This is a genomic window from Rhodoferax sp., from assembly GCF_044236835.1.
GTDB lineage: Bacteria > Pseudomonadota > Gammaproteobacteria > Burkholderiales > Burkholderiaceae_C > Allorhodoferax.
In genome coordinates, this window is the sequence record NZ_JBIIGC010000021.1 from 1 (window position 1) to 53,598 (window position 53,598).

Here is a 53,598-nt window from a genome sequence, read left to right on the forward strand (position 1 = left end):
CTCCTTCCCATCCCGAACAGGACAGTGAAACGCTTCTGCGCCAATGATAGTGCGGATCCCCGTGTGAAAGTAGGTCATCGTCAGGCTATTACAGCCAAAACGCCCCATCGCTCGATGGGGCGTTTTTTTGTTTGTAAATCCGCTATCCTTCGCCTATTGAAACAACGGGCGGTGTGCCCATCCCCTTCGTGTCAGATCCACATACTATGCGCCATGCAGACAGAGAGGACAAGCGCTCTTTTCTGCAAAGACTCGCTGAATTTATTCATCCTGGACCCGATTCAACTGATGAGCTGATCGATACGCTGGTCGAGGCGCAAGAGAACAAAATTATCGGACTGGACTCACGCATGATGCTGGAGGGCGTCATTCGCATGGCGGACATGACCGCTGGAGACGTGATGGTTCCCGCGACCAGGATGGATGTGCTGGATATCAAGAGCTCGGCCGACGACCTCATGCACCAAGTAATCGACACCGCCCATTCACGATTCCCAGTGGTAGAAGGTGATCGCGAGAACATCATTGGCATTTTGATGGCCAAGGACTTGTTGAAGCTACAACGTGCGCCAGAGCTCAACATTCGCGCGCTGCTGCGTCCTGCGGTGTTTGTCCCAGAGTCCAAAGGGCTAAACGATCTTTTGCGAGACTTTAGGGGTAACAGAAACCATCTTGCGATCGTGATCGACGAGTTCGGACGCGTGGCTGGTCTCATCACAATTGAGGATGTGCTGGAGCAAATCGTCGGCGAAATCGAGGATGAGTTTGACATTGCTGAGGACGAAGGGGACATCTTTGGCTTGGCCGATAGGACCTACCGCGTGAGCGGCGATACGCCCATTGAGCGGGTGGCTGCGGCCTTCTCAGTCGAACTGCACGCGAGCGACGACGCACAATCCTTTGAGACCATCGGTGGCCTCATTGCCCACGAGATGGGCCACGTCCCCAAGCGTGGGGAGCGTCACCAGATTGGCGGCCTGGAGTTTGTGGTGCTGCATACCAAGGGCGGCGCGGTGCGTTGGTTCAAGGTTTCCCCGACCGCGCTTTGACCGCAGCAGTTTGGACTTTGTTGGTGATGCTTGCTGGCTTGTCCGGCGCAGCGAGCCTGGCTTGGCCATTCGCATACCTTCTCCCTCATGGACAACCTAGTTGGTGGCTGCAGATCATTGGGATGGTTGTGCTATGCAGCGCATTGCTGAGGGCGCAAAGTGCCAAGACTGCATTTGGAGTGACCTATTGCTTCGCGGTGTTTTGGTTGGTTGGGACCTTTTGGTGGCTTTTCGTCGCGATGCACCAGTACGGCGGCTTGCATCCGGGCTTAGCAGCTTTTGCCACCCTGTTGTTGGCAGCCGCATTGGCCCTGTACTACGGTGCCGCTGCCCTTGCTTACCACTACTTCAGGCCACGTAGAGCCTGGGCATCCGCCGTTCTCTTTGGTTTCTTGTGGACTGCGGCAGAGCTGGCGCGCGGCACGTGGTTGACTGGCTTCGGCTGGGGTGCCGTAGGGTATGCGCACACCAGTGGCCCTTTTAGCTGGGTGGCTCCATGGATGGGCATGTACGGCGTCGGCCTCATCGCAGCGCTGGTGGCGATGGGCATCGCACAACGTCCGACTTTCAGCCGCAGCCAGCTCGCTTTGTGCGCAGCGATTGGACTTGCGGCCGTTTGGCAACCTACGGCCGAGCACACCCAAGCAGCCGGCCGCATCCAGGTCGCATTGCTACAGGGCAACATACCGCAGAACGAAAAGTTCGAAACAGACACTGGTGTTGCAACTGCATTGCGGTGGTACGCGCAAAACAGTTCCGGCATCAAGGCTGACCTCCTCGTGTGGCCAGAAACCGCCATACCCTTGCTGCCGCAAGACCTCCCACCAGGTTATTTGGACGATTTGCGCGGGCAACTCACTGGGGGCGGTGCGGCTTTGCTGACTGGCATCCCACTGGGCGCCTACGACCAGGGTTACACCAACTCGGTGGTGGGCATTCGACCGGCTAGCGAGGCTGTATGGCGCTACGACAAGCACCACCTGGTGCCCTTCGGGGAGTTCATCCCGCCGCTGTTTAAGTGGTTTACCCGCATGATGAACATCCCCTTGGGGGATTTCAACCGCGGCACGCTTGACCAGACCTCCTTCGAATGGAAGGGGCAACGCCTGGCAGCACACATCTGCTACGAAGACCTTTTCGGCGAAGAGCTGGGCGTGCGTTTTCGCGAGGTCGATCACGCCCCAACGGTGTTTGTGAATTTCAGCAACATCGGATGGTTTGGAGATACGGTAGCCATCGATCAGCACCTGCAGATTGCGCGGATGCGATCGCTGGAGCTGCAGCGCCCGTTTGTGCGTGCTACCAACACCGGGGCTACTGCCATCATCGACCACCGAGGCCATGTCACAGCGTCGCTGCCGCGGCTCACAAAGGGCGTGCTGGTGGGGGAGGTGCAAGGGCGGGTTGGTACCACGCCGTATGCATGGTGGGTGGCGCGTGCCGGCTTGTTGCCCTTCTGGGTCGCCATCGCTGCTGCCCTTGGTCTGGCGCTTCTTAACCGGCGCCGGGAGCGCCGACCCTGACCCCGTAAAATCGGGCCTTGTACACGCTGCGAGCGCCCGCGCGCGCCGACCCATGCTCACTTTTCAGCAAATCATTCTTCGTCTTCAGGACTACTGGGACCGCCAAGGTTGCGCATTGCTGCAGCCCTACGACATGGAAGTGGGCGCTGGAACCTCGCACACAGCCACTTTCTTGCGGGCCATAGGGCCAGAGCCATGGAAGGCAGCCTATGTGCAGCCCAGCCGACGCCCCAAGGACGGGCGCTATGGCGAAAACCCCAACCGACTGCAGCATTACTACCAATACCAAGTGGTGCTCAAGCCCGCTCCAAGCAACATCCTGGAGCTGTACCAAGGGTCGCTGGAAGCCTTGGGATTCGATCTCAAAAGGAACGACATTCGCTTTGTAGAAGACGACTGGGAAAACCCCACGCTGGGCGCCTGGGGTTTGGGCTGGGAGGTGTGGCTCAACGGCATGGAGGTCACGCAGTTCACCTATTTCCAGCAGGTGGGCGGCATCGATTGCAAGCCCGCCACCGGAGAGATTACCTACGGCCTGGAGCGTTTGGCCATGTACCTGCAAGGTGTCGACAACGTCTACAACCTTCGCTGGACCGACACCATGCTTTACGGTGACGTGTACAAGCAAAACGAAGTGGAGCAGTCCACCTACAACTTCGAGCACAGCGACGCCGAATTTTTGTTCACCGCATTTGCCGCTCACGAGCGCCAAGCCAAGCACCTTATTGGCGTGCAGTTGGCCTTGCCCGCGTACGAACAGGTGCTCAAGGCCGCGCACAGCTTTAACCTGCTCGACGCCCGAGGCGCCATCAGCGTGACCGAGCGTGCGGCCTACATTGGGCGCATCCGCAATCTGGCACGCGCCGTGGCCCAGAGCTACCTGGAGAGCCGCGAGCGCCTGGGTTTTCCCATGGCCCCGCGTGCATGGGTGGAGCAAATGGCTAAAAAAGCTGCGTAGCGCCCTTGGGTGCTGCGGTACGCACTGCGCGCGCCGCTTTAACGATTGAGACTATGAACAACTTGTTGGTTGAACTGTTTGTTGAAGAACTGCCCCCGAAGGTCCTGCGCAAGCTAGGAGAGTCTTTTGCCCAGGTGCTTGCGGATTCGCTCAAAACACAGGGCCTCGCCGCGCCCGACACCGTCGTCACCGATTTCGCCTCACCGCGCCGTCTGGGTGTGCACCTCACAGGGGTGCGTGATCAAGCCGCCAGCCGCGCGGTTTCGGTCAAGCTGATGCCGGTGGCCGTGGGCCTGGATGCAGTCGGAGCCCCCACACCGGCCTTGATCAAGAAGCTCGCTGCACTTGGCGTCGACGCCAGCGCCGTGCCACAACTCAAGCGCGCTATGGATGGCAAAGCGCAGGCGCTGTTCTTCGAAAACACCCTCGCCGGTGCCACCCTGGCCGAAGGATTGCAAAAGGCGTTGGCCGAGGCCATCGTCAAGCTGCCCATCCCCAAAGTGATGACCTACCAATTGGAAAGCGATTGCGACTTGCCGGGTTGGAGCAGCGTGAGTTTTGTGCGCCCCGCGCACGGGCTGGTGGCGCTTTATGGTTCTCAGGTGGTGCCGGTGCAGGCGCTCGGCCTGCGCTCGGGCAACACCACCCACGGACACCGCTTCGAGGCCAAAACATCACCCATCACGATTTCGCATGCAGACCACTATGCAGACGCGTTGCGGGAGCAGGGCGCGGTGATCGCCAGCTTTTCTGAGCGCCGCGCCGACATCGCGCGGCAACTGCAAGCGGCAGCAGACCGCATCGGCCACGGCGTGCGTCCGATTGACGATGAGGCCCTGCTCGAAGAAGTTACCGCGCTGGTGGAGCGCCCCAACGTGCTGGTCTGCACCTTTGAGCCGCAGTACTTGCAGGTGCCGCAGGAGTGCCTGATCCTGACCATGAAGGCCAATCAGAAATACTTTCCCTTGTTGGACGCCCAGAACAAGCTCACCAATCAGTTTTTGGTGGTCAGCAACGTCTCGCCCTCCGACAGCAGCGCGGTGGTCGGTGGCAACGAGCGGGTGGTGCGCCCCCGCTTGGCCGATGCCCAGTTCTTTTTTGACCAGGACCGCAAACGCACGCTGGAGTCTCGGCTGGAAGGCCTCAACAAGGTGGTTTACCACAACAAGCTTGGTAGCCAAGGCGAACGCAGCGAGCGGGTGGCCGCCATCGCCCAGGCCATCGGCATACAGCTTGGCGACAGCGCGCTGGCGCACCGCGCCGCCACGGCCGCGCGCCTGGCCAAGGCCGACTTGCTGACCGACATGGTGGGCGAGTTCCCCGAACTGCAGGGCACCATGGGCGGCTACTACGCCCGCCATGATGGCTTGGGCGACGACATCGCGCTGGCCATTGAGGACCACTACAAGCCCCGCTTTGCTGGTGACAGCTTGCCCCGCAACAGCACAGCCGTGGTTGTGGCCTTGGCCGACAAGTTGGAAACCCTGGTAGGCATGTTCGGTATCGGCAACCTGCCCACCGGCGACAAAGACCCGTTCGCCCTGCGTCGCCATGCTTTGGGCGTGGTGCGGATGCTGGTTGAACTGCAGCTGCCACTGGAGCTGGGCCAGCTTCTCGCCTGTGCCATGCCGGTCTTTGGCGAAAAGATTGTCGACGCCTCCGAGGCCTTGACCGAATTCATCTACGACCGCCTCAGCGGCTCCCTGCGCGAGCAAAGTTACAGCGCGCAAGAGGTGGACGCCGTACTGGCGTTGCGCCCGCCCCGCCTAGGCGACGTGGCCAAGCGGCTTGTTGCAGTGCGGGCCTTTGCCCGCTTGCCAGAGAGCGCTGCTCTCGCCGCCGCCAACAAGCGCATTGGCAATATTCTCAAGAAAACCGAAGCGGTTGATGCCCACGTCAGCGAGGTGCTGCTGCAAGAGGTCGCCGAGAAGGCGTTGTACGCCACCATGCAAACCGTCTTGCCGCAGGCTCACGTCCAATGGCAGAGAGGAGACTACTCCGACTCGTTGCAGACGCTAGCCGCCTTGCGCGACCCGGTCGATGCGTTCTTTGCCGATGTGATGGTCAACGCCGATGCCACCGATCTGCGGCTCAACCGCTTGGGCCTGTTGCACAGCCTGCACCTCGCTATGAACCGCGTGGCCGATCTGTCCAAACTGGCGACCTAAGGCGCGCACCTGCCATGAAACTCTGCATCCTCGACCGCGACGGCACCATCAACGAAGACAGCGCCGAGTTCGTCAAGTCGCCAAGCGAGTGGCAACCTTTGCCCGGCGCGCTCGAAGCGATTGCCAAACTCAACCACGCGGGCTGGCATGTGGTGGTGGCCACCAACCAGTCGGGCTTGGGTCGGGGTCTGTTTGATGTGGCGTCGCTGAACGCGATGCATGCCAAGATGCACACCATGCTGGCCACAGTCGGCGGCCGTGTCGACGCGGTGTTTTTCTGCCCCCACGCGCCGGAAGACGGCTGCAACTGCCGCAAACCAGCGCCGGGCTTGTTCGAGCAGATTGCAGAACGCTACGGCCTGGACCTCAGCGGCATGCCCACGGCCGGTGACTCGGTCCGCGATCTGGTGGCCGGTGCAGCGGTAGGCTGCAAGACGCATCTGATTTTGACTGGCAAAGCTGGAATCTACCGGCACCGCGCGCTGCCCGAGGATCTGCCGGCAAACACGCAGGTACACCACAACCTGATGGATTTCGCTAACCACTTGGTGATTGCGGCATGAAGACGCTGCCCATGGTTTTTCTTCGCTCGCTGCTCCACATGCTGTGGATGCTGGTGACCGTGGTGCCCTGGGGCATCATCATGCTGGTGGCCTCGGCGCGGATCCGTGGCAAGCGCCTGTGGTGGATGGCGGTGCGCTGGCTGGGTTGGGCCGTTGGCGGTGCGCGGCTGATTCTGGGCATTCGCACCCGGGTGATCGGCTGGGAGAACCTGCCGCAGGGCGAGCACGACCCCGCAATTCTGTTGGTCAAGCACCAGTCCACCCTGGAGACTTTCTTGATGCCCACGCTGATGCCCCATCCACTGGCCTATGTCTTCAAGAAGGAGCTGCTGCTGGTGCCATTTTTTGGCTGGGCCATGGGGCGGCTGGACATGATCCACATCGACCGCAGCCAGCGCGCCAGCGCCTTCAACAAGGTCGTGGTGCAGGGCAAGGCCTTGTTGGCGCAAGGCATCTGGATCATCATGTTTCCAGAAGGTACCCGCATACCGCGTGGTCAAAAAGGCGTTTACAAAACCGGAGGCACCCGGCTGGCAGTTGAGACAGGCGCGCCAGTCATTCCGGTGGCGGTTACCTCGGCGCGCTGCTGGCCGCGCAAGGCGTTTATCAAGCGGCCGGGTGTGGTCGATGTGTCGATTGGCAAACCCATCCCCAGTGTCGGCCGCGAACCCGAAGAGCTGATGCGTGAAGTCGAACAGTGGATCGAGTCGGAAATGCGCCGGCTTGACCCCGAGGCCTACGCTGACTGACGCTTTGCGCGAAGCCATGCAACCGCTGCTGCGCTTCACCTTGGATTTGTTTGGCAACAGCCCGGTCGTGCAGCCGCCGGCGCCAACCGTGCAGTTTTCCCACAAGGAGGCCAACCGGCGGATTGCGCTCTCGGGTGCGGTGGTGGCCTACCGCTTTGTGCGCGCCCGCAGACGCACCATCGGTTTTGTGGTGGGGCCCGACGGCCTGACGGTGCGCGCGCCGCGCTGGACACCGGTGGCCGAGATGGAGGCAGCGCTGCAAGAGAAAAAAAGCTGGATCCTGCGCAAGCTGCAAGAAGCACAGGCCCGCAGCGAGCACCAAAGCGCACTGCGCACTGTGTGGGCTGATGGCATGGAGCTGCCATTCCTGGGGGCACCGCTGCGGGTTCGGGTGGTCTCCAGCCCGGTGTCGGCTGGCCTACGCGTCCGATTGGCGGCTCCAGCAGATCCCGGCGTGCCGGCTGAACTTGCTGTCGCTTTGCCTGAGGGCGCAACACCCGAGCAGTTGCGCGATGCGGTACAAGCGTGGTTCAAGGAGCAGGCCTACGCTCACTTGCGGCAACGGCTGGACCATTTTGCGCCGCTGTTACAGGTGCGGTGGCGCAGCCTGCGCCTGAGCAATGCGGCCACCCGTTGGGGTAGCGCCCGGGCCGACGGTGCCATTGCGCTGCATTGGCGTTTGCTGCACTTCCCGCACGTGGTCATCGATTACGTGGTGGCGCACGAGTTGAGCCACCTGCGCGTGATGAACCACAGCCCCGCCTTCTGGGCGACGGTTGCCACCGTGGTGCCCGACTACGCCAAGCTGCGGCGCCAACTTCGCGTCGACGCACTGCCCGCCTGGTAGGACTGAACACCTGCGCGTCCGCGCTATGGGATCATGCTTAGCGCACGGTCTTGGCGTCCTGGCCAAAGAGCACGCTTCTTGAATCGGCGTTCACTGTGGGTGCCACATTGATGGTTTGGGCCAGCTGGTACGCGCGCAGCACCGAAGGCCGCTGCGCAATGCGGTGGAACCACGCAGCCAGGTGCGGAAAGTCTTCCAAGCGCTGGCCTTGGCGCTCGTAGGGCACCACCCAGGGGTAGCAGGCCATGTCGGCAATGCCGTAGTCGCCCGCGATGTACTCCCTCCCGTCCGACAGGTGCTTGTTGAGCACGCCGTACAAGCGTGACGTTTCCTTTACGTAGCGCTCGATGGCGTAGGGCAGCTTCTCGGGCGCGTAAAGCGCAAAGTGGTGGTTTTGCCCGGCCATGGGCCCGAGGCCCCCCATTTGCCAGAACAGCCATTGCAGCGCCTGATTGCGGCCGCGCAAATCTTGCGCAATGTGCAGCCCGGTTTTGTCGGCGAGGTATAGCAGAATCGCGCCCGACTCGAACAATGCGATGGGTTCACCGCCGTCCGTGGGTGCGTTGTCGACGATCGCGGGAATCCGGTTGTTGGGCGCGATGCGCAGGAATTCGGGTTGGAACTGTTCGCCCTTGGAGATGTTCACCGGATGAATTCGGTAGGGCAAGCCGGCCTCTTCGAGAAACAGCGTCACCTTGTGGCCGTTCGGCGTGGTCCAGTAGTAGAGATCGATCATCGCAGTCCTCAAAAAGTTGGTGGCCCCCGGTTTGTACCCGATGCGCATGCAGGTCGACGCTGCGCCCGCGTTGGCATCGCCGAGTTATGGGCCATAATTGACGTTTACGTAAACGTCAATTGCAGATGCGCACCATCGGATGAGCACCACTTATTCCATCGGCGACCTGGCACGCGAGTTCGATCTCACCACCCGCGCCATCCGGTTCTACGAAGATCTGGGCCTGCTCCAGCCCGAGCGCCGGGGGCCAGCCGGACGCCAGCGGGTGTACAGCGGGCGCGATCGCACCCGCCTCAAACTCACCCTGCGGGCCAAGCGCCTGGGCTTGAGTCTGACTGAAGCCAAGGACATCATCGATATGTACGACAGCCCGCGCGACACCGGCGCGCAGCTGCAAAAGTTTCTGGATGTGCTGGCCGCCCACCGCGCGCAGATCGAGGAGCAAATGGCCGACCTGCAAGCCAACCTGGAAGAGATCAAGGTGCACCAGCGTGAAGCACGCACCTTGTTGGCAGGCGCTGCCAAGGCCCCAGCCAAAAGTCCAGCCAAAGCAACCAGGACGCAAACCGCTAGGACCCCATCTGCCATGACCAAGACCGGCAGGGCCTGACGTAAACAGGCCATTGCGACTTGCACAACCCATTCCTAAGGAGCACACCATGCGCATGCCAGGCCTGAACTTCCAACTCGGCGAGGACATCGATGCACTGCGCGAGGCGGTGTTCGAGTTCGCCCAGACCGAAATCGCGCCGCGCGCCGCTGCGATCGATCGCGACGACCAGTTCCCCATGGACCTGTGGCAAAAAATGGGCGCCCTGGGCGTGCTGGGCATCACCGTCGATGAGGCTTACGGTGGTGCCAACATGGGTTATCTGGCGCACATGGTGGCCATGGAAGAAATCTCCCGCGCGTCGGCCAGCGTCGGTTTGAGCTACGGCGCGCACAGCAACCTGTGCGTTAACCAGATCCGGCGCAACGGCAGCGCCGAGCAGCGCCATAAGTACCTGCCCAAGCTCATCAGCGGCGAACATGTGGGCGCCTTGGCCATGAGTGAGCCGGGCGCCGGCAGCGATGTCATGGGTATGCGGCTGCGGGCTGAAGACAAGGGCGGCTACTACCTGCTCAACGGCAGCAAGATGTGGATCACCAACGGCCCCGACGCCGACACCTTGGTGGTGTACGCCAAAACCGAATCCGCAGGCGACAGCGCCTCGCAGTCCGGTGCGACGGGCCCGGCCGCCGGCCACACCGCAGGCCGTGCGTCGGGCGGGCGCAGCATCACCGCGTTTCTGATCGAAAAAGGCATGCCTGGTTTTTCGATCGCACAAAAGCTCGACAAACTCGGCATGCGCGGCAGCCACACCGGCGAGCTGGTGTTCAAGAACGTGGAGGTGCCCACCACCCAGATTTTGGGCGGTGTGAACCAGGGCGCGAAGGTGCTGATGAGCGGGTTGGACTACGAGCGCGCTGTGCTCAGCGGCGGCCCGCTGGGCATCATGCAGGCGGTGATGGACAACGTGGTTCCCTACATCCACGACCGCAAGCAGTTTGGTCAAAGCATTGGCGAGTTCCAGCTCATCCAAGGCAAGGTGGCCGATATGTACACCGTGCTGCAAGCGGCGCGCGCGTTTGCCTACACGGTGGCAAAAAACCTGGACCTGCTGGGCGAGCAACATGTGCGCCAAGTGCGCAAGGACTGCGCCAGCGTGATCCTCTGGACCGCCGAAAAAGCCACCTGGATGGCCGGCGAGGGTGTGCAGATTTTTGGTGGCAACGGCTACATCAACGATTACCCGCTGGGCCGCCTCTGGCGCGACGCCAAGCTCTACGAAATTGGTGCCGGCACCAGCGAAATCCGCCGCATGCTCATCGGGCGCGAATTGTTTTCTGAAACCATGCAATGAAGTCTGACCTGCAATCCCTGTTTTCCAGCAACCGCGCGTGGGCCGCGGAGATGGAACGCCAGCGCCCCGGTTTCTTCACCGGGCTGGCCAACCAGCAGCGCCCCAAGTACATGTGGATCGGCTGCTCCGACAGCCGCGTGCCCGCTAACGAGATCATTGGCCTCGCGCCAGGCGAGATTTTTGTCCACCGCAATGTCGCCAATGTGGTGGTGCACTCCGACCTCAACGCCCTGTCCACCGTGCAGTTTGCGGTGGAGCGGCTCAAGGTGGCGCATGTCATGGTGGTGGGCCACTACGGTTGCTCGGGCGTGCAGGCGGCTTTGGAGGGCGTGCGCATCGGGCTGGCCGACAACTGGCTGCGCCACGTCCAAGACGTGCGCGACCGCCACCGCGGGGTGCTGGAGATGCTGCCCGAACACGCCCATGTCAACGCCCTGTGTGAGCTCAATGTGATCGAGCAGGTGGTCAACGTGGCCCAAAGCACCGTGCTGCAAGACGCTTGGGCGCGCGGCCAACAGGTCACCTTGCACGGCTGGGTGTACGGCGTGCACGACGGCCTGTTGCAAGATTTGCATATGACGGTGACCGGCACCGACGATCTGGATGCGCTGTACCGCGAGGCGGTATCGGGTGTGCGGCTGCTGCCGCGCCACAGCGCAGTTGCTGTCTAGGCCAACGCCAACGCCATTTTTGTGTTCTGCCCGCGCCAATTACAGGAGCCCCCGCATGTCTGAATCCGTCGTCATCGTCAGCGCCGCCCGCACCCCGATGGGAGGGTTCCAAGGCGACTTCGCTTCGCTGGCCGCCCACGATCTGGGAGGCGCTGCCATCCGCGCCGTGGTAGAGCGCGCCGCCAGCGGTTCGCGCTTCACTGCGGAACTGGTGACCGAGGTGCTGATGGGCAACTGCCTGATGGCAGGTCAGGGCCAGGCGCCCGCGCGCCAAGCGGCGCTCAAGGGTGGCCTGCCCCAAAGTGCCGGTGCAGTCACGCTCTCCAAGATGTGCGGCTCGGGCATGCGCGCGGCCATGTTCGCCCACGACATGCTCTTGGCGGGCAGCCATGACGTGCTGGTGGCTGGCGGCATGGAGAGCATGACCAACGCGCCACACCTGTTGCCCAAGGGTCGCAGTGGCATCCGCATCGGCCACGACCGGGTGCTGGACCACATGATGTTGGACGGCCTGGAAGACGCCTACGAACCCGGCCGCTCCATGGGCACCTTCGGCGAGGACTGCGCCGCCAAATACAGCTTCACCCGCGCCAGCCAAGACGCCTTTGCCACCGAAAGCGTGCAGCGCGCGCAAACAGCCATCGCCTCGGGTGCGTTCAACGCGGAGATCACACCGGTCACCGTGACCACCCGGGCCGGCACGCTCGCCATCCGCACCGACGAAGGCCCGGGCAAGATCCGGCTCGACAAAATTCCCACGCTCAAGCCCGCCTTCCAAAAGGACGGCACCATCACCGCCGCGTCGAGCAGCTCTATCAACGACGGCGCCGCCGCCCTGGTGCTGATGCGCAGCAGCACCGCAGCCGACCTAGGTTGCCAGCCGCTGGCGCGCATCGTCGCCCACGCCACCCACGCGCAAGCGCCCAACTGGTTTGCCACCGCGCCGGTGGGTGCGGTGCACAAGCTGCTGGCCAAGGCCGGCTGGGCCGCCACCGACGTGGATTTGTGGGAAGTCAACGAAGCCTTTGCGGTGGTGCCCATGGCGCTGATGGCCGAGCTGCAGTTGCCGCACGAACGGGTCAACGTCAACGGCGGTGCTTGCGCGCTGGGCCACCCGATTGGCGCCTCCGGCGCGCGCATCCTGGTCACGTTGGTCCATGCACTCAAGGCGCGCGGTTTGAAGAAAGGCGTGGCCACCTTGTGCATTGGCGGTGGCGAGGCCACGGCAGTGGCCATCGAGTTGCTGTAACCCAGTTTGGCAGGACCCCACATGCTGCTCACCCCCGACCAAGAAATGATCCGCGAGGCGGTGCGCGCTTTCGCGCAAGAGCAGCTCTGGCCGCAGGCCGCGCGTTGGGACAAGGAGCACACCTTTCCGCGCGAAGCCCTGCAGGGCCTCGCCGCTTTGGGCGCCTACGGCGTGTGTGTGCCCGAAGAGTTGGGTGGCGCCGGGCTGGACTACACCTCGCTGGCCTTGGTGCTGGAGGAAGTCGCCGCGGGCGATGGCGGCACCAGCACGATTCTGAGCGTGACCAACTGCCCGGTGAACGCCATCTTGCTGCGCTACGGCAGTGCCGACCAAAAGCGCCAGTGGTTGGAGCCGCTGGCGCAAGGACGCATGCTGGGCGCGTTCTGCCTGACCGAGCCGCATGTGGGCTCCGACGCATCGGGCCTGCGCACCACCGCCACGCGCGCGGGCGACAGCTATGTGCTGCAGGGCGTCAAGCAGTTCATCACCAGCGGCAAGAACGGCGATGTCGCCATCGTGGTCGCAGTCACCGACAAGGCCGCTGGCAAGCGCGGCATCAGCGCGTTCTTGGTGCCCACCAACACGCCGGGCTACCAAGTGGCGCGCCTGGAGGACAAGCTGGGCCAGCACTCCAGCGACACCGCGCAAATCAACTTCGACAACTGCCGCATACCCGTTGAAAACCGCATTGGCAAAGAAGGCGAAGGCTATGCAATCGCCCTCGGCGGCCTGGAAGGCGGGCGCATCGGCATCGCCGCGCAAAGCGTGGGTATGGCGCGCAGCGCCTTCGAGGTGGCGCTGGCTTACGCCAAAGACCGGCACAGCTTTGGCCAGCCCATTTTCAACCACCAAGCGGTGGGCTTCAGGCTGGCGGACTGCGCCACCCAAATCGAAGCCGCGCGGCAACTGATCTTCCACGCCGCAGCGCTGCGCGATGCGGGCCGCCCTTGCCTGAAGGAAGCTGCCATGGCCAAGCTCTTCGCCAGCGAAATGGCCGAGCGCGTGTGCAGCGCGGCCTTGCAGACCCTGGGTGGCTACGGCTACGTGGGCGACTTTCCGGTGGAGCGCATCTACCGCGACGTGCGGGTGTGCCAAATTTACGAGGGCACCTCGGACGTGCAAAAAATCATCATCCAGCGCGCGCTGGCCTGATGCAGCAGCCAGCTTTGCGAGCGCACATGCCAACGCACACGCCAATCCCCGCAGCGCCCCAGGTGGCTCCCCACGTTCCACTCCACTCGACGCCTCACATGGCAGAGTCCAGCAACGCACTGCCTGCGGGCGTGGCGGTGCTGGAGCGCGGCTGGCTGTCTTCCAACTGCATCGTGTTGGTGGGCGCAGACCATGCGGCCGTGGTCGACAGCGGCTACGGCCTGCATGCGCCGCACACCCTGGCGCTGGTGGCCGCAGCACTGCAGGGGCGCGCCCCCGACCTGCTGGTCAACACCCATTTGCACAGCGACCATTGCGGCGGCAACGCCGCCTTGCAAGCCGCGTACCCGGCGCTGCAAACCCTGATCCCGCCGGGGCTGGCCTCTGAAGTTGCGCGCTGGGACGAGGACGCCTTGGGCTATAGCACCACCGGCCAGACCTGCCCGCAGTTTCGGTTCGACGCCACCTTGTGGCCTGGGTCCGAGCTGCGCCTGGGCATGCACACCTGGCAGGTCCATGCCGCGCCGGGTCACGACCCGCACTCCGTCGTCTTGTTCGAGCCCGCCAGCCGCACCCTGATTTCGGCAGACGCGCTGTGGGAGCGCGGCTTTGGCGTGGTGTTTCCCGAGCTCGATGGCATTGCTGCCTTCGACGAGGTGGCGCAGACCTTGGACCTGATCGAGGCGCTGCAACCCGCGCTGGTGCTGCCCGGCCACGGCGCGCCGTTTTCGCGGGGCATTGCCGAGGCGATTGCTTACGCCCGCAAGCGGCTCGATGGCTTCGCCGCCAGCCCGTCCAAGCACCGCCAGTACGCAGCCAAGGTGCTGCTCAAATTCAAGCTGCTGGAAGCGCAGCGCATGCAGCGGGACGCGCTGACCGACTGGGCCAGTCGCACGCCCTACCTGCGATCGGTGCTGGCCCAGGAGTACCCTGCGCTCACTGTGCACGACCAGGTCGCGCGGGTGATCGACGACCTGCTGCGCTCGGGCGCAGCCAGCGTGGACGGCAACTGGGTCGCCAATGCCGGATAAGCCCCCACTTTTTTGAAAGTCCCCTATGCCCATCACCCGATCCGCCAGCAGCCTCGTAGCGCAAGCCATGGCCGAGGTCACCACCTACACCGTCGCGCAGGTGCAGGCCCGGCTCAAGGACCCCAAGGTGCAGATCGTGGACATCCGTGATGTGCGCGAGCTCAAAGGCGGCACCGTGGTGGGCGCTTACCACGCGCCGCGCTGCATGCTGGAGTTCTGGGTCGATCCCGAGTCGCCCTACTTCAAGCCAGTGTTTGCCAGCGAGACCACCGAGTTCATCCTCTATTGCGGCGCCGGTTGGCGCAGCGCCTTGGCCGCCAAAACCCTGCAAGACATGGGCATGCGCAACGTCGCGCACATCGACGGCGGCTACACCGAGTGGGTCAAGCAAGGTGCACCTACCGAGACGCGCAGCCAGAGCTGAGCCCACCCAAGCACCACGCGCCCGACCCATCCACCGGAGACACCATGCCCGCGCTAGACACCCAACTCAACGCCCGCAGTGCCGACTTTCTGGCCAACGCCGCCGCCATGCGCGCGTGGGTGGCAGACCTGCAGGCGCGCATGGCGCAGAGCGCTTTGGGCGGCGGCGAGGCCGCACGTGCCAAGCACACGGCGCGGGGCAAGCTGCTGCCGCGCGAGCGTGTGTCCATGCTGCTGGACCCCGGCACCCCGTTTCTGGAACTCTCGCCCCTGGCAGCACTGGGCATGTACCCCGACCGCGACGGCTCCGACAGCGCGCCCTGCGCGGGGGTCATCGCTGGTATCGGCCGCGTCAGTGGGGTCGATTGCATGGTGGTGTGCAACGACGCCACCGTCAAAGGCGGCACCTACTACCCGCTCACTGTCAAAAAGCATTTGCGTGCCCAGGAAGTGGCAGCGCAAAACCACCTGCCTTGCATCTACTTGGTCGATTCGGGCGGTGCGAACCTGCCCAACCAGGACGAGGTGTTTCCCGACCGCGACCACTTCGGGCGCATCTTCTTCAACCAAGCCAACATGAGCGCGCGAGGCATTGCGCAGATCGCGGTGGTGATGGGCAGCTGCACCGCTGGCGGCGCCTACGTACCGGCCATGAGCGACGAAACCATCATCGTCAAAAACCAGGGCACCATTTTTCTGGGCGGCCCACCGCTGGTGAAAGCCGCCACCGGCGAGGTAGTCAGCGCCGAAGATCTGGGCGGTGGCGATGTGCACACGCGCCTCTCGGGCGTGGCCGACCACCTGGCCCACGACGATGTGCATGCGCTCGCCTTGGCGCGCGAGGCCGTGGCCCGGCTTAACACCAGCAAGGCAGTGCCCGTGCGTACCCAAGCGCCCCGGCCGCCGCGCTTTCCCGCAGAAGATCTGTATGGCGTGATTCCGGTGGACACCCGCAAGCCCTTTGATGTGCGCGAAATCATGGCCCGCATCGTCGATGGCTCGGAGTTGCACGAGTTCAAACCGCGCTATGGCGCCACGCTGGTGTGTGGCTTTGCCCACATCGAGGGCATGCCGGTGGGCATCATCGCCAACAACGGCATTTTGTTTTCCGAGTCAGCGCTCAAGGGCGCGCACTTCATCGAGCTGTGCTGCCAGCGCAAGATCCCGCTGGTGTTCTTGCAAAACATCACCGGCTTCATGGTGGGTCGCAAGTACGAGAACGAAGGCATCGCCCGCAACGGCGCCAAGATGGTCACCGCGGTGGCCACCGCGGCGGTACCCAAGTTCACCGTCATCATCGGCGGCAGCTTTGGGGCTGGCAACTACGGCATGTGCGGGCGCGCCTTCGGTCCGCGCTTTTTGTGGATGTGGCCCAACGCGCGCATCAGCGTCATGGGCGGCGAGCAGGCGGCCAGCGTGCTGGCCACCGTCAAGCGCGATGGACTCGAGGCCAAGAGCGGCGTGACCGGCGAAGCGGCCTGGAGCATGGAAGAGGAGGAAGCTTTCAAAGCCCCCATCCGCCGCCAGTACGAGGTGCAAGGCCACCCCTACTACGCCACCGCGCGTTTGTGGGACGACGGCATCATCGACCCTGCCGACACCCGCCGGGTGCTGGCGCTGGGCCTGAGCGCCGCATTGAATGCACCTATCCCTGACACGAAGTTCGGCGTCTTCCGGATGTAAGCGAGGCAGCACACATGTTCACCAAAATTCTGATTGCCAACCGTGGCGAAATCGCCTGCCGCGTGGCCGCCACGGCGCAACGCCTGGCCATCCAGACGGTGGCGGTGTACTCGGACGCCGACGCGCATGCCAAGCACGTGGCAGCGTGTGACGACGCGGTCCACATTGGTGGCAGCGCGCCCAAAGAAAGTTACCTGCGCTGGGAAGCCATCATTGCTGCAGCCCAGGCCACCGGCGCGCAGGCGATCCACCCGGGCTACGGTTTTTTGAGCGAAAACCAGGCTTTTGCCCAGGCCTGTGCCGACGCCGGTTTGGTGTTCATCGGCCCGCCGCCATCGGCGATTGCGGCCATGGGCTTGAAGGCCGAATCCAAGCGATTGATGGCGCAGGCCGGTGTGCCCTTGGTGCCCGGCTACCACGGTACCGAACAGGATGCGGTCCATCTGCAGCGCGAGGCAGATCGCATCGGCTATCCCGTGCTGATCAAGGCCAGCGCCGGTGGTGGCGGCAAAGGCATGCGTGTGGTGGAGCGCGCCCACGACTTTGCCGACGCACTGGCGAGTTGCCAACGCGAGGCCACCAGCAGTTTTGGCAACAGCGCGGTGCTGATCGAAAAATACGTGCAACGCCCGCGCCACATCGAAATCCAGGTGTTCGGCGACACGCATGGCAACTATGTGCACCTGTTTGAGCGCGACTGCTCGGTGCAACGCCGCCACCAAAAAGTGTTGGAAGAGGCGCCTGCCCCCGGCATGACGCCGCAGATGCGCGAACAGATGGGTGCCGCCGCAGTCGCCGCCGCACGCGCGGTGCAGTACGTGGGCGCGGGCACGGTGGAGTTCATCGTGGAACAGCGCGCCGACGGCAGCATGGACTTCTTCTTTATGGAGATGAACACCCGGCTGCAGGTGGAGCATCCGGTGACCGAGGCGATCACCGGGCTTGACCTGGTCGAATGGCAGTTGCGCGTGGCCGCAGGGGAGCCGCTGCCGCTGGCGCAAGACGCGCTGGCCATCTGTGGCCACGCCATCGAGGCCCGCATTTGCGCAGAAGCGCCCGATAACAACTTTCTGCCTGCCACCGGCACGCTGCAGGTGTTTGCATTGCCAGAGCACGCCCGCTTCGCGCGTGCAAGTCAAGCAGTGCGGGTGGACTCGGGCGTGCGCCAGGGCGACACCATCAGCCCGTTTTACGACTCCATGGTGGCCAAGCTCATCGTGCACGGTGCCACCCGCGCCGAGGCGTTGGCGCGGCTGGATGCAGCGCTGGCGGCCACCCACATCGTGGGCCTGGCCACCAACGTGCAGTTCTTGCGCCATGTTGTTGCCAGCCCGTCGTTTGCCCAGGCACAGTTGGACACCGCGCTGATCCCGCGCGAGGCGGCGAGGCTGTTCAACCAAGAGACCGTGGGCCTGCCCCTGGCCGCTGCTGCCTTGGTGGCCAGCACCTTGGTCGCCGAGCAAGACGCTGCTGCTGTGCCCGATGCCACCGGCTGGATCGACCCCTGGGCCCAGCGCGACGGTTGGCGGGTGCAGGGTGCTGGGGCGCGCAGCTTCGCGCTGCGTTTTCAGGGCGAGCCGTATACCGCCGTGTTAACACGCAGCCGCGCCGGCGGATTGCACTTGGAGGTACAGGGTGCTGTCGCCGCCTTGCACTTTCAGCGCACGGCCAGCGGTGGGCTCGATGTCATGGTCGGCGCACAGCGCGCCCTGGCCCAGGTGTACCGCCAAGGCGAGGTGCACCAGGTGTTCACCGCCCAGGGTGCCACCGAGATTGCAGCGGTCGACCTGCTGGCACACGCTGGTGGCACGCACACCGAGGCTGGTCGCTTGACCGCGCCCATGCCGGGCAGGGTGGTGTCGTTTGCGGTGCGCCCTGGCGACGTGGTGGCTAAGGGTCAAGCGCTGGCGGTGATGGAGGCGATGAAGATGGAGCACACCATCGCCGCCCCTGCCGACGGCACGGTGGCCGAGCTGCTGTTTGCCCCCGGCGACCAGGTTGCCGAAGGCGCGGAACTGCTGCGCTTGGTGCGCCCCGAATGAGTTGCAAGCATGCGCATTAGTTTTTGCTGCACCGACACCAGCGCTACCGAGTGGCTCGACGGCCTGCGCGCCGCACTGCCCCAAGCCGAGGTGTCGCTGTGGCACAGCGGCGCGCCCTTGGCCGATTACGCGGTGGTGTGGGCCCCACCCCAGACTTTTTTCGACGAGCAAACCCAGCTCAAGGCGGTTTTTAACACCGGAGCCGGAGTGGACGCGCTGCTGCGCTTGCGCCTGCCGCCGGACTTGCGCATCGTCCGACTTGATGATGCCGGTATGGCGCAGCAAATGGCCGAGTACGTGTGCCACGCGCTCCTTCGCTACACCCGTGGTTTTGCCCGCTACGCGCAGCAGGCAGCGCACGCGCAGTGGAAGCAACACGACGCGCTGACCGCTGCGCACTGCCCAGTGGGCATCTTGGGGCTGGGCGTGCTGGGCGAGCAGGTGGCGCGGGCGGTGGCGGCCCTGGGGTTCCCGGTGAATGGCTGGAGCCGAAGCCCCAAGCACCTGCCCGGCGTGCAGCGATTTTGTGGCGCCCAGGAGTTGCCCGCGTTCCTGGCCGCTAGCCGGGTCCTGGTGTGCCTCCTGCCCCTCACGCCCGACACACGCGACTTGCTCAACGGCGCGCGGCTTGCGTTGCTGCAGCCCGGCGGCTACCTGATTAACGTGGCGCGAGGAGCGCATGTGGTGGACGAGGATTTGCTGGCCTTGCTGGAGAGTGGCCATCTTGCCGGCGCCACGCTGGATGTGTTTCGCACCGAGCCGCTGCCCAGCGCGCATCCATTTTGGACGCACCCCCACATCACCGTCACCCCGCACATTTCAGCCCGCACCTTGGTGGCCGAAAGCATCGCCCAGATCGCTGGCAAAATCATCGCGGTAGAGCAGGGCCAGCCGGTGCGCGGCGAAGTGGACCTGCGGCGCGGCTACTGACCACCAACCATCCGAAGGAAACCATGGCATTGCCCACACGCGTCAAACTGGTGGAAGTCGGTCCGCGCGACGGATTGCAAAACGAAAAGCAACCCGTGGGCGCTGCCACCAAGATTGAGCTGGTACACCGTTTGCAAGCTGCGGGCCTGACCGAGATCGAAGTCACCAGTTTTGTGTCGCCCAAGTGGGTGCCGCAAATGGCCGACAACGCCGAGGTGATGGCCGGCATCACCCGCAAACCCGGTGTGCGTTACGCGGTGCTCACCCCCAACATGCAGGGCTACCTGGCAGCAGCGGCCACCCGGCCCGACGAGATCGTGGTGTTTGCCTCCGCCAGCGAAGCCTTCAGCCAAAAGAACATCAACTGTTCCATTGCCCAGAGCATCGAGCGCTTTCGTCCGGTGGTGCAAGCTGCCCAAGCCCAAGGTATTGCGGTGCGCAGCGCCATTTCCTGTGCGGTGGGTTGCCCTTATGAAGGCGAGGTTGCGCCTGAGCGGGTGGAGTTGGTGGCCCGGCTGATGCGTGAGATCGGCGTGGAATACGTGGGCGTGGCCGACACCATCGGCGTGGGCACGCCACTGAAGGTGCAGCGCGCCATGGAAGCAGCGCTCAAGCATTACGACATCGGTGCGGTGGCCGGCCACTTCCACGATACCTACGGCCAGGCGCTGGCCAACACCTTGCGTTGCCTGGAGATGGGCATCTGGCAGTTCGACACCTCCGTGGCCGGGCTGGGCGGCTGCCCCTATGCCAAGGGCGCCACCGGCAATGTGGCCACCGAAGACGTGGTGTATTTGTTGCACGGCATGGGCATCGAGACGGGCATCGACCTCGACAGGCTGGTGGACGCAGGCCAATTTATCAGCGACGCACTGGGGCGCAAACCCCAATCACGCGCGGCCAACGCGCTGTTGGCCAAGCGGGAGCGCTGAGGTGCCGGGTGCCGCCTTCACCCCGCCGCCTGAGGGTGAGCGTTGCGATACCGACGCGCTGCCGGCCGCTGGCATTGCACCTGCGCCAGCCTGGCTGTTGGCGCGTGCCCGCGAGGCGCGCTTAGGCGCGGGCGCAGTGCCATCTCCCTGCATTTCGGTGTGCCGAATGGACCCCAAGACCACTTTGTGCGAGGGCTGCTACCGCACGATGGACGAGATCTGCCAGTGGGCCCAAGCCACTGACACCGATAAGCGGCAGGTGTGGGCCCGCATTGCGCAGCGCGCAGCCCCGGAGGCGGTGTGAAGCAGATCACTTTTTTCCTGGACTTCATTTCGCCTTACGCGTACCTCGCGTTTGAAACATTGCCCAAGGCTTTGCTGGGTGTGAGTTACACGGTCAGCTACCAGCCGGTGTTGTTCGCCGGTTTGCTCAAGCACCATGGCCAACTGGGACCGGCCGAGATTCCAGCCAAACGCGACTGGATGCACCGGCAGGTGCGCTGGTTGGCGCAGCGTGACGGCATTCCCTTGCAATTCCCCGCGCAGCACCCGTTCAACCCACTGGGCCTGCTGCGCCTGGCCGTGGCCAGCGACCCTGCGGGCCTGCCCAACCGCTATGTGTGCGAAACCCTGTTTCGCCATGTGTGGGTGGGCGGCGCCGACGCGGCCAGCGAGGAGCGGCTGCACCTGCTCACCGAGTTGCTTGCACCCGCGCGCGATCCACGCAGCGCGGAAGTGAAGGCGCAGCTGCAAGCCCACGGCGCCGCGGCCATCGCGCAGGGCGTATTCGGCGTGCCCACTTTCGTGGTGGACGGCCAGGTGTTTTGGGGCCAAGACGCGCTGCCCATGCTGCGCAGCTACATAGAAGGCGACGCAGTGCAAGTCGCGTCGCGTCCTTAAAAAAAGTTTGCTGACAAGCGGGCGCGCAGACAGCGGCCACCCCGGCACATTGGGGCTAGTTCAGGCCCGATTTTTCACATCCAGAAAGCGCAGCCAAGGGTTACTACCCAAGCCGTAAGCCAGCGTTCAGCCAGACGTAAGTTTGTGCAAGGAACGAGTCAGAGTGCAGTCAGTCCCTCCAGTGATAGTCCACGCCAAACACCGGGTTCGGTGTTTGTTGGACTAATTTTTTGGAGACACAACTATGGCAACAGCAGCAGCGCCACGGCCGATGTCGGCGGAAGAGAAGAAAGTTATCTTCGCTTCCTCGCTCGGTACCGTGTTTGAGTGGTACGACTTCTACCTGTACGGTTCTTTGGCAGCCATCATTGCCAAGCAGTTCTTCAGCGGTCTGGACGAAGGCTCAGCCTTCATCTTCGCGCTGTTGGCGTTTGCAGCCGGCTTCATCGTGCGTCCTTTTGGCGCGCTGGTGTTTGGCCGTTTGGGCGACATGATCGGGCGCAAGTACACCTTCTTGGTGACCATCCTGATCATGGGCTTGTCCACCTTCATCGTGGGTATCTTGCCCAACTACGCTGCCATTGGCGTGGCCGCACCCGTGATCCTGATCGTGCTGCGCCTGCTGCAAGGTCTGGCACTCGGTGGTGAATACGGTGGTGCTGCAACCTATGTGGCCGAGCACGCGCCGCAAGGCAAGCGCGGCGCCTACACCGCCTGGATTCAAACCACCGCGACGCTGGGACTGTTCCTGTCCTTGATGGTGATTTTGGGTACCCGCACTTTGATCGGCGAAGAGGCCTTTGCCGACTGGGGCTGGCGCGTGCCGTTCCTGGTGTCTATCTTGCTGTTGGGCGTGTCGGTGTACATCCGCCTGAGCATGAACGAGTCGCCCGCTTTTGCCAAGATGAAGGCCGAGGGCAAGACCTCCAAGGCACCCTTGTCCGAGTCTTTCGGTCAGTGGAAAAACCTCAAGATCGTGATTCTGGCCCTCATCGGTTTGACCGCAGGCCAGGCCGTGGTGTGGTACTCCGGCCAGTTCTACGCGCTGTTCTTCCTGACCCAGGCGCTCAAGGTCGACGGCCCCACCGCCAACATCATGGTGGCCATCTCGCTGATCATCGGTACGCCCTTCTTCATCGTGTTTGGTGCACTGTCGGACAAGATCGGCCGCAAGCCCATCATCTTGGCCGGCTGCCTGTTGGCCGCGTTGACCTACTTCCCCGTGTTTGAGGCGCTGACCAAGGCGGCCAACCCCGACCTGCACGCCGCCCAACAAGCCGCCAAAGTGACGGTGACTGCGGACCCAGGCGAGTGCTCGTTCCAGTTCAACCCCACAGGCACCAAGAAGTTCACCTCGTCGTGCGACATTGCCAAGCAACGTCTGGCTGGCGCCTCGGTGTCCTATGAAAACATCGCAGCTCCCGCTGGTACGCCTGCAGTGATCAAGGTCGGCGAGACCGTGGTCAACGTCAAGTACAGCCCGGAAGAAATCGCCGCAGCCAAGGCCAAGGCCGAAGCCAAGGTGGCTGAGCTGTCTGCTGCCAGCCCGGTGGACGAGAAGGCTGTGGCCGCTGCCAAGAAGACAGTGGCTGATCTGGCCAACGAAAAGACCGCCTCGGCGACCTTGCTGGGTTCCAACCTGGGTGCTGCACTCAAGGCAGCGGGCTACCCCGCCAAGGCCGACATGGCCAAGTTTGACAAGGTGATGGTTGTCGTGATCCTGTCTTACCTGGTGCTGCTGGTGACCATGGTGTACGGCCCCATTGCCGCCATGCTGGTGGAAATGTTCCCCACCCGCATCCGGTACACCTCGATGAGCTTGCCCTACCACATCGGCAACGGCTGGTTCGGCGGCCTGCTGCCCACCACGGCGTTCGCCATCGTGGCGCAGACCGGCAATATGTACAACGGCCTGTGGTACCCCATCATCATCGCGGGTGCTACCGTGGTGATCGGCGGCTTGTTCATCCGCGAAACCAAAGACGTGGACATTTACGCCAACGACTGATGGTTGCGCTAGAGGTATGAGTGAATGCCCCGGCCACTGGGTCGGGGCAGTTTTCAGGCTCTCCGTGTGGGGGCCTTTTTTTTGAAGGAACTGCTATGTGGAAAATTGCTGTTGGTTTTGCGATCTTTGCCGGTCTGGCGCTCTTCATCCTGAGCAAAGGCGGCGACATTGATATGAGTGGAGAGAAGCACGGGGACACCACGCACACCGAGGCTGCCGCACCCGCTGCGCCTGCCTCTGCTGCCAGCGCGCCTTAAGCGGCAGGTCAAGCGGCTGGATGCGTCGCCGCTCGACCGCTAATGGGTGCCATCGGCGCCAGGAGCGCCGTGCCGTGGGCCTGGCGGGCCGCAGCGGACCCGTTGGCCTTGCAGCGGGAAATTCGCCAGCGCTTGCACTCCCTAAAATGTTGCTCCCATATACAGAGAGCACCCACCTATGTCCCAGGGCACCATCCGCATCCGCGGGGCGCGGCAGCACAACCTCAAAAACCTGGACCTGGACATCCGCACCGGCGAGCTCACGGTGGTCACCGGCCCCAGTGGCTCGGGCAAGTCCAGCCTGGTGTTCGACACGCTGTACGCCGAAGGCCAACGCCGTTATGTAGAAACCTTCTCGGCATACGCCCGCCAGTTTCTGGACCGCATGGACAAGCCGGCGGTCGACAAGGTCGAGGGCGTGCCGCCAGCGATTGCCATCGACCAGACCAACCCGGTGCGCTCCAGCCGCTCCACCGTGGGCACGATGACTGAGCTCAACGACCACCTCAAGCTCCTGTTCGCCCGCGCCGCCAGCCTGTTTGACCAGCACACCGCCCTGCCGGTGCAGCACGACACGCCAGACACCATCTACGCCGAACTGCGGCGTCGTTTCGACACCAGCGAAGCCCCGCGCCTGGTGCTGACCTTCCCAGTGGAGCTGCCCGCCGCGACCAGCCCCGAGGAGCTGACGCAGTGGCTGGCCGCCAGTGGCTTCACCCGGGTTCAGTCCGAGCGCGAGGTGGCCACACCCAGCGGGCCGCGCAAAGTGCTCGACGTGGTGGCCGACCGTTTTCGCCTGTCCAATGTGGAGCAGGCCCGGGTGGTCGAAGCCATCGAGCTGGCCCTCAAGCGCGGCAGTGGCCGCCTCAATGTGTTTGTGCTGGGCGAGGACGGCGCCGCAGCCGAGGCTCCGAGCCTGCGTTTCTCCACTGGCTTGCACTGCCCACAAAGCGACCTGCGCTACGCCGACCCGATCGCGTCCATGTTTTCGTTCAACTCGGCTGTGGGCGCTTGCGAAACCTGTCGCGGCTTTGGCCGGGTGGTCGGGGTGGACTACGGGCTGGTGATTCCGAACGACAAGCTGACCTTGCGCGCCGGTGCCATCAAGCCGATGCAGACACCCGCGTGGCAAGAGTGCCAAGACGACCTGATGCGCCACGCCGAGGCCGCCGGCATTCCGCGCGACACGCCTTGGTACAAGCTCACGCCCGAGCAACAAGCTTGGGTGCTCAAGGGTTCGCCGCAATGGAATGGCAAGTGGAACCAGCAGTGGTACGGGGTGGACCGCTTTTTCGAGTACCTGGAGTCCAAGGCATACAAGATGCACATCCGGGTGCTGCTGTCCAAGTACCGCAGCTACACGCCGTGCAGCGTCTGCGGCGGTGCGCGGCTGAAGACGGAGAGTTTGTTGTGGCGCATAGGCACCCAGGCCCAGGCCGACGCGGTGTTGCCGCCGCAGAAGCGCTTTATGCCGCAGGGTGTGCGGTGGTCGCGCGCGCAGTTGGAAGCCTTGCCGGGGCTGTGTTTGCACGACATGATGTTGTTGCCTTTGGACAGGTTGCGGAGGTTTTTTGATTCTTTGCAGTCGGGTCTTGGGGAGGCGGAGCTGGCGGTGTCGGCGGGGGCCTCATCAACTCGCTTCGCGAGTAGCAAATCGGCCCCCACCGACACCGCCAGCTCCGCTTCGCGTTCGGTAACAACGAATACCGAAATACCTGTTACTTCTCAGGCCTACGGTCTTGCGCACGACAAGGCTGCGAGCGGGGAGGCGCTGGGAGCCGATTTGGCAGATGCGAAGCAGCTGTATGAGGCCCCCAGCGGCTCCCCGCTCGCAGCCCAGCCGGAGACAGCCGCAGCACCAACCACCACCGAGTCCGAACGCAAAACCCTCAAGCTGCTGTTCGACGAAGTCGGCACCCGCCTCAAGTACCTGTGCGACGTCGGCATCGGCTACCTCACGCTCGATCGCCAAAGCCGGACCTTGAGTGGCGGTGAGGTGCAGCGCATCAACCTCACCACCGCGCTGGGCACCTCGCTGGTCAACACCCTGTTCGTGCTGGATGAGCCCAGCATCGGGCTGCACCCGCGCGACATGCACCGCATCATCGTGGCCATGCAGCGCCTGCGCGATGCTGGCAACACGCTGGTCGTGGTCGAGCACGACCCCGCTGTCATGCTGGCTGCCGACCGCATGATCGACATGGGCCCGGGCCCCGGCGAAATGGGCGGGCAGATTGTGTTTGATGGCAGCACCGAAGCGCTCAAAGGCGCCAACACCCTGACCGGCGCGTACCTGGGCGGGCGCAAGCAGGTGGGCATGGGCTTCAAGCGCATGGTGGCAGCCAGCACGCCGCGTTTGGTGCTGGAGGGTGCGACCGAGCAAAACCTCAAAAACATCGACGTCGAGATTCCGCTGCAGCGCCTGGTCTGCGTCACCGGCGTGAGCGGCTCGGGCAAGTCCACGTTGATACAAGACGTGCTGGCTCCAGCGCTGCTGCGCCACTTGGGCCGCGCCACCGAAACGCCGGGCGCGCACGCGCGGCTTTTGGGCGCTGAGTTGCTGGGCGACGTGGTGTTTGTGGACCAGTCGCCGATTGGCAAAACCGCGCGCTCCAACCCGGTGAGCTATGTGGGCGCGTGGGACGCGATCCGCGAACTGTTTGCCAACGCCGACCTGGCGCGCGAGCGCAGCTACACCGCCAGCAAGTTCAGCTTCAACAGCGGCGACGGGCGCTGCCCGAGCTGCGGCGGCTCGGGCTTTGAGCATGTTGAGATGCAGTTTCTGAGCGACGTGTATTTGCGCTGCCCCGATTGCGATGGCAAGCGCTACCGCCCAGAGATTTTGGAGGTGACGATTGCGCGCGGGGCCGCGGGCACACCGGGCGGCCTGCGCCAGCTCAACGTGGCCGATGTGCTGGACCTTACCGTGAGCGAGGCTGCCCAGATTTTCCACGCCGACCGCGACGTGATCCGCGCGCTGCAACCCATCGTCGATGTGGGGCTGGAGTATGTGAAGCTGGGCCAGCCGGTGCCCACGCTCTCCGGTGGCGAGGCGCAACGCCTGAAGCTGGCCGGCTTTCTGGCCGAAGCGGCCAAGGGCAGCACCGCCAGCCGCCAGGCCACAGCCAAGCGCGGCACGCTGTTCATGCTGGACGAACCCACCACCGGTTTGCACTTTGACGACATCGCCAAGCTGATGCGGGCGCTGCGCAAGCTGCTCGAAGCTGGGCATTCGCTGCTGGTCATTGAGCACAACCTGGACGTGATCCGCTCCAGCGATTGGCTGATCGATCTGGGGCCAGAGGGCGGCGAGGGCGGAGGCTTGGTGGTGGCGTGCGGTACACCAGAGGATGTGTTGCTGCACCCGAGCTCGCACACCGGCCAGGCGCTGCGCGAGTACGCAGCGGCCATGGGGGTGGTGCATGCGGTGCGGGAGTTTGCGGCGCTCGATCCAGGTGACAACCGTTTGGTGTGGGCCCCATCGTCTCCCCAAGATGGGCACACGGGCGAGCCCGGGACTGAGACCTTAGCCAGTAATTCCCTCCCTCCCACCGCGCGGTCAAATGTGGCTGTTAAGGCTCCCTCTTTCGCCCCGGCGGGGGCGAGAGAGGGCGGGGGGAGCGAGGGGGGGAATGGCTTTATCCGCATCGTCAACGCCAAGGAGCACAACCTCAAGTCCCTGAGCGTGGACATACCGCGTGGCAAGTTCAGCGTTGTCACCGGCGTGTCCGGTTCGGGCAAATCGACCCTGGCCTTCGACATCTTGTTCAACGAAGGTCAGCGCCGCTACCTGGAAAGCCTCAACGCCTACGCCCGCTCCATCGTGCAACCCGCAGGCCGGCCCGAGGTGGACGCGGTGTATGGCATTCCGCCGACCGTGGCCATCGAGCAGCGCCTCTCGCGCGGTGGGCGCAAGTCCACCGTGGGCACCACCACCGAGGTGTGGCACTTTTTGCGTTTGCTGTATGTGAAGCTAGGCACACAGCACTGCATCCACGATGGCGCGGCGGTGGCGCCGCAGACGCCCGACAGCATTGCGGCGCAGCTGCTCAAGAACTACCGGGGGCAGCACATTGGGCTGCTGGCGCCGCTGGTGGTGGGGCGCAAGGGCGTGTACACCGAGCTGGCCGACTGGGCGCGCCCGCGCGGCTTCACCCACCTGCGGGTGGACGGCAACTTTTTGCCAACCACCGGCTTTCCGCGCATCGACCGCTTCAAGGAGCACCACATTGAGCTGCCGGTCGCCAGCCTGGATGTGGACCCCGCCAACGAGCCGGCCCTGCGTGCCGCGCTGGCCGCCGCGCTGACCCACGGCAAGGGCGTGGTGCAGGTGCTCAGTAACTTAGAGGGCCTGCGCGAAGCGCTGGCCGCTGGCACGCCGACGGCGGGCATAGGCACCTTGCAGACCTTTTCGTCCAAGCGCGCCTGCCCGGTGTGCGCCACCTCCTACGCCGAGCTGGACCCGCGCCTGTTTAGCTACAACAGCAAGCACGGTTGGTGTCCGGATTGCGTGGGCACCGGCGTGGCCCTGACCAAGGACCAGCGCAAGGTGTTTGACGACTCAGTCAAAGACGACAACCACCAGGGCCGCGAACAAACCTTTGCCGAGGCCGATGTCGAAGACCTGGCCGACACCGCCTGCGCCAGTTGCCAAGGAACCCGGCTCAACGCCACCGCCCGCGCGGTGCGTTTTGCCGGTGTGGGTATCACCGACATCGCGCGCCTGAGCGTGGGCGATGTGCGCGCCTGGGTGCAGACGCTGCAGACAGCGGGCGGCATGTCGCAGCGCGAGGCGGACATTGCCCGCGACCTGGTGCCCGAAATCCAAAGCCGCCTGCAGTTTTTGGAGTCGGTGGGACTGGGCTACCTCACCTTGGACCGCGGTGCCCCCACGCTGAGTGGCGGCGAGGCGCAACGCATTCGGCTGGCGGCCCAACTGGGCAGCAACTTGCAGGGTGTGTGTTATGTGCTGGACGAGCCCACCATTGGCCTGCACCCGAGGGACAACCAAGTTTTGCTGGGCGCGCTGCAGACCCTGAGCGACCAGGGCAACACGCTGGTGGTGGTGGAGCACGACGAGGACACGATTCGCCATGCGGACCACATCATCGACATTGGCCCCAGCGCCGGTAAGCGCGGCGGCCGTTTGGTGGCGCAGGGCTCGGTGGCCGATGTGCAGGCCGCTGCCGACTCGCAGACTGGGCGCTACCTGTTGCACGCGATGCGCCACCCTTTGGCGGCGCGGCGGGCAGTTGTTTCGGACGGCGGTTTGGCGGGGGCGGCAGGGTTGGGGCTGGCCGGGCTGGGGGCCGGTGCGTTGGGAGCCGATTTGGCAGACGCGAAGCGGCTGTATGAGGCGCCCGGCGCACCGGCCCCCAGCCCGGCCAGCCCCAACCCTGCTATTCCATCATCGCCCACCATCGATTGGCTTACCGTCACGGGCGCGCGGCTGCACAACTTGCACAACGTCACCGCCCATGTGCCGCTCAAGCGATTGGTGGCTGTTACGGGCGTCAGTGGTTCAGGCAAGTCCACACTCGCGCGCGACGTGCTGTTGGCCAATGTGCAAACCGCAGTGCAGCAACGCAGCACCAAAGCCGGTCGTGACGCGCTGGCGGCGGGTGGGACGATTGCGTGGGTGGGCTGCGACGGTGTGCAAGGTTTCGAGTCCATCGACCGGGTGCTGGAAGTCGACCAGACGCCCATTGGCAAAACTCCGCGCAGCTGCCCGGCCACCTACATCGGCTTTTGGGACACCATCCGCAAACTGTTTGCCGACACCCTAGAGGCCAAAGCGCGTGGCTACGCGGCCAACCGCTTTAGCTTCAACACCGGCGAGGGCCGTTGCCCTGGCTGCGAAGGGCAGGGCATTCGCACCATTGGCATGAGTTTTCTGCCCGATGTGAAAGTACTGTGCGAGAGCTGCAAGGGCGCGCGCTTCAACACCGAAACCCTGGCGGTGACCTGGCGCGGCAAGAACATCGGCGAGATCTTGCAGATGGAGGTGGACGAGGCGGTGGAGTTCTTTGCCAGCATGCCGGTCATTGCCCACCCGCTGCAGTTGCTCAAAGACGTGGGCCTGGGCTACCTCACGCTGGGCCAGCCCTCGCCCACCCTCAGTGGCGGCGAGGCGCAGCGCATCAAGCTGGTCACCGAGCTGTCGAAGGTGCGCGACGACATCACCCGGCGCGGCCAAAAGGTGCCCCACACCCTGTATGTGCTGGATGAGCCCACCGTGGGGCTGCACATGGCCGATGTGGAAAAACTCATCCATGTGCTGCACCGGCTGGTGCACGGCGGGCACAGCGTGGTGGTGATCGAGCACGACCTAGACGTGATCGCCGAAGCCGACTGGGTGCTCGACCTGGGCCCCGAAGGCGGCGCGGGCGGTGGCCGCCTGGTCGCCGCCGCCACCCCTGAAGAGGTGGTGAAGCTGGGCACCCACACCGGGGTGGCGTTGGCGCCGGTGCTACTTCGCGCACAAGGCTAATCTGCTGGGTTGACGCATCTTTACAACAGATGCGCGGCACCGGCCCGGCGGACTAAAGCACAAAACAGGCCCCAAACCCCAGCTTGATCGGCGGGCTTAGGCGGTGTTTTTTGATCACACTTGATAACGGGGGCCAAAAAGTTGCTGCGATCCAGACAGTGTTTTCTCGTACAATGAATTGTGGCTGAACAAAAGAGTTGGCGCTTTGTTTAGCTCGGGGTCCCCGTTGGATCTGTGGTCTTTTCGTGAATAAATGCACGCGTTGAGACCGTGTGAGGCGCATGGCCTTGCAGCAACAAGAAGGTAAATGGCAATTTTTTCGTAGTCTGAAAGTGGGTCAAGCGCGTCATGCGCCTCCCACTCTGGGGCTGGCTGGCTTGTTATTGGTCAAGCGTTCGCTTGGCAGTTTAGGGTGGGTAAATGGGTAAACGATCTAGAGCAACAAAGACGTGGGCATTCCAGGCGAACGTGCTGGCACTGGCGGTGTGCGCTGTTCTGTCGGACGCATCTTGGGCTGACACCACGCTACTCGCACAGGGCCCAGCATCCCCCCAGCCGGAGACGCTGCCGCTTTCCATAGAGGCCCAGGGACTGCTGAACCGCAAAGTTCCGGGCGGTAATGCGCTGCTGGGCACTGGAGCAAGCTCCGCCAAAGCCGCTGAGGCCTTGCTGGCAGACAAGCCGGTTGTCGTGGCAGCTCCCGCGCCCGCGCCAGCCCCCGTCGTTGTGGCAGCGCCTGCTCCCGCACCTGCGCCAGCTCCAGTTGTTGTTGCAGCTCCCGTACCTGCGCCAGCTCCAGTTGTTGTTGCAGCTCCCGCACCTGCGCCAGCCCCTGTGGTTGTGGCAGCTCCCGCACCTGCGCCAGCCCCTGTGGTTGTGGCAGCTCCCGCACCTGCGCCAGCCCCTGTGGTTGTGGCAGCTCCCGCTCCCGCACCAGCTCCAGTTGTCGTTGCAGCTCCCGCACCTGCACCAGCTCCAGTTGTCGTTGCAGCTCCCGCACCTGCACCAGCTCCAGTTGTCGTTGCAGCTCCCGCACCAGCGCCAGCCCCAGTCGTTGTGGCGGCACCGGCACCAGCTCCCGTCGTTGTCGCAGCTCCCGCGCCTGCGCCAGCCCCGGTCGTCGTGGCGGCACCCGCACCTGCGCCAGTTGTCGTTGCAGCTCCCGCTCCTGCTCCTGTACCTGCCAGCGCGCCCTCGGTGCGTCCGCCAGATGTGCGAAAGGCAGTCGAGGTTGCTGCGAGCGCGGCAGCGGCGCAGGGAGACAACACGCCCCTGCTGGTTCTCGCTCAGCATGTTCGGCGCACTTTGCGTACCAATCCCCAAGTGTCCCAGCTTGAGGCGGAAAGCCGAGCTTCGGAGAGCCGGGTGGGCGAGGCGCAAGAAGGCTTCATGCCGCGCATCACGGTTGCCGCCAGCATGGCCCGCGAGCGCCAAAAAATCGTGGCCACGTCCACGGTTAACAAGTTCAACCAATCAGTGGCCCAAGCGCGCGTGACCTTGCCCTTGATTGACCAGTCCCTCACTGCCCAGATAGAGCAGCGCAAATCCAGTGTGTTGGGCGCCGATTGGCGACTGACCGATGTGCGCGAGCAACTGATGCTGCGGACCATCGAGACCTACGGCGAACTGGTGCGCAGCACCAACTTGGTCAGGCTGGCACAAGAGAACCTGAGAATCCACCGCCAGTATGTTGCCCAGATCAAGGACATCGCGCAGTCCGACCTGGGGCGTGCCGCTGACCTGCCTGCAGCCATCGGCCGTGTTTCTCTGGCGGAGTCGGTGCTCACCAGCCGTCTGAGCAAGCTAGAAGCGGTGCGCATCACTTGGCGCCAACTCACCGGGATGGCCGCCGATGCAAATTTGGTACCTCTGCCCCAGGTCAAGCTGCCTGACACGGTGGATGCGGTCGTGGAGCAGGCACTGGAGTTCAATCCGGTGTTGCAACTCGCCCAAGCCGAGCTGCAGACTGCGCGCAAAGCGGTCGACGTAGCCAAGGCGCCTTTCAGTCCCAAGCTCAACGCCGAGGCGTCCACCAAAACCGGTGACAACTGGGGTGGCGTGACGGGCAACCAAACCAACCACTACGCCGGTGTGTCGCTGGAGTGGACGATGTTTGCGGGCAAGACGGAGCGCTATGCGACTCAGGCGGCTATGGAGGGCGTGTACGCGGCCCAGTCCGGAGTGGACCGGGTGCGCGAAGAGTTGCGCAGCCGCGCTGAGCAGGCCTGGTTCGAGCTGCAGGCGGGGGATGCTTCTCTGCGCTCGTTTGAAGAGTACGCGCGCAATGCTGCGCTGATGGTCGAGTCGACCCGCAACCAATTCAAGATCGGCCGCCGCTCCTTGCTCGAGGTGCTCAATGCCGAGAGCGAGCTGTTCACTGCGCGCTCGAATGTGGAGTCCACGCTGCAAGACGTCAAGATCGCTTCCTGGCGTCTGTATGGCCTCCAAGGCCGCATCCAGGCGGAGCTCGGTCTCTGACCAGCATGCATAGTGTCTGGGCCGCACTCTCCGACATTGCGCTCCATTACGGTAAGCGCGTGTCGGCGCGCGATTTGCGCTCGCATGCATCCCAAGTGCAGTCCGAAGCTGCCATTGCGGTGGCGGCTTGCACCTTGCAGGCCCACGGGTTCGAAGTAAAGATTTCCAACCTCCCGGCGCACGAGCTGCCCACGGCCAGTCTGCCGATGCTCTTGGTGCTCAAGGGCGCAGAGGTTGTGACCTGGTTCGGTTTGCGTGGTGAAGCCCTGCACATGCGGCGTTATCGCAGTGATGCGCAGGAGGGCGAACAGGTGGTGCAGGAGGTCTGGTCCTGGGCGGAGCTGACCGAACGCTACGCCGGTACCGCGGTGCTGGTCGAGCTCGACGAAATGCATGGGCACGAGGTCGCCGGGGACACCGCCCACCGCAAGGCCCACTGGTTCTGGGGCGTGTTCGGCATGCTGCGCCGCTATTACGGCGACTGCGTGGTAGCCGCCGTGCTGATCAACCTGCTGGCGCTGGCGGGCTCCATGTTTGCCATGAACGTGTACGACCGCGTCATCCCCAACGGCGCCATGCCGACGCTGTGGGTACTGGCCATTGGCGTGCTGGTGGCGGGTTTGCTGGAGTTGGGCCTGCGCACGCTGCGCGCTTATGTGGTGGACGAGGCGGGCAAGCGGGCTGATTTGTTGTTGTCCGCGGCGATTTTCCGCAAAAGCCTCGATTTGCAGCCCAAGGATCGCCCCCAGTCCAGCGGGCAATACGCTGGCCAAGTGCGTGAGTTCGACTCCGTGCGCGAGTTTGTCAGCTCCACCACGTTGGTGGGTTTGACCGATCTGCCGTTTGCGATGGTGTTCTTCGTGGCCATCGGTTTTCTGGCGGGGTCCCTGGTGTGGGTGCCCATCGTGGCCGGTATGGTGCTGTTGATGGTGGGCCTGATTTCGCAGTGGCCGATTCGCAAATCGGTGGAGCGTTACCAGTACGAAAACTCGCAGAAGCTGGCGTTCATGGTCGAAGCCATCGAGCGTGCCGAGACCATCCAAGCGATTGGCGCCCAGTCCCAGGTGCGGTCGCGCTGGGAGCGCATTTGCGCCGTCACCGCGCGCAGTGGCAACAGCAGCAAGATGGCAGCATCGGTGGCCATCAACATCACGCAGTACGTGCAGCAGGCTGCGTCAACCGCACTGATTTTGTGGGGCGTCTACCTGATTCTGGACGGCAAGCTCACCACCGGCGGGCTGATTGGATGCAGTATTTTGGCGGGCCGCGCGCTCGGGCCGTTGGCGCAGGTGGCATCCATCATGACTCGGTGGCAGCAGACCAAGGTGGCCTACAGGGCGGTGGACCGGATCATGCATTTGACAGGCCGCTACGACGAGAAGCGCACCTATGTCCAGATCAAAAAGCCCAAGGGCTTGCTGGAGCTGACGGATGCGACCTTTTCGTACCCGCGCAGCGACCAGAGAACCCTGCAAATCAATGGCTTGGCGTTTCGGCCTGGCGAAGCGGTGGCCATCATGGGGCCGGTCGGCTCGGGCAAGTCGACCTTGCTGAAGGTGCTGGCAGCCTTGCATGCCCCCAGCACCGGACAGCTGATGCTCGATGGGGTGGATGTCACGCAAATTTCCCCGGCCGACTTCCGGTCGCATGTTGCTTGGGTCGGTCAGGATGCGGTGATGTTTCGCGGCAGCCTTCGCGAAAACCTGCTGATTGCAGCGCCACAAATCAACGAAGAAAGCCTGCTGCGGGTCTTGCGCATCACAGGTGTGCAGCACCTTGCTAACCAGCATCCGCACGGCTTGGACATGCAAGTCGGCGAGGGTGGCCAAGCCCTGTCTGGCGGCCAACGCCAAATGGTGGCCTTGGCGCGAGCCCTGTTGTCGCAGGCGCAAATTGTCCTGCTTGACGAGCCCACCAGCGCATTCGACGAGCAAAGTGAACAACAGCTTTTGCGTGCTTTGGCCGACGAGCTGGCCGGACGCACCGTGATTTTGGTGACCCACCGGGCCGCTCCGCTGGCCATCGTGCGGCGCATCGTTATTCTTGAAGATGGTCAGGTGGTGGCCGATGGTCCGCGCGATGCGGTGCTGCAGGCGGTGCGTGATCGCCATGCAGCGCGCGCGCGCGCAGCGGCCACACCGCGGGTGGACTCGGGTGTGCCCGCAGTGGCTGCATCGGGCGCAGCAGAGGCGGTGGCGTGATGGCTTGGTTCAACAAAAAATCCAGCTCACCGGTGCCCAGTGACGCCATGGACCCCGCCAAAGCGGAGCAGATCAGGCAGTTCCGCTTGGCCAATGCCAAGGTTGCTGAAGCCGACGTCATGACTGACGTTTACCAGTCGCGCCTGGAGCCCATCAGCGGCTGGACCCGTTGGGCGGTGTATTTGGTGTTGGTCGTTATTGCCAGCTTCGTGACGTGGGCTGCCTTGTCCAATGTGGAAGAGGTCACCAGCGGCGCCGGCCGGGTGGTGCCGACCGGGCGCGAGCAGGTGGTGCAAAGCAGCGAAGCCGGTGTGTTGGCCGAAATGATGGTCGCCGAGGGAGACACGGTAGACGCAGGGCAGCCCCTGCTGCGCATCGACGACGTGCGCCTGGGTGCCAACATGAAAGAGACCCAGTCCCGGGTGGACTCGTTGGTGGCCTCAGGCATCCGGCTGCGCGCCGAATCCCAGGGCACCATGCTGAACTTCCCTGCCGATTTGACCGAACGGGCGCCGGTTTTGGTACGCAATGAAATGCAAACCTACCAAGCCAGGCGCCAGGCGCTGGACAGCCTGGTGCGTTCCCAAGAGCAGGCGCTGCGTCTGGCGCAAGAAGAAATGCAGATCACCGAGCCCATGGCCGCCAAGGGGCTGGTGTCCGACCTCGACGTCTTGCGCATTCGCCGGGCGATTGCCGAATCGCGCGGTCGCATCGACGAAGCCCGCAGCCGCTACCGGGCGGATGCAGCGGCCGAGTTGGCGCGGGTCGAGGCCGAGCTGGGCAGCCAGTCGGCCGCATTGCTAGGGCGCGAAGATTCCTTCAAGCGCACCGTGCTGCGCGCGCCCAAGCGGGGCATTGTGAAAAACGTCAAGGCCAACACCATCGGCGGCGTAGTGCAAGTGGGCCAAGACCTGTTGGAAATCGTGCCGCTGGACGAAGCCCTGTTGGTCGAAACCCGCATCCGTCCCTCCGACATTGCCTTCTTGCGCCCCGGATTGCCAGCGGTGGTCAAGATCACCGCCTACGACTCCGGCATCTACGGCTGGCTGACTGGAACCCTGATTCAGATCAGTGCCGACACCTTGCGTGACGAGGTACGGCGCGATGAAACCTACTACCGTGTGCTGGTGCGAACCGAGCGCTCGGAACTGATGACACCGGCTGGGAAACCCCTGCCGATCATTCCCGGTATGTTGGCCCAGGTCGACATCAAAACCGGCCAAAAATCGGTACTGTCGTACCTGTTCAAGCCCATATTGCGTGCCCGCGAGGCATTGCGAGAACGCTAAAGCGAGTCAGCCATGAAAGCCACAATGAAAACGCTCCACAAGCTTGCCGCCCTCACCGGTGTCGGTGCCTTCTCCCTGACCATGGTTGCATCCGCCGTGGCGCAAACTTCGGCGGCTGCGCTCAATGCGGAGCGCGAGCGCACCCGCGCCCGCATCGCCGAAGTCACCGCCGATGTGGTGCGCGAGTCCGATACCAGCCTGACCCTGGGGCGCAGCCTCAGTCCGGGCTTGCAGCAGTCGCTGGCCCGACTCGACGAAGCGGCAACCCGCGGCAAGGCGCCCTTCAAGCCCGGTCCACGCGAGGGCAGCCTGGTGCTGGCGGATGGGCCTGTCGTGGCAGCGCCGCCTCCCAAGCGCACCGAGCGCCGCGAGGCACCCGCGGTGGATCCCGCCAAGGCGCCCTTGGTGTACACCCCTGATTTCTCGCGCCAGTTACTCAGCTTTGCGCAATTGGCCGGCAAAGAGGTAGTTGACCTGCCGCGTTACGACGCGGCCGACGGTGCTGCCTACCAGCCCCTCGCGCCCAAGGACGAGACCACCTGGGGGCTGGCTGACATCGTGACCGAAGGCCTGTTGATCAGTCCGGTCCAAGCGCAGGTGGTTGCCAATTTGGATGTAGCACAGGCCCAGAGAAGCCAGGCGGTTGCAGCCTTGTTCCCCACGCTGTCGCTACGCGCCCGCGCGGGCCTGAGCAAGAACACGCCCGGAGTCGACAGATCGATGGATCGGGACTACCGCGACCATTCCATTCGCCTGACCCAGCCGGTCTACAACCCGGGGCTGACCAACGACGTCAAGTCGGCTGACAGCGCTCAGCAGGCCGCACTTTTGCGCCAGAGCGGCAGCCTGGAGCAGGTCGCGCTGTCCTTGACGGTGGCCACCGTCAATCTGGCGGCGGCTCGCCTCACCATTGACTTTGCAGACGAGCAGGAAACCCAGCTCATCAGTGTGTTGCGCTACTTGGAGACCCGTGCCCAAGCCGGCGCCACCAGCCAAGTTGACTTGGAGCGCGCCCGCACCCGGGTGCTCGCGGCCAAGCAGACCCGCATCGACCAGCAAGCCACCTACAAGACCAGCCTGGCCGAGCTGGATCGCCTGATTGAGCAAAAGCCGATGTCCTTGCGTCTGCCCTACCTCAACCAGTTGCCCGCGCTGCCCGCAACCCGCAACGAGATCGCGGAGCTGGTGCGCAAAAACAGCGCCACCATCAAGGCGCTGGAGAAGGATGTGCAAGCCCAGGTGGCAGTGGTGGCCGCAACCCGGGCCAAGCTGCTGCCCACCTTTAGCCTCAGTGCCGAGCGCGACATCCAGAAGAACACCAGCACGTTTGAAACCCCGGTGAATGTGTTCACCCGCTTCGTGGGCGTGGGCGAATGGCGTGTTTCCCTGGGTGGCAGGGAGTTGTATGAAATTGACGAGGCCCAAGCCGAACTGCGCAAGCGTCAGTCCAAGCTGGAAGAAGAGTCCCGCAAGATTGAGCAGGCAGTCGAGTCCGACTTTGCCGCTTTGCAATCGGCCACCTTGCGCATCACCACTGCCGAAGGCGAGCAGAGAGAAGCGTTCAACGTAGCTGAATCGGTGCAACTTCAACTCAAGTCTGGCCGCATGGGCAACTTGCTCGAGGCGCTGGATGCTACGGACCGCTTGTTTGGCGCACGCAACCGCCAGATCCAGGCCCTCAAAGAGCAGTACACCGCGCAGTCTCGCTTGCTGGGTCAGATCGGCTTGTTGTCGGGCTTGGCACTGGCCCCGGCCAAGCCCGCCCAGCAAGCCAAGCTGTGAGCCCAACCGTAAGCCCCTTGTTTAACGACTTCATTTATTCCTTCACCAGGGCCTGACCATGGCAGCAAGCAGCAATTCCGACGACGCATCCGACATCTTTTGGCCGGGTTACGTCGACGCCATTTCGAATCTGGCGATCAACCTTTTGTTCGTGATCGCGGTGATGGCGATCGTGGTGATCGGTGCGACTTTGCAGATCCAAGAGCTGCTCAAGCGCAAGGACCGCGCCCTCGCAGACGACGTGTCGTTCTCCGTGTTGGAGACCGACCAGACTTTGAAGGGCTCTGGCAAAGCGACGCCGAAGTCCGCCACCAGCGCCGAAAGCCAGCAACAAAATGCCTTCTCCACCGGCACCACCGACAAGCAAACCGAATCGCCCAATGCCGGCGTGGGTGAACGCAAGTCGTCCGCTGGCGAAAGCGAGCAGCGCACTGAGCAATTGGCGCAAAAGTTAAGCCAGGCCCTGTCGCAGGCGCAGAGCCTGGCGCGCCAGGCGCAAACCCAGTCGCAATCGCAGTCCCAATCACCGTCACAGGCCCAGGCCCAAGCGCAGGCGCAAGCCAAACAGGCGCAGACTCTGGCGCAGTCGCTGGCCCAGGCCGAGTCGATTGCCAAGTCACTCGCGCAAGCCCAGTCGCAGTCATCCGCACAGTCCCAGGCGCAATCTCAGCAGTTGGCCAAGGCATTGGCTGAGGCTTTGGCGCAAGCGCAGGCGTTGGCCAAGCTGACCCAGGCGCAGGCCCAGTCCAGCGCGCAGGCCGCGTCGCAGTCGACCTCCAGCGCACAGTCGCAGGCCACCGCACAGGCGCAGGCGCAACAAGCGCAACAAGCGCAAGCCCAGTCGCAGGCGCTGACCCAGTCCTTGGCGCAATCATTGGCGCAGGCACAGGCTCTGGCCAGGGCGATTGCCGCTGCACAGGCCCAAGCACAGGCCCAAGCGCAAGCACAGGCCCAAGCGCAGTCGCAGTCGCAGCAAGAGAGCGAGATCATGGAACTCAAGAGCCAGTTGCAAGAGGCGCAGCAGCAGCTGCGCAGCACCCAGGCACAGCTCAATGAAGCCAAGCAATCTGCTGGCAAGGCCCAGTCCGCCTCGGGCAGCTCGCCCAAGAAGGTGGATGGCGTGGTAGGTACCGAAGACGAGACAGGCCGGGTCGAGGTTGTCACCGCCACCCAGACCACCCCGGCACCGACTGGCAGCAATTCCATTCAAGCGGTGCAAAACGCCGTGATTGTGAAATTCAACCCCGATGTCCTCGAATTGAGCGACGCCGAGGGCCGCAATACGATCGAGAAAATGGCGACCTTCGGGCCCGTGGCCACCAGCAAGTGGCGGATCACGGTGGTGGTGCCCAAGGGCTTCTCCGAAGCGCTGCGCTTGGGCTACTACCGAGCCAACGCGGTTCGAAACCTGTTGCTCAAGAATGGCGTGCCGCCTGGCAGCATTGATCTTCGGACGCAAGAAAGCACCGAGGGTAGCGCAGACAACTCCCGCGTGATCATCCGCAAAGCACCGTGACCTCCCGCCTTGTGTCCACCCCCAAGACTCCACCCGCCGGTTGGCGGGGGGTGTGGCGTGCCTGGCGTTCGCAAGATGCCAGCGCGCCTGCGGGTGCGGGATTGCGCTTGGCCGAGCGCCACGACCGGCGTTTGCTGTGGGCGCTGGCGCTGCTGGGGCTGCACGCCATGGGCCATGCCCAATCCGTTTCGCTCGACACGTCCAGGCAGGTCGAAGGCGTGGTGGTGAACTTCAGCCCTGATGTTCTCGAACTCAGCGACGCCGAGAGCCGCGACTTGGCCGAAAAAATGGCCACCTTCGGGCCTGTGGCTACCAGCCAGTGGCGGATCAGCGTAGAGGTGCCCAAGGGCTTTTCCGAAGGGATGCGCCTAGGCTACTACCGTGTCAACGCGGTGCGAAATGCCTTGCTTAAAAACGGCGTGCGCCCTGCCAGTATTGATTTGCAGACCCAGCAAAGCGCCCCGCAGACCGCCAACAACACCCGCGTCCTTGTTCGTCTGGCGCCCGCCGCGGCTGCTGGCGCATCGAACTTGGTGGTTCAAGGCGGCGCAGAGGGTGCTGCGACCGAACTCGGTCGACTCGAGACGGTCACCGCGACCCAGCAAAAATCTGCACCCACCGGTGATGCATCGGTGAGGGTGGTGCACAGCGCTGTGATTGTCAGTTTCCGTCCCGAAGTTCTTGAGCTCAGCGAAGCGGAGAGCCGCAGTGTGATGGAAAGAATCGCGACCTACGGGTCCGTGGCCAACAGCAAGTGGCGGATCACCGTGATGGTGCCCAAGGGCTCTTCGGAAGCGCTGCGCCTGGGCAGCGAGCGCGCCAACTTGGTTCGAAATCTACTGCTCAAGAATGGCGTGCCCAGCGGCAACATCGATCTGGAGACGCCAGAAAGTTCCCAACAGATTGCCGATCGCACCTTCGTCGTCATCCGTCTTGCATCATGACCCCCATCGCTGAGTCCACCCCCAAGACTCCACCCGCCGGTTGGCGGGGGATGTGGCGTGCCTGGCGTTCGCAAGATGCCAGCGCGCCTGCGGGTGCGGGATTCAGCTTGGCCGAGCGCCACGACCGGCGTTTGCTGTGGGCGCTGGCGCTGCTGGCCTTGGGACTGGTGTTGTGGGCGGTCTGGGCGCCGGTGGACCGCATCGTGCGCGCCGAGGGCCGCATCATTGCGGCGGGCCGGGCCCAAATCGTGCAGCACTTGGAGGGCGGCATCGTCTCGGAGATCTTGGTGCGCGAGGGCCAAAGCGTGCAAGAGGGTCAGGTGCTGATGAAGCTGTCGGACGTGCAAGCCAACACCAGTGTGCAGCAAGGCCAGTCGCGTCTGCAGGCACTGCAGGCACAGCAGGCACGGCTGGAGGCCGAGGCCGAGGGGCGCGCCAACATCAGCTTCCCCCCGGGTGTTGAGCTCGAAATTCAGAACACCGAGCGTGCTGCCTTCCGCGAGCGTTCCGAGCGCATTCGTTCCGAGCAAGCGGTCTTGCGCCAGCAAATCGTGCAGCGCCAGGAGGAGTTGGTGGAAGCCCAAAGCCGCGCTCGAAATTACGCGGGTGAGCTCGAAGCCACCCGCAAGCAAGCCACGCTTTTGGAGAACCTGCAGCGCCGCGGCGCCGCCTCCCAGCTCGAATTGCTGGAGGCGCAGTCGCGCACCTTGCGGCTGGAGAGCACCTACAACGATGTGGTGGCTTCCATCCCGCGGCTGCGCGCTGCGGTGAGCGAAACCGCCTCGCGCATGGCCGAGTCCAGCGCCAAGTTCCGCGCGGACGCCCGCGTTGAACTCAACCAGGTCAATGCCGAAGTACAGCGTATCTCGCTCAATGTCAGCGGCGACACCGACCGCCTCGCCCGCACCGATGTGCGCGCGCCGGTCAGCGGTTTTATCAACCGCATGCAGTTCAACACCATCGGCGGGGTCGCCAAGCCTGGTGAGACCCTGCTGGAGATCACGCCCAGCGAAGGGCCGCTTGCGGTCGAAGCCCGGGTGCGTCCGGACGACCGCGCCTCCTTGCGTGCGGGCCTGCCCACCCGCATCATGATTGGCGCCTACGACTACTCGGTCTACGGTGCGCTGGTGGGCAAGCTCACCGAGGTCAGTGCCGACACCTTGCAAGACGAGAAGGGTGTGCGCTACTACCGTGTGGTGATCGAGACCAGCCAGGCCGATGCCCATGGTCGGCTTGCCAATGAAGTCATCCTTCCGGGCATGACCGCCCGGGCCGATGTGGTGGTGGGCCAACGCAGTGTGCTGAGCTATTTGCTGTCGCCCTTATTGAAGTTTTCTTCCCAAGCCCTGCGGGAGGCCAAATGACCGGCTGCACCGCTCCTTTTTTTGCTAGTTGTTTTTCTGTTTCCTTTTACGCGAGAACGCCATGAACAAAATCAAAAGTTACTACTGGTGGGTGGGTATCCCAATAGCATTGGTAGCACTAGGATCGGTGGTATTTTTTGACCTGATCGCGTCGACGATCCGGGGCAACCCACACCCCGAGATCAACTACATCATCTTTGTGTTGATGGTAGTGGGCTGCGCCATGATGCTCTACCAGGTGCGGCGCATGAACGCTGACGCCAAGCGCGTGGAAGCCTTCTACGAAGTGGCGCTCACCAAGCCCAGCGTGGAGGCGATGCGTGCCCAGCTTGCGGGCAAGCGCCGCGACACCGATGGCGTTTTGGAGATCATGGCTGATCTGTTGGGTAAGCAGGTGTCCTCCGTCCAGCACTCGGCCCTGGAGTCCGAGCTGGAGCGCTACCACGCGGTGCAGAGCCGCTACCTCATCATGCCCAACTACATGTCCGGCATGATGGTGGGTATGGGCTTGCTGGGTACCTTTATTGGTTTGCTTGGTGCCTTGTCTGAAATCAGTAAGCTGATTGGCGCCTTCTCAGTGACCAACAGTGGTGACCCCTCCGAAGCGATTCGCATGCTGGTGGAGCGTTTGACCTCGCCTATGCAGGCCATGGGCGTGGCGTTCAGTGCGTCGCTGTTCGGTGTGTTGGGCTCTTTGATCATGGGCGTGTTGCTCGTCTTCGTGCGCAACTGTACCGGTGAGATGAACTCCCTGATCGACAGCCGCGTCACCTACCTGACCGACTTCTCCAATGCAGACGACGAAGGCGCTGATGTCAAGGGACTGAGTGACGCGGTGACCAGCTTGGCCGAGCAGTCGCCCATCTTGGCCAACCTGGCGGGTGCATTGGCACAGTCGGAGACGCGGGTGCGCAACCTGATCGGTGCCATGGTGCAGATTTCTTCGCACCTCGAACTCAACCAGGCCAGCAACTCGGCACTCGTCAAGGCCCTGCAATCCCGGCTCGAGACCGAAGACGCTGCCTTGCGCAGCTTGCAAGCCACGCAAGAATCGATGGCACTGGTTGCCACCCGCTGGAGCAATGCCACCCAGGTGGAAACCCAGATCGCCGAGCTGGTGCAGCAGCAAACCTACCAGACCGAGCGCTTTATGACCCAGTTGGAGCAGGCCAACGAGCAGCACCAGACGCTTTCCGAGCGCCTGGTCACCGCATTGGTGGATGGCCAAACCACCCAAGCCCAGTCGGTGCAAAACGTCACGCAGCTCAACAAGACCATGGCCGAACTCGCCGAAGACACGGTGACCAAACTGGGCGACATCGCCGGGGTGCAGCGCCGCAGCAGCGACCAGATGACGGAAATCATGCAAAAGGGCTTCTCAGACCTGGCGGGCGTGCAGCGCCGTGGTTCCGATGCGCTGAACGAGTCGACCCAAACCGGCTTCTCCGATTTGGCAGGCGCACAACGCCGCGCGGCCGACGAAACCAACAAGCTTTTGGCGGAAAAACTGGAGGACATGACGCAATCCATTGCCGCCGGCCAGACCGAGCAAATCGCGCTGACCAAGCAAGTGGCCCGCATTACCGATGCGCTGACCAACATGACGGTGACCAGCCAAAACAACGTGCAGAAGCTGATCGATCTGCAACAGCGCAACTTCGAGAAGACCGCGCGCGAGCAGTCGGATGCTTTGCAAGAACTGGTCAATGGGATGCAGTCCAGCCTCAGCGGCCAAACCACCGTCATGCGCGGCGTGGACGACACCCTGGCCGACATTGCCCGCTCCTTCCGTACCGATGCCGAGGCGCGCGCCTTGGTGGTCAATCGCATGGAGCTCCAGTTGCAAGATTACGCCTCGCGTCTGGAAAACTTCACGAATATCGTGGCCCAATCGGCCATCACTGCCAATACCATGGCAATCAAAGAGAATCCGCAGGCTTAAACCATCTGCAAACAATGTCAGACACCTTTTTCTGAGGACATTCCATGGCCACCACCGCATCCCCATCTGTTGCGCCAGCTGCAAATACCGCTCCTGTGACCGACCAGGCCGCCCCGCCCGCGGCGGCCCAGGCGCCACAGCAACAGGCGGCAGTCACAGCGGTGGCACCCAAGACGGATGCCGATGGCAAGCAGCGGTTTGAATTGCCCATCGATCCCAAGGACATTGCTTCGGTGGAAGCGGTGGACGTGGACTTGATCGTTGTCACCAGCAAGGGCGAGCGCTACCTGTTGACCGAGGCGGCCCTGAACGCAGCCACCGCGACCAATCCAAAGATTGTGTTCTCCTCGGGTGACCCGAGCGATGCCGCCAACTTGTTCAAGCTCGTTGGCCAGTTCAAGCCGGTCGTGGGTGGTAGCTTCCGTTTGCAGGCCACCGAAATCAAGCCCACGCCGCCCGATCCGCTGAACGGCCAGGCCGTTGGCTTGGGCGCGGCCGAAGAGACGCTGGCGCAGGTGCTGCGGGACCAGATCGCCGATTTGCAAGACAAAGTGTCCCAGGCCCAGGCGGCGGCAGAAGCTGCCAAATCTGAGGCGGAGCCAGTGCCCCAGCTCAAGAGCAATGCGGTGGCCAATGCCACCAGCACCGATTCCGCCAGCTCCAGCTCCAGCAGCTCCAAGACCAAAGACGAAGACAAGACCTCTGACAAGAAGGACGACAGCCCCACCGATCTGGTGTTCCCCAACATCACCCCGCCCGGGCAAAAAGGCGGGCTAGAGGCCAAGGTCGCCGGCGTCCAAATCTGGGATGGTGTCAATCCCACGGGGGCCACCTTCAAGGACACCGATGTGCGCTTCATGCTGGGTGACAACCGGCTCAAGGTGCGGGTGGAAGACTCTGCGGGAGAGGTCACCACACCGGCGGCCAACGACCCGAGCAAGGCCTACACCAACCTGTTTTTCACTGGGCAGGCCAAGCTAGCCACCATCCGCATCACCCACGACAGCAACCTGACAGGCGATGTCTTGCCTGACGGTTTCTTGCTCAACGGCAAGAATCCGTTTACCGAAACCATCCTCATCACTGCCAACGATGTCAACAACGTCCTGGTGCCGATGGAGTGGACGCTGACCGCAGACGGTGTACAGGTGGTGCCGAAGTCATTCACCCTCAAGATCGAATACCTGGACGCCAACGGCGTGCTGATTTCTGCCAATCCTCTGGCCACCAAGTTCTCCTTCGGCGAAGCCAACTCGATTGATTACTACTCCCTTGACGGCAATGCCAACCCCATCGTCAAGCTGCTGGCGCGCGGCCTGAGCTACGACATCACCGGGCGCGAAGCGGTGAACGACACCATCAACGCCCAGTTTGGTAGCGACGTCGTCAGCGGCCTGAGCGGCAACGACACCATCGATGGCGGCGCCGGCAACGACCTTTTGTTTGGCGGCAACTACGGCGGCGCGGGCCTTCTGCAGTACGACGAGGCTGCAGACACCATCACCGGTACGGGCGACGACATTCTGACGGGCGGTACAGGGGCCGACAAGTTGTACGGGCAAGACGGTGCGGATGAGTTGTATGGCGGCGATGGCGACGACCTGCTGGTCGGTGGTGCTGGCAAAGACACACTGGTGGGTAACGGCGGGAACGACACCGCGAGCTACCGTGGGTCCGATGACGGTGTCACCGTGCGCTTGGTGTTTAAGGACCAAGGCGCCAACTCTGGCGGCCACGCCCAAGAAGATAAGTTGTACGAGATCGAAAATCTGATCGGTTCCAAGTTCGATGACACCCTGGTGGGTCATTCCGAAGTCAATAAGCTCGAAGGTGGCGGTGGCAACGACGTGCTCGAAGGCCGCGAACTCGGCGACACCCTGGACGGCGGCGACGGTGTCAACACCGCCAGCTACGCCAGCGATACAACGGGCAGCCTGGTTGTTTCACTGCTCAACCCCAACCTCAACACCGGGGACGCGGCGGGTGACATTTACATCAACATCCAAAACCTGACCGGCAGTAGCGGTAACGACGAATTGACCGGTGACGGGCAAGTCAACCGGCTTAAGGGTGGTTTGGCTAACGACAAGCTCTATGGTCTGGGTGGCGACGACACCTTGGTTGGTGATGACGGTGACGACCTGCTGGTTGGCGGTCTGGGCAAAGATACGCTGGATGGTGGCGGCGAATCCGACACCGCAAGCTACCAAAATGCCACCTCTTTTGTGCGCGCGTACCTGGTGGCTGCCACCCAGGCTGGGAGTGCTGCTGGCGAGGCCGATGGCGACACCTTCAGCCAAATCGAAAACCTCACCGGCAGTTCGTTCAACGACACCTTGGGCGGTGATGGCGTAGCCAACATCCTGGATGGCGGTGTCGGCAACGACATACTGATCGGCGGGGGTGGCGGCGATGGCTTGTTGGGTGGTGAGGGGTTTGACACTGCCTCCTACGAAACCTCGGGTTCAGGCCTGACGGTGAGCCTCATACGGCCGGGCGATAACACGGGCGATGCGCAGAACGACAGCTTCAGCGGCATCGAAAACCTGACCGGCTCCAATTTCTCTGACTTCATTTACGGCAATGCCTTGTCCAACACCATCAATGGTGGTGCCGGCAATGACATTCTGTTTGGCATGGGTGGTGGCGACAGCTTCATTGGTGGTGAGAACTCCGACACGGTCAGCTATGCCAGTGCGGGGTCCGGCGTTACGGTCTACATGGCTGCCGGACAGCAGACGCTCAATGCAGGCGCAGCGGTGGGCGACACCTACACCGGCGTGGAAAACATCACCGGAAGCAATCTGGACGACTTCATTACCGGTGATAGCCAGGGCAATGTGCTGCTCGGTGGCGATGGCGATGACACGATCGATGGTGGTGTGGGCGCTTCGGTGACCGACACCCTCAACGGCGGCAATGGCGAAGACACAGCAACCTACGCCAATGCATTGCTCGGTGTGACGCTCAGCTTGGTGGCTGGTGGCAGTATTGGTGATGCCCAGGGCGATACCTACCAGTCGATCGAAAACGTCGTGGGATCCAATTTCAGAGACTCGATTGAAGGTGACAGCGGCGACAACGTGATCCGCGCGCTCGATGGTGACGATGACATCAAAGGCGGTGGTGCATCGGATGTGTTGTACGGCGGCAATGGCGACGACACCTTCAGCAACGTGGCAACCAAGGGAGCGGTGCAGACCTTCTACGGTGGCGATGGTTTGACCGACATCGGTAACGACACCGTCACCTATGACGGCAGCGAAAAGTTTGTCAAGGTCAGCCTGCAGTCCGGAGGCTTCGTCTTCGAAAACGACAACACCACCAAGCTGGCAGAGCAGGTGTTCATCGGCATTGAAAACCTGATTGGCGGCAATCAAGCCGATGACCTCACCGGCAACGGTTCGTCCAATCTGCTGGTCGGCAACAATGGTAACGACACGCTCAGCGGTGCTGGGGGAGACGACAACCTGCAAGGTGGTAACGGTAACGATGTCTTGGAAGGTGGTGCAGGTGCCGACACGCTCAATGGCGGCGCCGACACCGGCGTGGGCAACCGCGACGTGGCCAGCTATGCCAACTCGAACGTGACCACCACGGGGCTGACGATTGACGTGTCGGTCTCGACGGCGGGAGAGGGTAACGGCCTCGGTACGGGCGACGCGGCCGGTGACGGGTTTACCGGCATTGAAACGGTGGTGGGCACGCGTGCGTCCGACACCTTTTACGCCTCGTTGGATGCCATCCGGTTCGATGGTGGCGACACCATCGCAGGCGTGTCAGACACGGTGAATTACAGCAAGGACCCCAACGGCATCAATCTGGATCTGGGAACGGGCACCATCATCTGGACGGTCGATCAGTTGAACTCGCTGATACGGGGCGATACCTTCAACGGCATCGAAAACATTGTGGGCGCCGCAAATCAGGCCAACACCATTCGCGGTAGTTCAGCCAACAACGTGCTCACCGGCGGCGCGAAAAACGACAAGCTCTACGGCGGCGACGGTCTAGCCGACGGCAACGACACCCTAGATGGTGGCGAAGGTGACAATGAGCTGTATGGTGGTGGGGGCGACGACACGCTCAAAGCAGGCAAAGGTACCAACGTGTTTGTCGGCGGATTGGGCAATGACACCTTCATTGGCGACATTGGCAACAGCGACACCGCCGACTACAGCTACGTCACAGGTAACGTCAACATCGACTTGGCCATCACAACCGCGCAAACCACCATGGCAGTGGGCGACCGGGACATCATCAGCGGCATCGAACACTTGATTGGGTCTGTCAACAACGACACGCTCAGTGGCAACTTTACTGTCAATATTCTCACTGGCGGGGATGGCAACGACACACTTTTTGGCCGCGGCGATGGCGACACGCTGCTTGGCGGCAAAGGTAATGATGTGCTGGTAGGCGGTGCGGGAGGTGACACCTTGGTGGGTGGCGACAAAGTGGACGGTACCGACTCCGCAGACGCCGGCACCAACACCGCCAGCTACGAAGACGCCACCGCATTCGTGTCGGCCCGGCTTGACGGCTCAAAAGTTGGCGTACTGGGTGATGCCATCGGCGACACCTACATCAACATCCAGAACCTGAGCGGATCGGACTTCAACGATACCTTGCGCGGCAATGCGGGTGCCAACGTCCTTAACGGACTCATGGGCACCGACACCTTGTGGGGTGGTGACGGCGCCGACACGCTCAATGGCTACGGTGGCAACCCCCTCAATGCGGCGGATGACGGAGCCGATACCTTGAATGGCGAGGGAGGCGCAGACACCCTCAACGGTGGGGCAGGCGGTGACACCCTCAATGGTGGCGATGGCGTGGACACCTTGAATGGTGACGACGGTAACGACTTCTTGTTTGGCGACGCCGACAACGACACCCTCAATGGTGGCCAGGGCAATGACACCCTCAACGGTGGCATAGGTTCAAATACCCTCAACGGCAACGAAGGCGCAGACACCTTCACCGGCACGGGTGGTGTGGACAGCTACTTTGGTGGCGACGGAATCGACACCGTCACCTACGCCGCCAGCGGTGCTGGCACCCTCGTCATCGACACCTTCAATGGCAGCACTGGAGATGGCATCGCGGCCGGAGATACTTTTGACAGCATCGAAGTCGTGATTGGCTCCAATGGCGATGACCGCTTCCTGGCCAACAATTCGGTGATGGAGTTCCGCGGTGGCACCGGCACCAACACCGTGAGCTACCAGTTGGTTACCGGCGGTCAGGGCGTGGTGGCCTCCCTGTCAGGAACGACCGATTCGGCCGGTTGGGCCCAGGACGACACCTTCGTGAACATCAGGAACCTGACTGGCACCAACTTCGCTGACGTGCTGTCGGGTGATACCAACAGAAACACCATTGACGGCGGCGCCGGCGACGATCTGTTCTACGGAATGATCAACACCCCGAGCTCACCAAGCCAAGGCGACCTGTATATCGGCGGCCTCAACACAGACGTTTTGTCCTACGCCAAGATTGGCAGCAGCTACAAAGTGAAGGTGACATTCAACGACGATGGCAGCGGAACTGCTGAAATACTCAATGGCATTGATCTGATACAAACCGACACCTTTACTGGGGTGGAAGACGTCGTGGCCAGTGGTGGTGGTGGTGGTGGTGGTGGTGGTGGCGGGGGTGTGGTGAAAGACGAGGCTACCATCGACCTCACCAGCATCGGCAGTGATTTGCAGGGAAACGTCAATGCCAATTCGATGACTGGCTCCGACGGGAAGGACACGGCGTACGGCAAAGGTGGCGCAGACACCATACGCGGCTTGGGTGGTGACGACGAGCTGTTTGGGGGGGACGGCAACGACCGGCTCACTGGCGGGTCGGGCGACGACCAGATTTACGGCGATGTGGGCAGCGCCAAAGACATCGTCACGGTGACCACCAGCAACGACACCTTGATTGGAGGGTCGGGCAAGGACAAGCTGTTTGGCGGCGACGGCAACGACATTTTGTACGGCTGGGGAGATGCGGCCTACCGAACTACCAACACCAACGCTTCGGAAGCTGGCGACGGTGACGACGAGCTCAATGGCGGCTTAGGCAACAACCATTTTTACGGTGGTGCGGGTGCGGACATATTCACCGCGCAGCCTGCCGATGTGAGCGCCTTTTATGTATCTGCCTACAACAGCTACGACCCAGTGGCCAGCATCGCGGCAACGGTGACCAACCTGGCTACTTTTGTGGGCAACTTCGTTCGGTACGAAGACCAAAGCGGCTCGGGCACGGTGGACTTTTCGGCAACCGGCAAGGCCACGGGGCAAGCTGTCGGCGACGTCTACGACGACAGCATCAATGGAGCCATTGGCTTTGCCGGTGACACCACGTTCTGGGGCCGAAGCAGCGGTGAAATCTTCATTGGTAACACCGGCGCAGACACCTTCATGACCAGCAATGGCAACGATATCTACGATGGCCGCACCGGCACGGACACGGTCAACTACTTTGCAGACACCGGCGCGGACCACACCGTCAATCTGCAAACCAATGTCAACACCGGCGGCTTTGCACAAGGGGACAAACTGTTTGCCATCGAAAACGTCATCGGCAGCACCGGCAAGGACACCTTCACTGGCAACTTGACCGTGGGCACCACCCTCGATGGCAAAGGTGGCGATGACACCCTGACCGGCGGCAACTTGGCCGACACCTTGCTGGGCGACGACGGCAACGACACCCTCACCGGCAGCGATGGCAACGACACCTTGAGCGGCGGCGCTGGCAACGACAGCTTGCTGGGTGGCAAAGACAACGACACGCTGACCTCGGGCATTGGGGTGGACACGCTCAACGGCGGTGATGGCAACGATACCCTGGACTTCCGCGCTCTCAATGTCGACGCCAACCTCAATGGCGACTCCGCAATCGGCGGGCAAGGCGCTGACATCATCCGGGTCAACCAATCCCAATTGGCAACCAGTGGCAATACCTTTACCGCCGATGGTGGTACCGAAAGCGACACGTTGGAGTTTTATGCCACCGGCAATGGCGTGATTACCTGGAACACCTACGTCAGCGGCGACTTTGCGGGCGACTTCACCAGCATCAACGTGCTTGACCTCAGCAAAGACGCCTTCAACACCAATTTGGTGCTGAGCATCACGGACATTCAGAACATGGTGGATGCGGGTAACAGCTCTGCCCTCACCGTGCGTCTTTCGACCGGCGACTCGATCACGTTGCCTGTAGGCGTTACCGTCCAGACCGGCGACAACAACTACGAATACTACGACACACCCGGTGGTAACAAGATTGCCAGCTTGGTCGTTGACTATGTGTAGTGCCCAGCGAGCAAGGCCTAGATGACGGCGGAGGCAGCCAACACTGCTAGCTTGGAGGCAACTTTACAGAAGCTCCTGCAGACCCTGCGTGACCAGGGCAGCTTGGTGCCCCCGCGCCTCTTGGATGCGCTGCGGGCGCGCTGTGCCATCGCAACAGACGATCCACAGGCCGACGTGGCCGAGGCCGAGCTGCGGGTGCTGTTGGCCGAGGCCGGTTGGTTGCTGCGTGCTGGGGTGCCGCGCTGGGACATTGCGGCCGACCAAGAGGACGCCGATACACCTTGGGGCAGTCTTTGGCTAGGCCAGCCCGTGGGCCTTGGCGCGCCCTGGCAACTGTGGCAGCGCAGCGCGCAGGAGGGCTGGCAGGCGCTGCCCTTGCCAGTGGGGCCGAAGGACGCCACCGCGCTGGTCATGGAAGCCGCCCCCGGCCCTGGCGCGCGTGGCTGGCTGCTAACACCTGAGGCCTTGCCCGATGGCAGTGGCCAGACCTCCACCTACTGGACTTGGGTGGTTGCGCTGCTGCGGGGTCGTCTGGGTGGCATCTTGGTGGCCAGCATGTTGGTCAACATGGGTCTGATCGTGCTGCCCTTGTTTGCCATGCTGGTGTACGACAAGGTGGTCTACAACGGTGTGTTCGAAACCCTGTGGGCACTGGCCATAGGCGTTTTGGCCTTTGTGGCCATGGAGTTGTTAGTGCGCCAGTTGCGGGCGCGCCAAGTGGAGCGGCTCGCCCTGGTGCTTGACGAACGGGTGGACCGGCAACTGTTTTCTCGCTTGCTGCAGCCCACCGGGCGTGGTGGCTCCCAACCGGGCATGGCCGCACGCTTTCTGAGCCTGTACCGCGACCTGTCGGGTGCACGCGACTTTTTCTCGGCCAACTACCTGATGGCGCTGGCCGACCTGCCGTTTGTGGTGCTGATTTGGGTGGTCATCGGCGTCATCGCCTGGCCGCTGCTGCTGGTGGGCGTGGTCTGGACGGTCATTTACGTGTGGCTGGGCGGGCGCATCAAGCAGCGCACCTTGGAGCTCTCACAGGTGGCAACCCGCACCCAGATGGCCAAGCAGGCGGTGTTGACCGACGCCATGTCTTCGCTCGATGTGCTGCGCACCAGCCACGCTGGCGGCAAGTTATTCCAGCGCTTCATGCGGCTGGCCAGCGCGCAGGCCTTGCAAAACGCGAGCCTGCGCAACGAAGGTTTGCGCCAGGCCTACCTCACCCAGGTGGTCTATACCGGCAATTTCGTTAGCCTGATTGTGGTGGGCGCCTACCTGGTGTTCGACCAGACCATCACCACCGGCGCACTGGTGGCGGTGTCCATGCTGTCGGGCCGCACCCTGAGCTCCGTCAGTCTGGCCCTGCAGACCATGGGCCGCTGGAACGAGTTGCAGCAAGCCCTCACCGCCCTGACGCCTTACCTGAAAGAACAGGCCGATGCCAGCACCAGTGCCACCCGCCGCGCACCCGCCGAGGTGCAGGGCCGTGTGGCTTTGGTGCAAGTGGCCCACCGTTACGGCGACGGCGCAGCGGTGCTGCGTGAAATCAACCTCGCCATTGCGCCTGGAGAGCGGGTGGGCTTGCTGGGCCGTCCGGGTTCGGGCAAATCCACGCTGTCCCGGGTGTTGGCTGGCGCCATGATGCCCAGCGGGGGCGAGGTGCGGGTCGATGACATGGCCTTGCTGGACTACGACGCTGCCGACCGCGCCCAGTGGCTGGCGTTCAAGCCCCAAGAACCCACGCTGGTGGCTGGCACTGTGGAAGACAACATCCTTCTGGGCCTGCCGGAGTGGCTGGGCCAGTCCGAGCGCATGGCTGCCTTGAAGCGCGGCGTGTACTTCTCCGGGCTGGACCAGGATTTGCAACGCGCCACCCTGTCTTTAAGCCAGCCGGTGGAAGAGTACGGCTCCAACCTGTCGGGTGGCCAGCGCCAAAAAGTGGCCTTGGCCCGGGCTCTGGCCCAGAACGCTCGCGTGGTGTTGCTCGATGAGCCCACCAATGGCCTGGACCCCGAGTCCGAACGCCTTCTGGTGGCCCGTTTGGCAGAGCTAACGGGTGTGACTTTATTGCTTGTCACCCACAGCTCCCGTATGCTAGCCTTGACGCAACGCGTCATAGTGCTGGAGCAGGGCCGCCTTGTCGCAGATGGTGAGACGACTGCACTCGTCAAGCCAACCAACTAAATAAATTACTGTCAGAAAGATCGCTATGAGCTTGATCGCCGAAATCCTCAAAGCCAGTGCCACCAAAGCCACCTCGGTGGTGGTCGATGCCCAAACCCGCATCACCTTGGGCGTAGGCGACCTGCTCAAACTCCCCCAAGGCAACAACGTACAAACCCTGCGACAGGGCAACGACTTGGTGGTGCTGATTGACAACGGCGACGGCTTGCCGCCCGACCGGGTAGTGGTGCAAGGCTTCTTTGCGCCGGGCAGCTTAGGGATGGTGCAGATCGGTGAGGATGGCGCTGCCGAAATGATCACCCCGCGCTCTGAGGTGGCACAAG

The 53,598-nt window shown here is 63.2% G+C and carries 36 protein-coding genes; 34 read left to right on the forward strand and 2 right to left on the reverse strand.

Annotated elements, in window-relative coordinates; translation table 11 throughout:
* Nucleotides 1–188: 188 nt before the first annotated feature.
* Genes ACILRC_RS13125 through ACILRC_RS13155 form a run of 7 tightly spaced genes read left to right on the forward strand, consistent with a single transcriptional unit; the run spans nucleotide 189 to nucleotide 7,857 of the window.
* The gene (locus tag ACILRC_RS13125) at nucleotides 189–1,049 is read left to right on the forward strand and encodes an HlyC/CorC family transporter (protein WP_395669856.1); all 861 of its coding nucleotides are present in this window, start codon (nucleotides 189–191) and stop codon (nucleotides 1,047–1,049) included.
* A gap of 26 nt (nucleotides 1,050–1,075) precedes the next feature.
* Nucleotides 1,076–2,572, forward strand: coding sequence for an apolipoprotein N-acyltransferase (gene lnt, locus ACILRC_RS13130; RefSeq protein ID WP_395669857.1), 1,497 nt, complete (start codon nucleotides 1,076–1,078; stop codon nucleotides 2,570–2,572).
* 52 nt (nucleotides 2,573–2,624) lie between these two features.
* Nucleotides 2,625–3,530, forward strand: a complete 906-nt coding sequence (glyQ, locus tag ACILRC_RS13135; RefSeq protein ID WP_395669824.1) for a glycine--tRNA ligase subunit alpha — start codon at nucleotides 2,625–2,627, stop codon at nucleotides 3,528–3,530.
* A gap of 53 nt (nucleotides 3,531–3,583) precedes the next feature.
* On the forward strand, nucleotides 3,584–5,698 hold the full coding sequence (glyS, locus tag ACILRC_RS13140; RefSeq protein WP_395669825.1) for a glycine--tRNA ligase subunit beta: 2,115 nt from the start codon (nucleotides 3,584–3,586) through the stop codon (nucleotides 5,696–5,698).
* 14 nt (nucleotides 5,699–5,712) lie between these two features.
* Nucleotides 5,713–6,261, forward strand: coding sequence for a D-glycero-beta-D-manno-heptose 1,7-bisphosphate 7-phosphatase (gene gmhB, locus ACILRC_RS13145; RefSeq protein WP_395669826.1), 549 nt, complete (start codon nucleotides 5,713–5,715; stop codon nucleotides 6,259–6,261).
* 11 nt (nucleotides 6,262–6,272) lie between these two features.
* Nucleotides 6,273–7,010, forward strand: a complete 738-nt coding sequence (locus ACILRC_RS13150) for a lysophospholipid acyltransferase family protein (protein WP_395669858.1) — start codon at nucleotides 6,273–6,275, stop codon at nucleotides 7,008–7,010.
* A gap of 16 nt (nucleotides 7,011–7,026) precedes the next feature.
* Nucleotides 7,027–7,857, forward strand: coding sequence for a M48 family metallopeptidase (locus ACILRC_RS13155; protein WP_395669827.1), 831 nt, complete (start codon nucleotides 7,027–7,029; stop codon nucleotides 7,855–7,857).
* Between the two features lie 37 nt (nucleotides 7,858–7,894).
* On the opposite strand, the gene ACILRC_RS13160 is transcribed toward ACILRC_RS13155, so the two are convergent.
* Nucleotides 7,895–8,593 (reverse strand): glutathione S-transferase N-terminal domain-containing protein, encoded by a 699-nt coding sequence (locus ACILRC_RS13160; RefSeq protein WP_395669828.1) that lies wholly within the window; start codon nucleotides 8,591–8,593, stop codon nucleotides 7,895–7,897.
* Between the two features lie 139 nt (nucleotides 8,594–8,732).
* Between ACILRC_RS13160 and ACILRC_RS13165 the strand changes: the two genes are divergently transcribed.
* The 16 genes from ACILRC_RS13165 to ACILRC_RS13240 all read left to right on the forward strand — a co-directional run bounded on the left by ACILRC_RS13165 (nucleotide 8,733) and on the right by ACILRC_RS13240 (nucleotide 30,265).
* Nucleotides 8,733–9,203, forward strand: coding sequence for a MerR family DNA-binding transcriptional regulator (locus ACILRC_RS13165; protein ID WP_395669829.1), 471 nt, complete (start codon nucleotides 8,733–8,735; stop codon nucleotides 9,201–9,203).
* 49 nt (nucleotides 9,204–9,252) lie between these two features.
* Nucleotides 9,253–10,497, forward strand: coding sequence for an isovaleryl-CoA dehydrogenase (locus ACILRC_RS13170; protein ID WP_395669830.1), 1,245 nt, complete (start codon nucleotides 9,253–9,255; stop codon nucleotides 10,495–10,497).
* Complete coding sequence (can, locus tag ACILRC_RS13175) at nucleotides 10,494–11,168, forward strand: carbonate dehydratase (RefSeq protein WP_395669831.1); 675 nt, start codon at nucleotides 10,494–10,496, stop codon at nucleotides 11,166–11,168. Before ACILRC_RS13170 ends, can begins: the two co-directional genes overlap by 4 nt.
* A 55-nt stretch (nucleotides 11,169–11,223) precedes the next feature.
* The gene (locus tag ACILRC_RS13180; RefSeq protein WP_395669832.1) at nucleotides 11,224–12,417 is read left to right on the forward strand and encodes an acetyl-CoA C-acyltransferase; all 1,194 of its coding nucleotides are present in this window, start codon (nucleotides 11,224–11,226) and stop codon (nucleotides 12,415–12,417) included.
* Nucleotides 12,418–12,438: 21 nt separating this feature from the next.
* Nucleotides 12,439–13,569, forward strand: a complete 1,131-nt coding sequence (locus tag ACILRC_RS13185) for an acyl-CoA dehydrogenase family protein (RefSeq protein ID WP_395669833.1) — start codon at nucleotides 12,439–12,441, stop codon at nucleotides 13,567–13,569.
* Nucleotides 13,570–13,667: 98 nt separating this feature from the next.
* Nucleotides 13,668–14,600, forward strand: coding sequence for an MBL fold metallo-hydrolase (locus ACILRC_RS13190; protein ID WP_395669834.1), 933 nt, complete (start codon nucleotides 13,668–13,670; stop codon nucleotides 14,598–14,600).
* 25 nt (nucleotides 14,601–14,625) lie between these two features.
* Complete coding sequence (locus tag ACILRC_RS13195; protein WP_395669835.1) at nucleotides 14,626–15,024, forward strand: rhodanese-like domain-containing protein; 399 nt, start codon at nucleotides 14,626–14,628, stop codon at nucleotides 15,022–15,024.
* Nucleotides 15,025–15,068: 44 nt separating this feature from the next.
* On the forward strand, nucleotides 15,069–16,706 hold the full coding sequence (locus ACILRC_RS13200) for a carboxyl transferase domain-containing protein (protein ID WP_395669836.1): 1,638 nt from the start codon (nucleotides 15,069–15,071) through the stop codon (nucleotides 16,704–16,706).
* 14 nt (nucleotides 16,707–16,720) lie between these two features.
* Nucleotides 16,721–18,748 (forward strand): biotin carboxylase N-terminal domain-containing protein, encoded by a 2,028-nt coding sequence (locus ACILRC_RS13205; RefSeq protein ID WP_395669837.1) that lies wholly within the window; start codon nucleotides 16,721–16,723, stop codon nucleotides 18,746–18,748.
* Between the two features lie 9 nt (nucleotides 18,749–18,757).
* The gene (locus ACILRC_RS13210; RefSeq protein WP_395669838.1) at nucleotides 18,758–19,678 is read left to right on the forward strand and encodes a 2-hydroxyacid dehydrogenase; all 921 of its coding nucleotides are present in this window, start codon (nucleotides 18,758–18,760) and stop codon (nucleotides 19,676–19,678) included.
* Between the two features lie 23 nt (nucleotides 19,679–19,701).
* Nucleotides 19,702–20,610, forward strand: coding sequence for a hydroxymethylglutaryl-CoA lyase (locus tag ACILRC_RS13215; RefSeq protein ID WP_395669839.1), 909 nt, complete (start codon nucleotides 19,702–19,704; stop codon nucleotides 20,608–20,610).
* 1 nt (nucleotide 20,611) lies between these two features.
* Nucleotides 20,612–20,914 (forward strand): DUF1289 domain-containing protein, encoded by a 303-nt coding sequence (locus ACILRC_RS13220; protein WP_395669840.1) that lies wholly within the window; start codon nucleotides 20,612–20,614, stop codon nucleotides 20,912–20,914.
* The gene (locus ACILRC_RS13225) at nucleotides 20,911–21,510 is read left to right on the forward strand and encodes a 2-hydroxychromene-2-carboxylate isomerase (protein ID WP_395669841.1); all 600 of its coding nucleotides are present in this window, start codon (nucleotides 20,911–20,913) and stop codon (nucleotides 21,508–21,510) included. The genes ACILRC_RS13220 and ACILRC_RS13225 overlap by 4 nt, the downstream gene beginning before the upstream one ends.
* 244 nt (nucleotides 21,511–21,754) lie before the next feature.
* Nucleotides 21,755–23,518 (forward strand): MFS transporter, encoded by a 1,764-nt coding sequence (locus ACILRC_RS13230; RefSeq protein ID WP_395669842.1) that lies wholly within the window; start codon nucleotides 21,755–21,757, stop codon nucleotides 23,516–23,518.
* A gap of 95 nt (nucleotides 23,519–23,613) precedes the next feature.
* Nucleotides 23,614–23,775 (forward strand): hypothetical protein, encoded by a 162-nt coding sequence (locus tag ACILRC_RS13235; protein WP_395669843.1) that lies wholly within the window; start codon nucleotides 23,614–23,616, stop codon nucleotides 23,773–23,775.
* Between the two features lie 385 nt (nucleotides 23,776–24,160).
* Nucleotides 24,161–30,265 carry an excinuclease ABC subunit UvrA gene (locus ACILRC_RS13240; RefSeq protein ID WP_395669859.1) on the forward strand — a complete coding sequence of 2,035 codons (6,105 nt, stop codon included), beginning with the start codon at nucleotides 24,161–24,163 and terminating at the stop codon, nucleotides 30,263–30,265.
* 433 nt (nucleotides 30,266–30,698) lie between these two features.
* Here ACILRC_RS13240 and ACILRC_RS13245 read toward each other — a convergent pair whose 3' ends face one another.
* On the reverse strand, nucleotides 30,699–31,397 hold the full coding sequence (locus tag ACILRC_RS13245) for a hypothetical protein (RefSeq protein WP_395669844.1): 699 nt from the start codon (nucleotides 31,395–31,397) through the stop codon (nucleotides 30,699–30,701).
* 80 nt (nucleotides 31,398–31,477) lie between these two features.
* Between ACILRC_RS13245 and ACILRC_RS13250 the strand changes: the two genes are divergently transcribed.
* From ACILRC_RS13250 to ACILRC_RS13300, 11 genes are all read left to right on the forward strand, one after another.
* Complete coding sequence (locus tag ACILRC_RS13250; RefSeq protein ID WP_395669845.1) at nucleotides 31,478–32,743, forward strand: TolC family protein; 1,266 nt, start codon at nucleotides 31,478–31,480, stop codon at nucleotides 32,741–32,743.
* 5 nt (nucleotides 32,744–32,748) lie between these two features.
* Nucleotides 32,749–34,944, forward strand: a complete 2,196-nt coding sequence (locus ACILRC_RS13255; RefSeq protein ID WP_395669846.1) for a type I secretion system permease/ATPase — start codon at nucleotides 32,749–32,751, stop codon at nucleotides 34,942–34,944.
* On the forward strand, nucleotides 34,944–36,233 hold the full coding sequence (locus ACILRC_RS13260; RefSeq protein WP_395669847.1) for an HlyD family efflux transporter periplasmic adaptor subunit: 1,290 nt from the start codon (nucleotides 34,944–34,946) through the stop codon (nucleotides 36,231–36,233). The genes ACILRC_RS13255 and ACILRC_RS13260 overlap by 1 nt, the downstream gene beginning before the upstream one ends.
* 24 nt (nucleotides 36,234–36,257) lie before the next feature.
* Entirely contained in the window at nucleotides 36,258–38,015 is a 1,758-nt protein-coding gene (locus tag ACILRC_RS13265) for a TolC family protein (protein WP_395669848.1), read from the forward strand.
* Between the two features lie 58 nt (nucleotides 38,016–38,073).
* A complete protein-coding gene (locus ACILRC_RS13270; RefSeq protein WP_395669849.1) occupies nucleotides 38,074–39,531 on the forward strand; it encodes a hypothetical protein in 1,458 nt (485 codons plus the stop codon).
* Complete coding sequence (locus ACILRC_RS13275) at nucleotides 39,528–40,475, forward strand: hypothetical protein (protein WP_395669850.1); 948 nt, start codon at nucleotides 39,528–39,530, stop codon at nucleotides 40,473–40,475. Before ACILRC_RS13270 ends, ACILRC_RS13275 begins: the two co-directional genes overlap by 4 nt.
* Nucleotides 40,472–41,839 (forward strand): HlyD family type I secretion periplasmic adaptor subunit, encoded by a 1,368-nt coding sequence (locus tag ACILRC_RS13280; protein WP_395669851.1) that lies wholly within the window; start codon nucleotides 40,472–40,474, stop codon nucleotides 41,837–41,839. Before ACILRC_RS13275 ends, ACILRC_RS13280 begins: the two co-directional genes overlap by 4 nt.
* Nucleotides 41,840–41,900: 61 nt before the next feature.
* Nucleotides 41,901–43,781 (forward strand): hypothetical protein, encoded by a 1,881-nt coding sequence (locus ACILRC_RS13285; protein WP_395669852.1) that lies wholly within the window; start codon nucleotides 41,901–41,903, stop codon nucleotides 43,779–43,781.
* A gap of 44 nt (nucleotides 43,782–43,825) precedes the next feature.
* Nucleotides 43,826–51,097: a hypothetical protein gene (locus tag ACILRC_RS13290; protein WP_395669853.1), complete on the forward strand. Its 7,272-nt coding sequence runs from the start codon at nucleotides 43,826–43,828 to the stop codon at nucleotides 51,095–51,097.
* Between the two features lie 21 nt (nucleotides 51,098–51,118).
* Entirely contained in the window at nucleotides 51,119–53,275 is a 2,157-nt protein-coding gene (locus tag ACILRC_RS13295; protein ID WP_395669854.1) for an ATP-binding cassette domain-containing protein, read from the forward strand.
* Nucleotides 53,276–53,300: 25 nt separating this feature from the next.
* A partial coding sequence (locus tag ACILRC_RS13300) for a hypothetical protein (RefSeq protein ID WP_395669855.1) occupies nucleotides 53,301–53,598 on the forward strand: 298 nt, incomplete at its 3' end.

Excerpts from the sequence above, each read along its gene's own strand:
- lnt (WP_395669857.1), top strand. The coding sequence starts at position 1,076 with ATGCTTGCTGGCTTGTCCGGCGCAGCGAGCCTGGCTTGGCCATTCGCA.
- glyQ (WP_395669824.1), top strand. The coding sequence starts at position 2,625 with ATGCTCACTTTTCAGCAAATCATTCTTCGTCTTCAGGACTACTGGGAC.
- glyS (WP_395669825.1), top strand. The coding sequence starts at position 3,584 with ATGAACAACTTGTTGGTTGAACTGTTTGTTGAAGAACTGCCCCCGAAG.
- gmhB (WP_395669826.1), top strand. The coding sequence starts at position 5,713 with ATGAAACTCTGCATCCTCGACCGCGACGGCACCATCAACGAAGACAGC.
- ACILRC_RS13150 (WP_395669858.1), top strand. The coding sequence starts at position 6,273 with ATGGTTTTTCTTCGCTCGCTGCTCCACATGCTGTGGATGCTGGTGACC.
- ACILRC_RS13155 (WP_395669827.1), top strand. The coding sequence starts at position 7,027 with ATGCAACCGCTGCTGCGCTTCACCTTGGATTTGTTTGGCAACAGCCCG.
- ACILRC_RS13160 (WP_395669828.1), bottom strand. The coding sequence starts at position 8,593 with ATGATCGATCTCTACTACTGGACCACGCCGAACGGCCACAAGGTGACG.
- ACILRC_RS13165 (WP_395669829.1), top strand. The coding sequence starts at position 8,733 with ATGAGCACCACTTATTCCATCGGCGACCTGGCACGCGAGTTCGATCTC.
- ACILRC_RS13170 (WP_395669830.1), top strand. The coding sequence starts at position 9,253 with ATGCGCATGCCAGGCCTGAACTTCCAACTCGGCGAGGACATCGATGCA.
- can (WP_395669831.1), top strand. The coding sequence starts at position 10,494 with ATGAAGTCTGACCTGCAATCCCTGTTTTCCAGCAACCGCGCGTGGGCC.
- ACILRC_RS13180 (WP_395669832.1), top strand. The coding sequence starts at position 11,224 with ATGTCTGAATCCGTCGTCATCGTCAGCGCCGCCCGCACCCCGATGGGA.
- ACILRC_RS13185 (WP_395669833.1), top strand. The coding sequence starts at position 12,439 with ATGCTGCTCACCCCCGACCAAGAAATGATCCGCGAGGCGGTGCGCGCT.
- ACILRC_RS13190 (WP_395669834.1), top strand. The coding sequence starts at position 13,668 with ATGGCAGAGTCCAGCAACGCACTGCCTGCGGGCGTGGCGGTGCTGGAG.
- ACILRC_RS13195 (WP_395669835.1), top strand. The coding sequence starts at position 14,626 with ATGCCCATCACCCGATCCGCCAGCAGCCTCGTAGCGCAAGCCATGGCC.
- ACILRC_RS13200 (WP_395669836.1), top strand. The coding sequence starts at position 15,069 with ATGCCCGCGCTAGACACCCAACTCAACGCCCGCAGTGCCGACTTTCTG.
- ACILRC_RS13205 (WP_395669837.1), top strand. The coding sequence starts at position 16,721 with ATGTTCACCAAAATTCTGATTGCCAACCGTGGCGAAATCGCCTGCCGC.
- ACILRC_RS13210 (WP_395669838.1), top strand. The coding sequence starts at position 18,758 with ATGCGCATTAGTTTTTGCTGCACCGACACCAGCGCTACCGAGTGGCTC.
- ACILRC_RS13215 (WP_395669839.1), top strand. The coding sequence starts at position 19,702 with ATGGCATTGCCCACACGCGTCAAACTGGTGGAAGTCGGTCCGCGCGAC.
- ACILRC_RS13230 (WP_395669842.1), top strand. The coding sequence starts at position 21,755 with ATGGCAACAGCAGCAGCGCCACGGCCGATGTCGGCGGAAGAGAAGAAA.
- ACILRC_RS13235 (WP_395669843.1), top strand. The coding sequence starts at position 23,614 with ATGTGGAAAATTGCTGTTGGTTTTGCGATCTTTGCCGGTCTGGCGCTC.
- ACILRC_RS13240 (WP_395669859.1), top strand. The coding sequence starts at position 24,161 with ATGGACAAGCCGGCGGTCGACAAGGTCGAGGGCGTGCCGCCAGCGATT.
- ACILRC_RS13255 (WP_395669846.1), top strand. The coding sequence starts at position 32,749 with ATGCATAGTGTCTGGGCCGCACTCTCCGACATTGCGCTCCATTACGGT.
- ACILRC_RS13260 (WP_395669847.1), top strand. The coding sequence starts at position 34,944 with ATGGCTTGGTTCAACAAAAAATCCAGCTCACCGGTGCCCAGTGACGCC.
- ACILRC_RS13265 (WP_395669848.1), top strand. The coding sequence starts at position 36,258 with ATGAAAACGCTCCACAAGCTTGCCGCCCTCACCGGTGTCGGTGCCTTC.
- ACILRC_RS13270 (WP_395669849.1), top strand. The coding sequence starts at position 38,074 with ATGGCAGCAAGCAGCAATTCCGACGACGCATCCGACATCTTTTGGCCG.
- ACILRC_RS13280 (WP_395669851.1), top strand. The coding sequence starts at position 40,472 with ATGACCCCCATCGCTGAGTCCACCCCCAAGACTCCACCCGCCGGTTGG.
- ACILRC_RS13285 (WP_395669852.1), top strand. The coding sequence starts at position 41,901 with ATGAACAAAATCAAAAGTTACTACTGGTGGGTGGGTATCCCAATAGCA.
- ACILRC_RS13290 (WP_395669853.1), top strand. The coding sequence starts at position 43,826 with ATGGCCACCACCGCATCCCCATCTGTTGCGCCAGCTGCAAATACCGCT.
- ACILRC_RS13295 (WP_395669854.1), top strand. The coding sequence starts at position 51,119 with ATGACGGCGGAGGCAGCCAACACTGCTAGCTTGGAGGCAACTTTACAG.